Source organism: Streptomyces sp. NPDC127108 (assembly GCF_042677545.1).
GTDB lineage: Bacteria > Actinomycetota > Actinomycetes > Streptomycetales > Streptomycetaceae > Streptomyces.
In genome coordinates, this window is the sequence record NZ_JBHXTE010000018.1 from 1 (window position 1) to 54,183 (window position 54,183).

At 73.4% G+C, this 54,183-nt stretch carries 52 protein-coding genes; 23 read left to right on the forward strand and 29 right to left on the reverse strand.

Going from position 1 to position 54,183, the window contains the following annotated elements; translation table 11 throughout:
• Positions 1–66: 66 nt before the first annotated feature.
• The gene (locus tag ACFVHO_RS16665) at positions 67–1,572 is read right to left on the reverse strand and encodes an MFS transporter (RefSeq protein ID WP_385714319.1); all 1,506 of its coding nucleotides are present in this window, start codon (positions 1,570–1,572) and stop codon (positions 67–69) included.
• Positions 1,573–1,659: 87 nt separating this feature from the next.
• Between ACFVHO_RS16665 and ACFVHO_RS16670 the strand changes: the two genes are divergently transcribed.
• The gene (locus tag ACFVHO_RS16670; RefSeq protein ID WP_385714322.1) at positions 1,660–2,088 is read left to right on the forward strand and encodes a MarR family winged helix-turn-helix transcriptional regulator; all 429 of its coding nucleotides are present in this window, start codon (positions 1,660–1,662) and stop codon (positions 2,086–2,088) included.
• A gap of 16 nt (positions 2,089–2,104) precedes the next feature.
• On the opposite strand, the gene ACFVHO_RS16675 is transcribed toward ACFVHO_RS16670, so the two are convergent.
• Both ACFVHO_RS16675 and ACFVHO_RS16680 read right to left on the reverse strand, forming a co-directional pair.
• Positions 2,105–2,833 carry a maleylpyruvate isomerase family mycothiol-dependent enzyme gene (locus ACFVHO_RS16675; RefSeq protein ID WP_385714325.1) on the reverse strand — a complete coding sequence of 243 codons (729 nt, stop codon included), beginning with the start codon at positions 2,831–2,833 and terminating at the stop codon, positions 2,105–2,107.
• A 55-nt stretch (positions 2,834–2,888) separates the two neighbouring features.
• Positions 2,889–3,941, reverse strand: coding sequence for a D-alanine--D-alanine ligase (locus tag ACFVHO_RS16680; RefSeq protein WP_385714327.1), 1,053 nt, complete (start codon positions 3,939–3,941; stop codon positions 2,889–2,891).
• A gap of 197 nt (positions 3,942–4,138) precedes the next feature.
• Between ACFVHO_RS16680 and ACFVHO_RS16685 the strand changes: the two genes are divergently transcribed.
• The gene (locus tag ACFVHO_RS16685; RefSeq protein ID WP_385714330.1) at positions 4,139–4,717 is read left to right on the forward strand and encodes a dihydrofolate reductase family protein; all 579 of its coding nucleotides are present in this window, start codon (positions 4,139–4,141) and stop codon (positions 4,715–4,717) included.
• Here ACFVHO_RS16685 and ACFVHO_RS16690 read toward each other — a convergent pair.
• On the reverse strand, positions 4,707–5,414 hold the full coding sequence (locus ACFVHO_RS16690) for a helix-turn-helix domain-containing protein (protein ID WP_385714333.1): 708 nt from the start codon (positions 5,412–5,414) through the stop codon (positions 4,707–4,709). The genes ACFVHO_RS16685 and ACFVHO_RS16690 overlap by 11 nt on opposite strands.
• A 106-nt stretch (positions 5,415–5,520) precedes the next feature.
• A complete protein-coding gene (locus ACFVHO_RS16695) occupies positions 5,521–6,723 on the reverse strand; it encodes an MFS transporter (RefSeq protein WP_385714336.1) in 1,203 nt (400 codons plus the stop codon).
• A gap of 433 nt (positions 6,724–7,156) precedes the next feature.
• On the opposite strand from ACFVHO_RS16695, the gene ACFVHO_RS16700 reads away from it, so the two are divergent.
• Positions 7,157–8,395 carry an ROK family protein gene (locus ACFVHO_RS16700; protein WP_385714337.1) on the forward strand — a complete coding sequence of 413 codons (1,239 nt, stop codon included), beginning with the start codon at positions 7,157–7,159 and terminating at the stop codon, positions 8,393–8,395.
• A 9-nt stretch (positions 8,396–8,404) separates the two neighbouring features.
• On the opposite strand, the gene ACFVHO_RS16705 is transcribed toward ACFVHO_RS16700, so the two are convergent.
• Complete coding sequence (locus ACFVHO_RS16705) at positions 8,405–9,610, reverse strand: MFS transporter (protein WP_385714339.1); 1,206 nt, start codon at positions 9,608–9,610, stop codon at positions 8,405–8,407.
• A 190-nt stretch (positions 9,611–9,800) separates the two neighbouring features.
• Positions 9,801–10,400 carry a TetR/AcrR family transcriptional regulator gene (locus tag ACFVHO_RS16710; RefSeq protein WP_385714342.1) on the reverse strand — a complete coding sequence of 200 codons (600 nt, stop codon included), beginning with the start codon at positions 10,398–10,400 and terminating at the stop codon, positions 9,801–9,803.
• 119 nt (positions 10,401–10,519) lie between these two features.
• Here ACFVHO_RS16710 and ACFVHO_RS16715 point away from each other — a divergent pair, with 119 nt between their 5' ends.
• The gene (locus ACFVHO_RS16715; RefSeq protein ID WP_385714345.1) at positions 10,520–11,572 is read left to right on the forward strand and encodes an NAD(P)/FAD-dependent oxidoreductase; all 1,053 of its coding nucleotides are present in this window, start codon (positions 10,520–10,522) and stop codon (positions 11,570–11,572) included.
• A 129-nt stretch (positions 11,573–11,701) separates the two neighbouring features.
• Here the strand turns inward: ACFVHO_RS16715 and ACFVHO_RS16720 are convergent, their stop codons facing one another.
• The 4 genes from ACFVHO_RS16720 to ACFVHO_RS16735 all read right to left on the reverse strand — a co-directional run bounded on the left by ACFVHO_RS16720 (position 11,702) and on the right by ACFVHO_RS16735 (position 14,498).
• Complete coding sequence (locus ACFVHO_RS16720; protein ID WP_385714716.1) at positions 11,702–12,580, reverse strand: phosphotriesterase; 879 nt, start codon at positions 12,578–12,580, stop codon at positions 11,702–11,704.
• Between the two features lie 158 nt (positions 12,581–12,738).
• On the reverse strand, positions 12,739–13,326 hold the full coding sequence (locus ACFVHO_RS16725; protein WP_385714348.1) for a DUF4865 family protein: 588 nt from the start codon (positions 13,324–13,326) through the stop codon (positions 12,739–12,741).
• 48 nt (positions 13,327–13,374) lie between these two features.
• Positions 13,375–13,776, reverse strand: coding sequence for a cupin domain-containing protein (locus ACFVHO_RS16730; protein ID WP_385714351.1), 402 nt, complete (start codon positions 13,774–13,776; stop codon positions 13,375–13,377).
• A gap of 146 nt (positions 13,777–13,922) precedes the next feature.
• A complete protein-coding gene (locus ACFVHO_RS16735) occupies positions 13,923–14,498 on the reverse strand; it encodes a TetR/AcrR family transcriptional regulator (protein WP_385714353.1) in 576 nt (191 codons plus the stop codon).
• 245 nt (positions 14,499–14,743) lie between these two features.
• Between ACFVHO_RS16735 and ACFVHO_RS16740 the strand changes: the two genes are divergently transcribed.
• The 3 genes from ACFVHO_RS16740 (at position 14,744) to ACFVHO_RS16750 (ending at position 18,470) form a co-directional block, all read left to right on the forward strand.
• Positions 14,744–15,022 carry an SHOCT domain-containing protein gene (locus tag ACFVHO_RS16740; protein ID WP_385714356.1) on the forward strand — a complete coding sequence of 93 codons (279 nt, stop codon included), beginning with the start codon at positions 14,744–14,746 and terminating at the stop codon, positions 15,020–15,022.
• Positions 15,019–15,822 carry an ABC transporter ATP-binding protein gene (locus tag ACFVHO_RS16745; protein WP_385714359.1) on the forward strand — a complete coding sequence of 268 codons (804 nt, stop codon included), beginning with the start codon at positions 15,019–15,021 and terminating at the stop codon, positions 15,820–15,822. Before ACFVHO_RS16740 ends, ACFVHO_RS16745 begins: the two co-directional genes overlap by 4 nt.
• 86 nt (positions 15,823–15,908) lie before the next feature.
• Positions 15,909–18,470: an ABC transporter permease gene (locus ACFVHO_RS16750; RefSeq protein WP_385714719.1), complete on the forward strand. Its 2,562-nt coding sequence runs from the start codon at positions 15,909–15,911 to the stop codon at positions 18,468–18,470.
• Positions 18,471–18,603: 133 nt separating this feature from the next.
• Here the strand turns inward: ACFVHO_RS16750 and ACFVHO_RS16755 are convergent, their stop codons facing one another.
• Positions 18,604–19,116 (reverse strand): ATP-binding protein, encoded by a 513-nt coding sequence (locus tag ACFVHO_RS16755; RefSeq protein WP_385714362.1) that lies wholly within the window; start codon positions 19,114–19,116, stop codon positions 18,604–18,606.
• 188 nt (positions 19,117–19,304) lie between these two features.
• A complete protein-coding gene (locus ACFVHO_RS16760; protein ID WP_385714365.1) occupies positions 19,305–19,631 on the reverse strand; it encodes a hypothetical protein in 327 nt (108 codons plus the stop codon).
• A gap of 379 nt (positions 19,632–20,010) precedes the next feature.
• Here ACFVHO_RS16760 and ACFVHO_RS16765 point away from each other — a divergent pair, with 379 nt between their 5' ends.
• Complete coding sequence (locus tag ACFVHO_RS16765; protein ID WP_385714722.1) at positions 20,011–21,117, forward strand: PLP-dependent cysteine synthase family protein; 1,107 nt, start codon at positions 20,011–20,013, stop codon at positions 21,115–21,117.
• Positions 21,118–21,153: 36 nt separating this feature from the next.
• On the opposite strand, the gene ACFVHO_RS16770 is transcribed toward ACFVHO_RS16765, so the two are convergent.
• Together ACFVHO_RS16770 and ACFVHO_RS16775 are read right to left on the reverse strand one after the other, a co-directional pair.
• Entirely contained in the window at positions 21,154–21,654 is a 501-nt protein-coding gene (locus ACFVHO_RS16770) for an SRPBCC family protein (protein WP_385714367.1), read from the reverse strand.
• Positions 21,655–21,717: 63 nt separating this feature from the next.
• Positions 21,718–22,593 carry a DeoR/GlpR family DNA-binding transcription regulator gene (locus ACFVHO_RS16775; RefSeq protein ID WP_385714370.1) on the reverse strand — a complete coding sequence of 292 codons (876 nt, stop codon included), beginning with the start codon at positions 22,591–22,593 and terminating at the stop codon, positions 21,718–21,720.
• Between the two features lie 242 nt (positions 22,594–22,835).
• Here ACFVHO_RS16775 and ACFVHO_RS16780 point away from each other — a divergent pair, with 242 nt between their 5' ends.
• Positions 22,836–25,292, forward strand: a complete 2,457-nt coding sequence (locus ACFVHO_RS16780; protein ID WP_385714373.1) for a hypothetical protein — start codon at positions 22,836–22,838, stop codon at positions 25,290–25,292.
• Here the strand turns inward: ACFVHO_RS16780 and ACFVHO_RS16785 are convergent.
• From ACFVHO_RS16785 to ACFVHO_RS16800, 4 genes are all read right to left on the reverse strand, one after another.
• Entirely contained in the window at positions 25,243–27,651 is a 2,409-nt protein-coding gene (locus ACFVHO_RS16785) for a right-handed parallel beta-helix repeat-containing protein (RefSeq protein WP_385714375.1), read from the reverse strand. The genes ACFVHO_RS16780 and ACFVHO_RS16785 overlap by 50 nt on opposite strands.
• A 323-nt stretch (positions 27,652–27,974) precedes the next feature.
• Positions 27,975–28,580 carry a hypothetical protein gene (locus ACFVHO_RS16790; RefSeq protein ID WP_385714378.1) on the reverse strand — a complete coding sequence of 202 codons (606 nt, stop codon included), beginning with the start codon at positions 28,578–28,580 and terminating at the stop codon, positions 27,975–27,977.
• Between the two features lie 217 nt (positions 28,581–28,797).
• On the reverse strand, positions 28,798–29,631 hold the full coding sequence (locus ACFVHO_RS16795; RefSeq protein WP_385714381.1) for an MOSC domain-containing protein: 834 nt from the start codon (positions 29,629–29,631) through the stop codon (positions 28,798–28,800).
• A gap of 45 nt (positions 29,632–29,676) precedes the next feature.
• Complete coding sequence (locus ACFVHO_RS16800; RefSeq protein ID WP_385714384.1) at positions 29,677–30,150, reverse strand: DUF6643 family protein; 474 nt, start codon at positions 30,148–30,150, stop codon at positions 29,677–29,679.
• 280 nt (positions 30,151–30,430) lie between these two features.
• Between ACFVHO_RS16800 and ACFVHO_RS16805 the strand changes: the two genes are divergently transcribed.
• A complete protein-coding gene (locus ACFVHO_RS16805; RefSeq protein ID WP_385714387.1) occupies positions 30,431–31,747 on the forward strand; it encodes a TerD family protein in 1,317 nt (438 codons plus the stop codon).
• A gap of 19 nt (positions 31,748–31,766) precedes the next feature.
• On the opposite strand, the gene ACFVHO_RS16810 is transcribed toward ACFVHO_RS16805, so the two are convergent.
• The gene (locus ACFVHO_RS16810) at positions 31,767–32,951 is read right to left on the reverse strand and encodes a glycosyltransferase (RefSeq protein ID WP_385714390.1); all 1,185 of its coding nucleotides are present in this window, start codon (positions 32,949–32,951) and stop codon (positions 31,767–31,769) included.
• Between the two features lie 58 nt (positions 32,952–33,009).
• Here ACFVHO_RS16810 and ACFVHO_RS16815 point away from each other — a divergent pair, with 58 nt between their 5' ends.
• Together ACFVHO_RS16815 and ACFVHO_RS16820 are read left to right on the forward strand one after the other, a co-directional pair.
• Entirely contained in the window at positions 33,010–33,831 is an 822-nt protein-coding gene (locus ACFVHO_RS16815) for a glutamate racemase (protein ID WP_385714393.1), read from the forward strand.
• Between the two features lie 179 nt (positions 33,832–34,010).
• Positions 34,011–34,562: a hypothetical protein gene (locus ACFVHO_RS16820; RefSeq protein WP_385714395.1), complete on the forward strand. Its 552-nt coding sequence runs from the start codon at positions 34,011–34,013 to the stop codon at positions 34,560–34,562.
• On the opposite strand, the gene ACFVHO_RS16825 is transcribed toward ACFVHO_RS16820, so the two are convergent.
• On the reverse strand, positions 34,522–35,532 hold the full coding sequence (locus ACFVHO_RS16825; RefSeq protein WP_385714725.1) for an O-antigen ligase family protein: 1,011 nt from the start codon (positions 35,530–35,532) through the stop codon (positions 34,522–34,524). The two genes, ACFVHO_RS16820 and ACFVHO_RS16825, sit on opposite strands and share 41 nt — an antisense overlap.
• Positions 35,533–35,833: 301 nt before the next feature.
• Between ACFVHO_RS16825 and lnt the strand changes: the two genes are divergently transcribed.
• The 7 genes from lnt to ACFVHO_RS16860 all read left to right on the forward strand — a co-directional run bounded on the left by lnt (position 35,834) and on the right by ACFVHO_RS16860 (position 42,384).
• Complete coding sequence (gene lnt / locus ACFVHO_RS16830; RefSeq protein WP_385714398.1) at positions 35,834–37,426, forward strand: apolipoprotein N-acyltransferase; 1,593 nt, start codon at positions 35,834–35,836, stop codon at positions 37,424–37,426.
• Positions 37,427–37,435: 9 nt separating this feature from the next.
• Positions 37,436–37,906, forward strand: a complete 471-nt coding sequence (locus ACFVHO_RS16835) for an NUDIX domain-containing protein (RefSeq protein WP_385714401.1) — start codon at positions 37,436–37,438, stop codon at positions 37,904–37,906.
• Between the two features lie 132 nt (positions 37,907–38,038).
• The gene (locus ACFVHO_RS16840; protein ID WP_385714404.1) at positions 38,039–38,746 is read left to right on the forward strand and encodes a hypothetical protein; all 708 of its coding nucleotides are present in this window, start codon (positions 38,039–38,041) and stop codon (positions 38,744–38,746) included.
• A 17-nt stretch (positions 38,747–38,763) separates the two neighbouring features.
• Complete coding sequence (locus ACFVHO_RS16845) at positions 38,764–39,390, forward strand: hypothetical protein (RefSeq protein ID WP_385714406.1); 627 nt, start codon at positions 38,764–38,766, stop codon at positions 39,388–39,390.
• A gap of 33 nt (positions 39,391–39,423) precedes the next feature.
• The gene (locus ACFVHO_RS16850) at positions 39,424–40,635 is read left to right on the forward strand and encodes a methyltransferase (protein ID WP_385714409.1); all 1,212 of its coding nucleotides are present in this window, start codon (positions 39,424–39,426) and stop codon (positions 40,633–40,635) included.
• Positions 40,636–40,651: 16 nt separating this feature from the next.
• Complete coding sequence (locus tag ACFVHO_RS16855) at positions 40,652–41,329, forward strand: alpha-ketoglutarate-dependent dioxygenase AlkB family protein (protein ID WP_385714412.1); 678 nt, start codon at positions 40,652–40,654, stop codon at positions 41,327–41,329.
• A gap of 149 nt (positions 41,330–41,478) precedes the next feature.
• Complete coding sequence (locus ACFVHO_RS16860) at positions 41,479–42,384, forward strand: SDR family NAD(P)-dependent oxidoreductase (RefSeq protein ID WP_385714415.1); 906 nt, start codon at positions 41,479–41,481, stop codon at positions 42,382–42,384.
• A gap of 55 nt (positions 42,385–42,439) precedes the next feature.
• Here the strand turns inward: ACFVHO_RS16860 and ACFVHO_RS16865 are convergent, their stop codons facing one another.
• The 3 genes from ACFVHO_RS16865 to ACFVHO_RS16875 form a co-directional block, all read right to left on the reverse strand.
• The gene (locus ACFVHO_RS16865) at positions 42,440–43,168 is read right to left on the reverse strand and encodes a 2OG-Fe(II) oxygenase (protein ID WP_385714417.1); all 729 of its coding nucleotides are present in this window, start codon (positions 43,166–43,168) and stop codon (positions 42,440–42,442) included.
• 382 nt (positions 43,169–43,550) lie between these two features.
• Positions 43,551–44,048, reverse strand: a complete 498-nt coding sequence (locus ACFVHO_RS16870; RefSeq protein ID WP_385714420.1) for a methylated-DNA--[protein]-cysteine S-methyltransferase — start codon at positions 44,046–44,048, stop codon at positions 43,551–43,553.
• Between the two features lie 193 nt (positions 44,049–44,241).
• The gene (locus ACFVHO_RS16875) at positions 44,242–44,877 is read right to left on the reverse strand and encodes a LysE family translocator (protein WP_385714423.1); all 636 of its coding nucleotides are present in this window, start codon (positions 44,875–44,877) and stop codon (positions 44,242–44,244) included.
• Between the two features lie 110 nt (positions 44,878–44,987).
• Between ACFVHO_RS16875 and ACFVHO_RS16880 the strand changes: the two genes are divergently transcribed.
• The 3 genes from ACFVHO_RS16880 to ACFVHO_RS16890 all read left to right on the forward strand — a co-directional run bounded on the left by ACFVHO_RS16880 (position 44,988) and on the right by ACFVHO_RS16890 (position 48,291).
• Positions 44,988–45,440 carry an Lrp/AsnC family transcriptional regulator gene (locus ACFVHO_RS16880; protein WP_030357535.1) on the forward strand — a complete coding sequence of 151 codons (453 nt, stop codon included), beginning with the start codon at positions 44,988–44,990 and terminating at the stop codon, positions 45,438–45,440.
• Between the two features lie 220 nt (positions 45,441–45,660).
• The gene (locus tag ACFVHO_RS16885) at positions 45,661–47,682 is read left to right on the forward strand and encodes an FAD-dependent oxidoreductase (RefSeq protein ID WP_385714728.1); all 2,022 of its coding nucleotides are present in this window, start codon (positions 45,661–45,663) and stop codon (positions 47,680–47,682) included.
• 75 nt (positions 47,683–47,757) lie between these two features.
• Positions 47,758–48,291 (forward strand): PadR family transcriptional regulator, encoded by a 534-nt coding sequence (locus tag ACFVHO_RS16890; RefSeq protein WP_385714427.1) that lies wholly within the window; start codon positions 47,758–47,760, stop codon positions 48,289–48,291.
• A 46-nt stretch (positions 48,292–48,337) separates the two neighbouring features.
• Here ACFVHO_RS16890 and ACFVHO_RS16895 read toward each other — a convergent pair whose 3' ends face one another.
• The 3 genes from ACFVHO_RS16895 to ACFVHO_RS16905 all read right to left on the reverse strand — a co-directional run bounded on the left by ACFVHO_RS16895 (position 48,338) and on the right by ACFVHO_RS16905 (position 51,350).
• Positions 48,338–49,474, reverse strand: a complete 1,137-nt coding sequence (locus ACFVHO_RS16895; protein WP_385714429.1) for a Gfo/Idh/MocA family protein — start codon at positions 49,472–49,474, stop codon at positions 48,338–48,340.
• Positions 49,471–50,223 carry a sugar phosphate isomerase/epimerase family protein gene (locus ACFVHO_RS16900; RefSeq protein WP_385714432.1) on the reverse strand — a complete coding sequence of 251 codons (753 nt, stop codon included), beginning with the start codon at positions 50,221–50,223 and terminating at the stop codon, positions 49,471–49,473. The genes ACFVHO_RS16895 and ACFVHO_RS16900 overlap by 4 nt, the downstream gene beginning before the upstream one ends.
• Before the next feature lie 149 nt (positions 50,224–50,372).
• Positions 50,373–51,350: a helix-turn-helix transcriptional regulator gene (locus ACFVHO_RS16905; protein WP_385714435.1), complete on the reverse strand. Its 978-nt coding sequence runs from the start codon at positions 51,348–51,350 to the stop codon at positions 50,373–50,375.
• Between the two features lie 223 nt (positions 51,351–51,573).
• Here ACFVHO_RS16905 and ACFVHO_RS16910 point away from each other — a divergent pair, with 223 nt between their 5' ends.
• Positions 51,574–52,281 (forward strand): NIPSNAP family protein, encoded by a 708-nt coding sequence (locus tag ACFVHO_RS16910; RefSeq protein WP_385714731.1) that lies wholly within the window; start codon positions 51,574–51,576, stop codon positions 52,279–52,281.
• A 52-nt stretch (positions 52,282–52,333) separates the two neighbouring features.
• On the opposite strand, the gene ACFVHO_RS16915 is transcribed toward ACFVHO_RS16910, so the two are convergent.
• Complete coding sequence (locus ACFVHO_RS16915; RefSeq protein ID WP_385714437.1) at positions 52,334–52,891, reverse strand: DM13 domain-containing protein; 558 nt, start codon at positions 52,889–52,891, stop codon at positions 52,334–52,336.
• A gap of 135 nt (positions 52,892–53,026) precedes the next feature.
• The gene (locus ACFVHO_RS16920; RefSeq protein WP_385714440.1) at positions 53,027–53,929 is read right to left on the reverse strand and encodes a bile acid:sodium symporter family protein; all 903 of its coding nucleotides are present in this window, start codon (positions 53,927–53,929) and stop codon (positions 53,027–53,029) included.
• Between the last annotated feature and the right edge of the window lie 254 nt (positions 53,930–54,183).

Consider the following 54,183-nt stretch of genomic DNA (forward strand, 5'->3'; position numbering starts at 1 on the left):
GGCGTGGGATCCACGCCAGGCCGTTCCGCGTCTCTGGGGCCGCACAGGTCGACCGGGTCCGCGGGGCTAGTCGCCCACGGACACCCGCTCGTCCGCGGACTCCCGGGACGGGGTCGTGGTCGGCGACTTGGCGACGACGACGGTCTGCTGCTTGCGGCGTGCCCGCAGTCCGGTGAGGTTGATGAGCAGGCCCGCGAGCGCGAACAGCGTCACGAGGACCAGGCCGGGCCGGTAGCTGTCGAGGACGGCCTGCGGCGACGCGGTGCCCTCGGCGGAGCCGCCGTCGGCCGTGATGACCGCGGTGGTGATCGCGAGGATCACCGCCCCGCCGACCTGGATGGAGGTGTTCAGGAGGCCGGAGACCATGCCCTGCTCGTGGTCGTCCACGCCGTTGGTGGCCTGGATGTTGAGCGAGGGGAAGACCAGCGCGCACGCGATGCCGAGCAGCACCATCGACGGCAGGATGACCGCGACGTACGTGGGCGTGAGGTCGATGCGCAGGAAGAGGCCGTACGACGCCACGAGCAGCGCGAAGCCCGTCACGATGACGCGGGTGGTGCCGAACCGGTCGATGACACCGGCGATCTTCGTGGCGGACAGCGCCACGATCACGCCCGCGGGCAGGAACGCGAGCGCCGTCTCCAGGGCCGACCAGCCGAGCAGCGACTGCAGGTACTGGGTGGCGATGAACTGGAACGACACATAGCCGCCGAAGAACGTCACGGCGCCGAGCTGGGCCCGGATCTGCGGCCCGGAGCGCAGCACGCCGAGGCGGATCAGCGGGTTCGGGGTCCGCAGCTCGATGGCGACGAAGGCGGCGAGCAGGACGGCCACGGCCAGGAACGAGAGGAGCGTGCGCGCGGAGGCCCAGCCGACCTCGGGGGCCTGTACGACGGAGAAGACGAGCAGCAGCATCGACGCCGTGCCGGTCACGGCGCCCGGCACGTCGTAGCCGCCGCGCTTCTCCTCGCGCGCCGAGCGCGGGATGAGCTTGAGACCGGCGACGAGCGCGATCACGGCGATGGGCGCGGGCAGCAGCATGGTGAGCCGCCAGCTGACCTCCGTGAGCACGCCGGACAGAACCAGGCCGAGGGAGAAGCCGGTGGCGGCGCAGGTGGTGTAGATGGACAGGGCGCGGTTGCGGACCGGGCCCTCGGCGAACGTCGTGGTGATGATCGACAGGCCCGCGGGCGCGGTGAACGCGGCGCTGAGGCCCTTCACGAAGCGGCTCGCGATGAGCAGCGGACCGGAGTCGACGAGCCCGCCGAGCACCGAGGTCAGGGCGAAGACGCCGAGCGCGATCAGGAACACCTCACGGCGTCCGAGCAGGTCCGCCGCCCGGCCGCCGAGCAGCAGCAGACCGCCGTAACCCAGGATGTAGCCGCTGACCACCCACTGCAGGGACGAGGTGGACAGGTCGAGTTCGGAGCCGATGGAGGGCAGGGCGACGCCGACCATCGACACGTCGAGCGCGTCCAGGAACATCGCTGCGCACAGCACGAGCAGCGTGCCCCACAGACGCGGGGTCCAGCGCTCCTGGGACGGGGAGGCAGGAGGGAGCGGAGAAGTCATGCCGAGGAGACTCGCATGCGCATGCATTGAATGCAAGTGCATTTAATTCATGTGCAATAAAGGTCCCGTTCCTGCTACCGTGCGTCCATGGCGGCGACCAAGGCCGGGCCCACGGCGACTGACGCCGAGCAGCGGCTCGTGAAGCAGTGGCGGGACATCCTCGCGGTGCATGCGAGCACCCAGTGCGAGCTGGACCGGGAGCTGCATCAGCACGGCCTCGGCGCAAGCGACTTCGAGGTGCTCGACGTGCTCGCCACGGGCCTCGCGGAGGACGGCGACGACTCCTGCCGCGTCCAGGACATCGCCTGCCACGTGCACCTCAGCCAGAGCGCTCTCTCCCGCCTCATCGGCCGTCTGGAGAAGGACGGCCTGGTGGAGCGCGGCATGTGCAGCGAGGACCGCCGCGGCGTCCGGGTCTGCCTCACCGACAAGGGGCGCAAGGTGCACGCCGAGGCGCGGCCGGTGCAGCGGGCGGTCCTCGCGCGGATGCTCCCCGGCGCGGGCGCGGGCGCCTGACGCCGGGCCCGCGGTCTCAGACGCCCGACTTCTCACTCCACAGCGCCGCCAGACCGGCGTCCCCCGACACCGCCGGGAACGACCGCCGGTTCCACAGGGCCAGATAGAGGTCCGCGGCCGCGCCCGACACCTCGCAGTCCGCGGGCCCCGTCCCGCCCCGCTCGGTGACGGCGACGCCGGTGGACAGAAGTACCGTCCACGTCCCCTCCGCGTCCGTGGCCCGCACCCGAAGCACCCGCGGCTCGGCCGTCCGCATCCGGCTCTTCTCGCGCCCGTGGAACCCGCGCAGCAACTCGTCGATCCCGTCCACCGCGAACTGCGCGTCCAGGGTCGACGGCGTGCCGCCGCGCGCGGACTCGGCGTCGATCCGGTGGACGGCCGTCTCGTTGGCCTGCCGCCGGGCCCAGAAGGCGAGCGGCGACGGCGCGGGCAGGAACGTCCAGCACTCCAGGGCGACGGGCGCGTCCCGCAGCGCGGCGACCAGGTGAGCGTGCCCCTCGCGGAACCAGTCGAGCAGGGCGTCGCCGTCCAGGTCGAGCCGCTCCTGCCAGGGCTGGAACTCGACGAGCGCCTCCGCGACGAACCGCGTGGCCCAGCGGTGCACTGTCCCGGTGTGCCGCAGCAGGTCGCGGACCTGCCAGTCGGGGCACGTCGGCACGGGCGCGTCGAGGCCCGCGGCCGCTGCCGCGGCGGCCAGCAACGTGCCTTCGCGGTCCAGGACTTCTGTGTGCTCGGCAGTCTTCATGCGGGGATTGTGCAGGATGGAGCGGACTCCAGCGACAGCGGCCCAGGCAGAGTCCTCAGCGCCCGTCGTGACCGCTGTCGTGCCTCCGCAAGCGCACGATCTGGTCGATGAGAGCGGGGTAGGTGAGGCCAGCGCCTGCGGCTCCGTGGGCGAGGGCGCTGGTCGTGCGCAGTCCCGGGCAGGCGTTCACCTCCAGGCAGTGCGGTTCTCCCTGCACGTCGCAACGGAAGTCCGAGCGGGAGTAGTCCTCGTCTCCAAGACCTACGGCCCGGTGGGCTCGCAGGGCCTGCTCGCGCAGATGCCGCTCCAGCCGCGGCGGGATGGGAGCGGGGCAGGTATGGGACGCGCCGCCCTCGGCGTACTTCTGCCGGTAGTCCAGGAAGGGACCGTCGAACGCGTACTCGACGGCGGGCAGTACGCGGCGGCCCAGCACTCCCACCGAGAACTCCCGGCCGGGCAGATAAGGGGTGAGCACCACCTCCTCGCCGCGGGGCATGCCATGGAGCACTCGGGACAACTCTTCCTCCACGCAGACCAGATGGAGCAGCTCATGGGCCGTTCCCGCCGCGGACTTCACCACGACAGGGCCCTCTTTGAGCAGCGCGACGGGCTCCGGCGGCAGGTGTCCGTCGTCCGCGCGGTGCGCCGTCCACGGCCCTACCCGCACCCCCGCGTGCGGCAGCAGTTGCAGCGTGCGTCGCTTGTCCCAGGCGAGGCTGCACTGCGCGCTGCCCGCACCGGTGAAGGGGATGCGGGCCATCTCCAGGAGGGACTGCACGTGCCCGTCGCCGCCCCAGCCCCCGTGCAGCGCGAGGAAGGCCAGGTCGGCGGTGCGCAGCGCGTCGAGGACGGGGCCGTGGGTGAGTGCGGAGAACATCTGCCGTCGGTCCTCCGCTTCGTCCCTGTCGGGTAGGCGGCCCGTTGAGGTGAACCGTGGCAGCGCGTCGGCGTCGCGAGTCGGCCCCGCGAGCACCGGGTGCGGGGCGGCCGGGTCGATCACCTCGACTTCGTGTCCGAGCTCCGTCAACGCACGGGCGACCGAGAGTCCGGATTCCAGGGAGACGTAGCGTTCGAGGCTCTCCGCACCGCAGAGCACGACAATCCTCATGGACGAGCATTACCCGTCATGGGTCGGCAGTACCGTCGTTATCCCGTCACCAAGCGTGTCGAGCACGGGGACGCGGCGCCTGCGCCCGGTGCCTCGGTCGCGCGCTCCGCGTCCGCTGTCGTTTCCGTCCAAGACGGCCCCCGCGGGCCGCCATAGCGTGAGCCCAACAGCTCGCCCGATCAAGAGGAGACAGCACCATGCGCAGCCTGGTCTACACCGGTTTCATGTCACTCGACGGCGTCGTGGACTCGCCGGGCGGCGGGCCGGGGGAAGAGCACCGCAGCGGCGGCTGGGTGGTCAATGATCTCGAGTTCGTGCCGGAGGCCTGGTCGCTGAAGAGCGAGGAACTCGCCGACACGACGGCGCTGATGTTCGGCCGCCGAAGCTACGAGGCGTTCGCGTCGGTCTGGCCCGGCTCGGAGGACCACGCCGACTACAAGGAGATGCCCAAGTACGTGGTGTCGAGCACGCTGTCCGACGACGCTCTCGTGGACGGGTGGGGACCGACAACCATCCTGCGTTCGACCGAGGATGTCGCCGCGCTCAAGGAGGGCGAGGGCGGCGCGATCTTCATTCACGGGAGCGCCGAGCTGGCGGGGCGGCTTGCGGACGCGGGCCTCATCGACCAGTACAACCTGCTTGTCTTCCCCGTGCTGCTCGGTGCCGGGAAGAGCCTGTTCGGCCGGGCCGACCGCGACAAGCAGATGCTCACGCTGCGCGAGTCACAGAGCTACTCGAACGGGATCCTGAAGCTGGTCTACGACGTCAAGCACTAGTCTCCAGGTCGAGGCCGATCGCGCACCCGACGCCCTGGCGCAGCTGCCTGACGGTGCGCCCGACGTACGAGCGCAGCGCGCGGGCCAGGTGCGGCTCGTCGAAGTAGTCGAGCCTGGCGACGACATCGGCGGCCGGATCGCCGGCCGCCAGCAGCTCCGCCGCCGTGCGGGCCCGCTCGATCTGCCGGATGGCGCCCCGCGTCAGCCCGGTCGCGGCGCGGAATCGACGTTCGACCGTCCGCTGTGAGACGTCCGGGCGGTGCTGACCCCGCAGCACCTCGGCGACGAGCGGGTCACGGACCACGATCCCGGCCCGGACGAGGCGCTCGACCATGGCCTCGGCGTCGTCCGGACCAGGCGTCTCATGGCGCGCGCCGTCCAGCCGGAACGTCCGGCGCCCGGTGTCGGGGAGTTCGATGCCGCCGTCGACCAACGCGGGTGTGGGCACGGCCCGCAACGATGTGCCCACGGCGAACTCGATGCCCGTGAAGGTCGCGCCCTGCGGCACCGGCGCCGTGGCGGTCCGGGTCGCGGGGCCGGTGACGGACGCGTACGCCCGGCCGTCCTGCTCCCAGAACACCAGGCCCCAGCGCACACCTGCGACGGCGGTCATCGTCGTGACCTGCCCGCCCGTGCAGGTCCACACCGTGTCGACCCACGGCGAGTCGGACGGGCGTGTCTCGAAGTGCAGCTTCACGGGCGAAGAATACGCGCGGCGTGGCGGGTTGTGGCGTGGTCGGGGGTGGGCGGGGGCGGTCTTGAGCCCCGCCCGTCCTCGCTAGGTGCGTGGTCCCGCGCCGAGGTCACGTGACGACCCGGCGCGTGCTGAAGCCGATGACGGCGGCCACCGCGGCGAGAAGGGCCACGCTGGTGAGCGCCGTGGGCAGGGTGAACCAGTCCGCCATGAAGCCGATGGCGGGCGGGCCGAGGAGCATGCCGGTGTAGCCGAAGGTGGAGGCGATGGCCACGCCGCTGGCTCCGGCGAGGGCGCCGGCGCGTTCGACGGCGACCGGGAAGATGTTGGCGAGGCCGATGCCGGTGACGGCGAAGCCGAGGAGCGCCGCCCACACGGACGGGGCGAGTGCGCCGAGCAGCATGCCGACGGCGGCGGTCGCGCCGCCCGCGACCAGGGTCCGGGTCCGGCCGAGCCGTTCGAGGAGCGCCGTGCCGGTGGCGCGGCCGAGCGTCATGGCGAGCGCGAAGCACGAGTATCCGGCGGCTGCCACGCCCGGGTGGGTGTTGAGGTCCTGTTCGAGGTGGAGCGCGCCCCAGTCGGCGAGTGCCCCCTCGCCGTACGCCGTGCAGAGCGCGATCAGGCCGAAGACGATCACGAGTCCGCGGGTGCGGGGGGTGAGGCGCTCGGAGCGGCTGTGCTTGGAGTGCCGTTCACGCGGGGGCGCCGGAGGCTCCAGGCGCAGCAGCGCGCGTCCCGTGACGGCGGTGACGAGCAGGCCGATCACGGTGAGGCCGAGCAGGTGGACGGTGGGGGACACCGACCCCGCGATGAGCGCGCCGAGACCCGCGCCGATCATTCCGCCGAGGCTGAAGGCCGCGTGGAAGCTGGGCATGATCGGTCGTTTCATGGCGGCCACGAGGTCCACCGCGGCGCTGTTGAAAGCGACGTTTATCCCCCCGTAGGCGGCCCCGAAGATCAACAGCACGGCACCGAGGGCCGCCGCGGAGTGGGTCAGCGGCGGCAGCGCGACGCTCAGCGACAGCAGGACACCGCAGACGACCGTGACCGGGTGGCTGCCGTAGCGGTGGCAGAGGCGTCCGGTGAGCATCATCGTGACCACGGCCCCGACGGAGACGCCGAGCAGGGCGAGTCCGAGGGCGCTGGACGAGGCGCCGGTCTGTTCCTTGATGGCGGGGATGCGGACGACCCATCCGGCGAATATGAAGCCGTCGAGGGCGAAGAAGACCGTGAGGACGGCGCGGAGCCGGGTGAGGTTGTCGCCCTGCGTGGCGCCGTGAGGTGGCGCGGGCGAGGACGTTGCGGAGCGCATGGGCGGGTGTCTCCTCGGGGTGTGCTCGGGTCCCGTCCGGTCGCGCACGGAGCACGTCAGCGGGGAGGGGAAAGAGAGAGGGAGGGGCGAGGGAAGGCGGGCGCAGCTCTGGCCCCTTGGCGCAGGGGTTCCGGACCTCGGTCGGGTCAGCGGGCGGTCACTGACCCGGATGGCTCCCGAACGGTCGGCCCGGACCCCGGTGGAGTGGCTCCTGGGGCCCCCGGCATGGTTTTGTTTAGTAGCGGCACAAAGTCAGCGTAGAGGGGAAGCCGGGTTGTCGACAAGACGGTTTCCTCGCGGTGTGCGCGCGATCGCGTCGCGGCAGGCGTGCGCACGGGGCGCGTGGGTCCGCGGCGCGCGGGGACACGAGAGGGGAAGACGGGATGACGGCTGAACGGCGAGACGGCGTACGGATCATGGGAGACTCGCCCTCATGAACGGGAAGGCTGCCACCCGGGGTGAGGCACATCTGTCCACGCGTACGCGTCTGGAGCGCGGTCGCACCGCGCTCGGCCCCGCCCTCGAACTCGTCCACACCGGGCGCGCCCCCACCCGAGCCGTCCTCACCGCCGAGCTGGGCGTCACCCGCGCCACGGCCGGAGCGGTCGCCGCGGAGCTGGAGGCGCTCGGCCTGATCAGCGTCGACGCCAAGCCGAGTGCCGCCGCGGGCTCCCAGGGGCGGCCCTCGCACCGGCTCTCCGTCGCCGGAGACGGACCCGTCGCCCTCGCGGCGCAGGTGCACGCCGACGGTTTCCGGGCCGCCCTGGTCGGCCTGGGCGGCCGGATCGTCGCCACCGCGCCCGGCTGCGAGACCATCGACGCCGACCCGGCGCAGGTGCTCGGCTCGGTCATCGAGGCGGGCGCGCAGCTCCTGCGCGAGACCGGCCGACGGTGTGTGGGCGCGGGCCTGGCGGTGCCGTCCGCCGTCGCCGAGCCGGAGGGCACCGCCCTCAACCCGCTGCACCTGGCCTGGCCCGCGGGCGCGCAGGTCCGGGAGATCTTCGCGAACTGCGTACGGGACGCGGGCATCGGGGGCCCGGCGTTCACCGGCAACGACGTGAACCTGGCGGCGCTCGCCGAGCACCGGCACGGCGCGGGGCGCGGCGCGCGCGACCTGCTGTGCGTGGCGACCGGGCACCGCGGTGTCGGCGGCGCCCTCGTCCTGGACGGGCGGCTGCACACGGGCAGTTCGGGCCTGGCCCTGGAGGTCGGTCACCTCACCGTGCACCCGGAGGGGCGCCCGTGCCACTGCGGCAGCCGCGGCTGCCTGGACGTGGAGACCGACCCGATGGCCTTCCTCGCGGCGGCGGGTGTCGAGCCGAGCCCCGAGGGCCTGCTCGTGCAGGCCCGCAGGCTCGTCGCCGAGGAGCACGCCGACCCGGCGGTGCGGACGGCGATCGAGGCCCTTATCGACCGGCTCGGCCTCGGCCTCGCGGGCCTGGTGAACATCCTCAACCCGGACCGGATCATCCTCGGCGGGCTGCACCGTGCCCTGTTGGAGGCCGACCCGGAGCGGCTGCGCGCCGTCGTGGCCGACCGCAGCCTGTGGGGCCGCAGCGGCGGCGTCCCCATCCTGGCCTGCACCCTCGACCACAACAGCCTGGTGGGGGCCGCCGAGCTGGCCTGGCAGCCGGTGCTCGACGACCCCCTGGGGGCGCTGGTTCAGGCTTGACCGGCGAGGTCAGCCGACCTCGACGGGTTCCCGTGCGGGCGCGGGTGAGGGGGCATCGGCGGGAGCCGGGGCCTGTGCCGCGCGCCGCCTCAAGTCCGGTACGAGGGACAGCAGTCCGAGCACCGCGAGCCCGGCGCCGATCCACAGCGGCGCCCGCAGCCCGTAGGCGTCGATGGCCGGTCCGCCGATGGACGTGGCGATGATGATGCCGCCCGTGATGAACGACGAGTGGACGCTGTTGACCAGCGCTCCGGTGTTGCCCACGCGCTGCACGCGGGTCACCATCGCCGGGTTCATGGTGACGCCGACCAGGCCGATGCCCAGCATCATCACCACGGCCCCGACGGGCAGGTCGGCGAGGAGCGCGAAGCCGACCAGGAACGCGAAGTTCAGGAGCAGGCCGGTGACCAGGACCGGCAGCGTGTGCCGGTCGGCGAGGCGGCCGACGACGGTGTTGCCGATGAGGGTGGCGGCGCCGTACGCGACGAGCAGCAGCGGCACCGTGCCGGTGGCGAAGCCGGTGATCTCGGTGAGGATCGGGTTGAGGTAGCTGAACGCCGCGAACGTCGCACCGATCACGAAGGTGCTGGTGGTGAGGGTGAGCCAGAGCCGGGGGCTCTTGAAGGCGCCGAGCTCCTCGCGCAGCGAACCGGACTCGTCCTGGGCGCGCTCGACCCGCGGTACGCCGACGAAGGTGGCCGCGGCGGCGAGCACCGTCAGCAGGGTGATGGCCCAGAACGCCGCGCGCCAGCCCAGGTGTTCACCGACGACGGTGGCCAGCGGAAGGCCGAGGAGTGTGCCCAGCATGAGCCCGTTGAGAGCCACGGCGACGGCGCGGCCGCGTATCTCGGGGCGGGTGAGCCGGGTGGCCATGGAGATGCCCACGCCGAAGAAGGCCTGCGAGGCGACGCCGGTGACGACGCGCGCCACCAGCATCGTCCAGTAGTCCGGGGCGAGGGCGGCGAGCACGTTGCCGCCGAGGAAGATGCCGAACAGCACCATCAGGGCCCGCTTCTGCGGGAGTTTCAGCAGGGCGACCGTCAGGAACGGCCCGCCGAAGGCCATCGCCACGGCGAAGGCGGTGATCAGATAGCCGATCTCCGGGATCGTGGCGTCGAGCCCGTCGGCCATCTGCGGCATGAGTCCGGCGACGACGAACTCGCTGGTCACCATGGCGAAGATGCCTAGGGCCAGGACGTATACGGCGCGGGGCATGGGTGCTGCTCCTTCAGAGAGGCGTACAGATCAGAGAGGCGTACAGAGAGGCGTGATCGGGGTGGTCGAGTATTGGATAGATCAGTACAGAATCCGTGCATGAGTGGCCCGGGGCAGGCGCGAGGTCGACGCGTCGCGTCGGCGGCGCACGGGGGTGGGGCGGGGGCGTAGAGGTGCGGGGGGCGGAGTGTCAGGGGCGCAGGGCGTCCAGGGCGGTGTCGGCGATCGATTCCAGGACCGCGCGGCCCGCCCCCGCCTGCGCCGAGACGCGCATTCCGCCGATGACGGCGTTGATGAACCGGGCGAGCGCGTCGGCGTCCCGTGCGGCGGTGATCGTTCCGTCGCGCTGTCCCGTCTCCAGGGCGACGCGCATGAGGCCGAGCCGGAGGCCGAGGTCGCGCTCGACGAGCGCGGCCGCCTCCGGGTCGCGCCGCACCAGCTCCACGACCGTGTTGACGGTGAGGCAGCCGATGCTCGTCCCGTCGTCCTCGCGGTACTCGTACTCGCTGGTCACGACGCGGGTGAACAGGGCCTGGATCCGCTCCATGCCGGAGCGTCCGGCGTCCTCCAGGATCTCGGCCTGGGGCACGCTCATCAGCTCGATGTAGCGCGCCAGAGCGCGCCGGAACAGGTCGTGCTTGCTGGTGAAGGTGTTGTAGATGCTGCTGCGGCCCAGTCCGGTGGCTTCGCACAGGTCCTGGGTCGAGGTGGCCTCGTAGCCATTCGCCCAGAAGGCGCGCATCGCCGCGTCCAGGGCCCGGTCCTCGTCGAACGTCCGTGGTCGGGCCATGTCGGTACCGTAGCCGTTTTGGAACGCGTGATGCAATACGGGCCCGGAGTTTGCTGATACGGCAACGTCATTTGCGTTCTTGGGGGCGGCGGCGCATGGTCGTGGTGGAGGTGTTAGCGATGAGCGATCAACTGGGTGACGAGTACGAGGTAGTGGTGATCGGCGGTGGCGCCGCGGGTCTGAACGGTGCGCTGACGCTGGCCAGGGCGCGCAGGTCCGTGGTGGTCCTGGACGCGGGAGCGCCGCGCAACGCCCCGGCTGACGCCGTGCACGGGCTGTTCGGGCGGGAGGGCACCCCGCCCGCGGAACTCCTGGAGCGCGGCCGGGCCGAGGTGCGCGGGTACGGCGGCCAGGTGGTGTCCGGCGAGGTCGACGAGGTCACCCGGAACGGGGACGGCTTCGTGGTCGGCCTGACCGACGGCCGGACGGTCCGGGCGCGCCGGGTGCTGGTCGCGACCGGCCTGGTCGACGAGCTGCCCGACGTGCCGGGGGTGCGCGAGCGGTGGGGCCGGGACGTGCTCCACTGCCCGTACTGCCACGGCTGGGAGGTGCGGGACCAGGCCATCGGCGTGCTCGCGGGCGGGCCGATGTCGTTGCACCAGACGCTGCTGCTGCGGCAGTGGAGCGCCGACATCACGTACTTCGCGCACACCGCGGAGCCGCTGACCGCCGAGGAGGCGGAACGCCTCGCCGCCCGCGGTATCCGCGTGGTGGAGGGGGAGGTCGCCGCCCTGGAGGTCGTCGACGACCGTGTCGTGGGCGTGCGCATGGCCGACGGGAGGCTGGTGCGCCGGGAGGCCCTGGTCGTCGGGCCGCGGATGGTGGCGCGCGTCGGCTTCTTGAAGGGGCTCGGGGTGGAGCCGGTGCCGCACCCCGCGGGCGAGTACGTGCCGGCGGACGCGACGGGACGTACGGACGCGCCCGGCGTATGGATCGCGGGCAACGCCTCGGACCTGTCCGCGCAGGTCGGCGGGGCCGCGGCGGCGGGGGCGTTCGCGGCGGCGCAGATCAACGCCGATCTGGTGAACGAGGACACGGAACGGGCGGTGGCCGCGTACCGGGAGGCGTCGGTGGGGGCGGGTGCGCATCCGGGTGCGGATGCTGATGGGGGTGCGGATGCGGGTGTGAATGAGGACGCGGGTGCGGGAGCCGGGGCGGCGCGAGAGGTCTAGGGCGATGCTGGGCCTGGGGTGGACCGGTGGTGCGGGGCGGGGCGGCGGGTTGCGGTGCGGCGCGTTGCGATGCGGTGCTTCCGCCTCACCCCGCGCCCGTACCCGCAGCGCCCGCCCCCCGGATCCGACTCACTCCGGCCACACGACCCCGAGCGCCCGCCCCGGGTTCACGGTGACGATCCGGTCCACCAGCTCCTTGCCCACGGCCAGTTCCAGGCGTGGCCGTACCCGGCGCAGCAGGTGCGGCATGCCCGGGCCGCCGTTCACGGAACGCGCTCCTGCGGTCGTCGTGTCGCCGCCGAGGAGGAGCTGATCGCCGTGCCCGGCGTCCGCGAGGGCGCGCACCGCGTCCGGCATCCGCCAGTCCGTGGCGTGGTTGGCCCGTGACGGCCCGTCAAAGGCCAGCCAGACGCCCGCCGATGCCGCCTCCCGGTGCACTTCCAGGTCGGGGGCGCGATTGAGGTGCCCGAGGATCACCTTGTCCGGCGGGACCCCCAACTCGCCGCACAGCAGGTCGAGTACGTCCAGGACGCCCGTGCCGAGTTCCAGGTGTACGGCGATGGGCGCGCCCGTCGCCCGATGGGCGCCGCCCGCCGCGGTCATCGTCCAGCGGGCGTGCGCGTCCAGGCCGTGGAAGCCGCCCGCGACCTTGATCAGTCCGGCCCGCACACCGCTGTCGCCGATGCCCCGCGTGAGTTCGCGCACGAACAGCGCCGCTAGGACGTCGGGGTCCCCGGCGCCCAGCTCCGCGAGGAGTTCCGGGGAGTAGTGCACCGCCTGGTGCAGCCCGGTGGCCGCCACGATCCGGACGCGCGTCGTGCGCGCGAGGCCGGGCAGCTCTGCGGCGCGCCGCCCCATGCCGTGCGGGGTCCACTGCACGACGCTCCGCCCGCCCTCGGCGCCGAACGCGGCCAGCTCGGCCGCGGCGGCGGCCACGGAGTCCAGTTCCTGGCCCGGCAGTTGCGGGCTGCGCAGGAAGAGGTGGTCGTGGGCGTCACAGACCCCCAGGTCGCCGGGTCCGACATCACCGAGGACGGTCCGGACGGCGGCCGTACCCGGGCCCGACGTGACCGCATCCGACGTGACCGCATCCGACGTGACCGCATCCGACACGACCGCACCCGACGCACCCCCGTCCGCCCCACCCGCACCCGACACCCCCGCGCTCACCACGCCCGCCCCCGCCCCACCCGCTCCAGCTCCGGCGTCGAGCAGTGCAGCACCTGGAACACCTCACCGCTGGCCCGCACCTCCGCGCCCTCGGCCCACAGCGAGAACGTCACCGCCTCCCAGTGCCGCGGATCGACCGCGACCAGCACGCCGACGACCCCGTCCCGCTCCGCCGACGACCGTGCCTCCGCCAGGAGTTCCTCGGTGATGTCGGTGTTGCGGGTGCCCTCGGGAACGGGCCTGCGGTGCCGCACGGCGGTGCGGGGCCGGTCACCGGCGGCGCCCCCGTCCTCGTACCCCACCGCCATCCAGTGCTGCACCACCGGCCGCCCGAAGTCGTCGCACAGCCCCTGGAATCCGGGACCCCAGAGGAACGAGCCCAGGCCTTCCTCGGTGTTCCAGAGGTAGAACGGCGCGTACTGGTTCACCGGTGAGCCGTCGACGCCGCGTTCGCGCATCAGGTACGCCTTGAAGCCCAACCCCGGGAAGTCGTCGAGGAGATGGCCCTTCGTCGCCACCCGGTCGCGGATGACGCCCATGTCGTAGTCGGCGGGCAGGGTGATCTCGTACTGCTTGGCGTGCATACGTGCTCCAGGGAAGGTGCGGACGGTGGCGGGGGAGTGGCGCGGGCCTCAGGAGGTCGGCGGGTACTCCGGGTCGGGGACGAGTTCCTCCCACGTCACCGTCGCGCCGTCGTCCGCTGCCTCGACGACGGCGAGATGGGTCATGAACGTGCGCGGCCCGGCGCCGTGCCAGTGGCGCTCGCCCGGCGCGATCCATACGGTGTCGCCCGCCCTGATGGGCTCGACGGGACCGCCGTCGCGCTGCACGAACCCCTCGCCCTCGGTGACGTGCAGGACCTGCCCGTGCGGGTGCCGGTGCCAGGCCGTGTGGGAGCCGGGGGCGAAGTGGACGCTGAACACGCGGATCCGGGAAGGCGGTTCGGGGTGCGCGATCTCGTCGAGCCAGACGGTGCCGGTGAAGTTCTCGGCGGGGCCTTGCTTGCTGGCGGGGCGGCTGCGGGTGATGTGCACGGGTGGTCCCTAACTCGGTGGAGGAGAGCGGAACTTGAGTCGGAGGGAAACAGGCCGGAGGGAAGCAGGTCGGAAGAAAACAGGTCGGAGGGAAACAGGGGGCAAGAGGAAATCAGGGAGGAGAGGAAAGCAGGCGGAGGCGGTGCTCAGGAGCGCGGCGCCAGCAGCGCCAGCAACCCCCGCACCCCCGCGTCGAACGCCTCCGGCGAGCCCGTCGCGCGCGCGAGCACATAGCCGCCCTGCACGGTCGCGACGACCGCCGAAGCGACCTCGCCCGCGTCCAGCGAAGCGCTGAACTCGCCCCGGTCCACGCCCTCCTGGACGATGTCCGCGAGCCGCCCGCGCAGCCACTCCAGGGTCTCGGTGACCGGCGCCCGCAGCTCGTCGCTCGCGATCACGTCGGGGTCCATCGTCAGCCGCCCGACCGGGCAGCCGCGCAGCACGTCACGCTCGCGCCCGAGGTAGGCCGCGACGCGGTCGTACGCCGGTCCGTCACCGGCGAGGGACGCCTCCGCCGTGGCGCGCATCTCCTGGGCGGTGCGGCGGATCGCCGCGAGGGCGAGATCCGGCTTGCCCGCGAAGTGGTGGTACATGCTGCCCTGCCCGGCGCCCGCGTGCTGCTGGATCGCCTTGGGGCTGGTGCCGACGTAGCCGCGCTCCCACAGCAGTTCACGCGTGGACTCGATCAGACGCTCCGGAGTGCTCATGGCCAGACTGTACATACTAATAGGTACAGAAGTCCAGGTGGGAGGAGTCGGGGAGGGTGCGAGGGCGTTGCTCCGTACCGGAGAAGCAGGCGGCGGCGGGCTGTGTACTCCCCGGGAGGTACGCGTACTGCCGCTGGGCGTACGACGACTTCACGCCCCCCGGCGAGGAGTCTCGAAAGCGCACCGAACCAGTGCGTACCGAGGGCCGGAAGCCCTGGTCACGCCGCTGGTCCACCCCGCTTCCCGAGGAGATGGACACCATGCAGACCCTGGCATTCGACGGCGGACCCGGCCCGTGGATCCTGTTCTTCCCGCTGATCTGGGCGGCCGTCGTCATCGGCGTCGTGACCTTCCTGCGCCGCACCGTCTGGCGCGGCCGGCGCGGACCCTGGCGGACCGGCGGGAGCGACGACAAGTCGCCGATCGCCGTGCTCGGCCACCGCTTCGCCGCCGGTGAGATCGACGAGGACGAGTACTGGCGCCGACTGAGCGTCCTCAACGAGGAGTTCGGCCGGAGCGCGAAGGGCGGCAGGGCATGAACACCGCCGACTTCCGGCAGCCGTCAGCGGCCCCGGACGCCGCGCGGGTCGAGTCGGCCGTGAAGGTCTACGGCTCGTCCTCCGACACCGCGGTGACCGCCCTCGACGGCGTGAGCGTCGGCTTCCCCGCCGGACGCTTCACCGCGATCATGGGCCCGTCGGGCTCGGGCAAGTCCACCCTGATGCACTGCGCGGCCGGTCTGGACACCCTGACCTCCGGCTCCGCGTACATCGGCGACACCGAGCTCGGCCCGCTCGACGACCGGCGCCTGACCCTGCTGCGCCGCGACCGCGTCGGCTTCGTCTTCCAGGCCTTCAACCTGGTGCCGACGCTGACCGTCGCCGAGAACATCACGCTGCCCATGGACCTGGCGGGACGGCGCTTCGACCAGGACAGCCTGGAGTGGACGGACGCCCTCATCGACGTCGTCGGCCTGCGCGACCGGCTGCGCCACCGGCCCGCCGAACTCTCCGGCGGCCAGCAGCAACGCGTCGCCGTGGCACGGGCGTTCGCGGGCCGCCCCGACGTCGTCTTCGCCGACGAGCCCACCGGCAACCTCGACTCCCGCTCCGGCGAGGAGGTCCTCGGCCTGCTCGGCCGGGCGGTGCGCGAGATGGGCCGCACCGTCGTCATGGTCACCCACGACCCGGTGGCCGCCGCCCACGCCGACGAGGTCGTCTTCCTCGCCGACGGCCGTCTGGTGGACCGTATGGCGGCGCCCACGGCCGACAAGGTCCTGGACCGCCTGAAGGCGTTCGACACGCGGTCGGCCACGATCCCCGAAGGAGCACCCTCATGAGTGCCACCGGTCCGCGGGGCGCCGCCGGGCCCGGCAGCCCCACCGGCCCGCGGGGCCCCGCCCGGCCCGGCGCCCCCACCGGCTCCCTGGCCGCCGCCCTCCGCATCAGCCTCACCTCGCTGCGCGGCCACAAGCGCCGCTTCGCCGGTACGTTCTTCGCGGTGCTGCTCGGCGTCGCCTTCCTCGCGGGCACCCTCGTCATGGGCGACACCCTGCGCGCCAGCTTCGACACGATGTTCGGCAACGCGACGCGCGGCACCGACGCGGTCGTCCGCAGCGCCAACACCATCACCGCGCCCGGCGAGAGCCAGGGCGTGCGCCAGAACGTCGACACCGCCCTGGTCGACCGCATCGAGAAGGTCCCGGGCGTCGCCGCCGCCGTGCCCGGCATCCAGGGCGCGGGCCAGCTCGTCGGCAAGGACGGCGACCCGATCGGCGGCCAGGGCCCGCCCACCCTCGCCGGGAACTGGATCACCGACCCGGAGCTGAACGCCTACCGCCTCGCCGAGGGCCGCGCCCCCGCCAGGAGCGGCGAGGTGGTCGTCAACCGAGGCGCCGCCGAGAGCGGCGACCTCAAGATCGGCGACACCACGACCCTGCGCACCCCCGACCCGGTGAAGGTCACGATCGTCGGCCTCGCCACGTTCGGCGGCGAGGACGGCATGGCGCAGACGACGTTCACGGGCATGACGCGGGCCGACGCCGAGAAGTACCTGATGCCGAAGCCGGGCGAGGCCGCCACCGTGCAGGTGCGCGCCGGGCCCGGAACGAGTCAGCGGGAGCTCGTCGACGCGCTGACTCCCGTACTGCCCAAGGGAGTCGAGGCCATCACCGGACAGGAGGCGGCGGAGGAGAACTCCGACATGATCTCCGGTCAGTTCCTGACCCTGTTCACCACGTTCCTGCTGGTCTTCTCCGGCATCGCGCTGCTGGTGGCCACCTTCTCCATCCACAACACCTTCGCCATCGTCGTGGCCCAGCGCACCCGCGAGAACGCGCTCCTGCGGGCCCTCGGCGCCTCCCGCCGTCAGGTCACCGCGTCGACCCTGACCGAGGCGTCCGTCGTCGCCGTCGTGGCGTCCGCCGCGGGCCTCGCGGGCGGCATCGGCATCGCCGCCGGGCTCCAGGCGCTGTTCCCGGCCATCGGATTCCCCTTTCCCGAGGGCGACTTGGTGATCAGTGGTACCTCGATGCTGCTGCCCCTCGCGGTCGGCGTCGCCGTGTGCGTGGCCTCCGCGCTGCTGCCCGCCGTGCGCGCCGGACGCACCGCCCCGCTGGCGGCGCTGCGCGAGACGGCCGTCGACCACTCCGGCGCCTCCCGCACCCGCGCGCTCGCCGGCACCGGCATCGCCCTCACGGCCGTCGCCCTCACCCTGGTCGGCGTGCTCGCCTCGCCGTCCATCTGGCTCGCGGGCGGCGGCGCCGTCCTCGCCCTCGCCGCGTTCGTGGTCCTCGGGCCCGTCGCTTCGTCGCGCGCGGTACGCGTCCTCGGCGGGCCGCTCGACCGGCTGCGCGGCGTCACCGGCTCGCTGGCCCGGCGCAACGCCCTGCGCAGCCCCAAGCGGACCGCGGCCACCGCGAGCGCCCTGATGATCGGCGTCGCCGTCGTCTGCCTGTTCACCGTCTTCGGCGCCTCGCTGAAGGCCACCATGGACCAGACGGTGTCGCGCTCCTTCGCGGGCGACGTCGCGGTCAGCACGCCGTCCTTCGGCGCGGGCGGCAGTGGACTCAGCCCCCGGCTCGCCCCCGCGATCGCGGAGCGCCCGGAGGTCGCCACGGCCGTCGGCCTCGGCCGGGGAGTGGCCGAAGTCAACGGCGAGGGAAGGGCGTTGACCGTCACCGACCCGGTCGCGCTCGCCAAGTCCTTCGACCTCGGCAACGTCGAGGGTTCGATGGGCGGTCTGGGCGACGACGGCATCGCCCTCACCCGCAAGGAGGCCGACAAGCAGCACCTCAAGGTCGGCGACAAGGCCGAACTCGCCTTCACCGACGGCAAGAAGGACACCTTCACGGTCCGCGCGGTCTACGGACAGTCCGAGCTCGCGGGCGACTACGTCATCACCCGCGACGCCTGGGCCCCGCACCGCGCCCAGGACTCCGACACGCTGGTGTCGGTGACCTTCAAGGACGGGGTGAGCGCGGCGGACGGCGAGGCCGCGGTGTCGGCCGTGGCGAAGGAGTACGGCAACCCCGAGGTCCAGACCCGCGACGAGTACGCCGAGTCCGCGGCCGGCGGCATCGACATGATGCTGACCCTCGTCTACGCCCTGCTCGCCCTCGCCGTCCTCATCGCCCTGCTCGGCATCGCCAACACCCTCACCCTCGCCGTGCACGAACGCACCCGCGAACTGGGCCTGCTGCGCGCCGTCGGCCAGACCCGCGGACAGCTGCGGGCCATGGTCCGCTGGGAGTCCGTCCTGGTCGCCGCGTTCGGCACGGCGGGCGGCCTGGCGCTCGGCGGCTTCCTCGGCTGGGTCCTGGTCAAGGCGTCCGACGGCGCGTCCGACAGCGACTTCGCGTTCGCGCTGCCGCCGGCACAGCTCGCCGTGGTCGCCCTGGTGGGCCTGGCGGCCGGAGCCCTCGCGGGCCTCCGCCCGGCCCGGCGCGCCGCCCGCCTCGACGTCCTGAGGGCCATCGCCGCGGAGTGACGCGCGAGGCGGGCGGGGCCGCGCACGGGGCGGCCGATGAGTCCTCGTACGCGAAGGGACGTAGGAGGGCTCGGACAGAAAGGACTACGCCAACGCGTACGACGAGTCGCGCGGAGGTGAAGTCACCGCCCGGTCAGCCGGCAACGGCGGACCGGGCGGGAGCATGGGCGCCGACGGCGGTGGGAGCCTCGGCGAAGGTCTTGGCGCACACGGTGCCGTACCCCGGATAGGCCGGCAGCGTCGTGGTGACCGACGGAGTGCAGAGCGTGAACCAGACGACCTTGCCCGTGTCGCCCTGCGGCTGCGCGCCCCAGCTCTCGCTGACCGCCGCGAGCATCGCAAGCCCGCGTCCGCAGGTCTCGAACGGATCGGCGTCGCGCACCACGGGAAGCCTCGGATCGTGGTCGTGGACGGAGACCATGAGGTGTTCGAGCAGCAGCTCGATCTCCACGGTGCAGGTCTTGTCCGGCTCCGCGTGCCGGTGGACGTTGGTCAACAACTCGGTCACGCCGAGCGCGGCCTGGTCTATCAAGGAATCAAGATGCCAGTAGCGCAACTGCGCAGAGACGATTCTGCGGACCTGGCCGATCCGCGACGGCAGGGCTTGGAGCTCTACCGTGCAATGCCTGCTTGGCTGGCTGATCACGGTGCGACTCCCCGAAATGAGGTCCGGAAGAAGACGGCGTTCGGATCCAGCAGGGGCCGCTCGCGCCGCCGCCTGCCATGGTGACCGGCGGGCTGGTTCGCAGCGTTATCACCGGTAAACCCAGAGTGATGTGACACCAGCGTGACTCAGGGGGTGGGGGCGTGCAAGTCGCGCCCCGGCCGCGCCCCTCAGTCCCGGCGCCCGCCGGTCGCGCGTCGTACCGCTTCGAGGAAGGTCCGGACCGTGGGTGGGCCCGCCTCCCCGGGCACCGGATCGTGCTCGCTGAGGGTCAGCAGGTAACGGGTGCCGTTCACCTCGGCGAGCGCTTTGTCGTGCGGGGCGAACCATGGTTTGGCCGTGCGCACCGCACGCAGCGGCGCGCTGTCGATCTCCGTGCCGTAACTGGTGAGCAACTCCAGCCTGCCGTCGCTGATCCGGACCTGGCCCGCATGGGTCAGCGAGCGCAACCGCCGCCCGATCCGTACGCCCGTGGCCCTGAACTCAGGCTCCGCCATGTGGCTCCGCCCCCTCGTGCGCCTGGTGTCGGCGCGCCCTCAGTGTGGTGACGCACGGCGCCGCACGCCCGTCGCACGGCACCTGCTTGGAACCTACCCCTGTTCCGTGCGGTGCAGTGTGCACGCGCACGGCGTCGAGGACCAGTGTGCCCGGCGACGACGCACATGCCACTTCGGTGCGTGACCGGCGCGGCCCGCCGCGCGGGGCCACCCGGTGGGCAAGGGCCTCCTTTGGGAGGTCAAAAGGTGTGTTTATGCAGGTGAGAGCCGTGTTGTGGGTGTTTATCATCGAGGTGTCCGGCCGGACCGATCCCGTTCCGGCACGAGGCCTAAGGAGCCCGCGGTGAGCACCACCCAGCACGATCCGGCAGACGAGCCGATGGCCACCCTCGACGTGGACCGCAGCGACGACGCGTACCGCACTTGGCTGAAAGAGGCAGTGCGCAAGGTCCAGGCCGACGCCAACCGCTCCGCGGACACCCATCTGCTGCGCTTCCCGCTGCCCGAGCAGTGGGGCATCGACCTGTACCTCAAGGACGAGTCGACGCACCCGACCGGCAGCCTCAAGCACCGGCTCGCCCGCTCGCTGTTCCTGTACGGCCTGTGCAATGGCTGGATCCGTCCCGGCCGCCCCGTGATCGAGGCCTCCAGCGGCTCGACAGCCGTCTCCGAGGCGTACTTCGCGAAGCTCATCGGCGTCCCCTTCATTGCGGTGATGCCGCGCACGACGAGCGCCGAGAAGTGCCGCCTCATCGAATTCCACGGCGGCCGGTGCCACTTCGTGGACGACTCGCGCACCATGTATGCGGAGTCCGCCCGCCTCGCCGTCGAGACCGGCGGCCACTACATGGACCAGTTCACCTACGCGGAACGGGCCACCGACTGGCGCGGCAACAACAACATCGCCGAGTCGATGTTCCAGCAACTGCGCCTGGAGCGGCACCCGGAGCCCGCGTGGATCGTCGCCACGGCGGGCACCGGCGGCACCTCCGCGACCATCGCGCGCTACGTGCACTACATGCAGCACGACACCCGGATCTGTGTCGCCGACCCGGAGAACTCCTGTTTCTTCGACGGCTGGACGAAGAACGACCCGGACGCCTCCAGTGACTGCGGCTCGCGCATCGAGGGCATCGGCAGGCCGCGGATGGAGCCGAGCTTCGTGCCCGGCGCCATCGACCGCATGATGAAGGTCCCCGACGCGGCGAGCGTGGCCGCGGTGCGCGCCCTGGACCGGGCGATCGGCCGCAAGGCGGGCGGCTCGACCGGCACGGGCCTGTGGAGCGCCCTCAGGATCACCGCGGAGATGGTGGCCGCGGGCCGCACGGGCAGCGTCGTCACCCTCATCTGCGACCCGGGTGACCGCTACCTGGACAAGTACTATTCGGACGCGTGGCTGGCCGCTCAGGGGCTCGACATCGCGCCGTACGAGCGGACGATCGAGGGGCTGCTCGCCACGGGGGAGTGGCCCGCGCAGGCCGACTAGCCCCGGAGGCGATCGGGGGCCGGAGCCAGGGCCGGGTCAGCCGCCGGTCGTGCCGGAGAGCTGCCGGTCCAGGTTCGCGACCGCCGCGTGGAAGGACGTGCCCATGCCCCGGCGGCCGCCGCGCTTCATCAGGAAGCGGGTCAGGGCCACGGCGTCCGCCGCGTACGTCCACTGCACGCGGGTGCCCGGGCCCCGGCCGTCGGCCGGCTCCAGCGGGATGAGCCGCCACTCCTCCACCAGGGCGCGCAGGCCGGGGAAGTTGGTCAGGTCGATGCGGTAGGCGTACCGCGTGGGCGCGTCCGTGGCGAGGAAGGACTCGCGGAACCAGAAGCGGCCCTGGACGCGCACCAGACGGCCCGAGCCGTCGTCGAACGGCCGGGCGTACACCACCGAGCTGTGCCACGAGGGCAGCCGCCGGACGTCCTCGAGGACCTCGTACACCGCCTTGGGCGGCGCCGCGACGTCGTGCGTGAACACCAGACGCACCGGAGCGGTCTCGAGGAACTCCAGGCCCTCGGGCCTCAGTCGGCGTGGCATGAACGCGACCCCCAGGCGGGACGAGGCGGTTGACCGGGCCCGCCCACCATAGCCGCGGGCCTGTCAGAAGTCTGCGGAGTTCTCGTCCTCGGCGGCGCCCGGGGCCTCGGCGGTGTCCCCGGCGTCCTCGGGCGCGCCCGCGACCAGGAGCCGACGCAGCTGCTCGGAGATCTCCGCACGGGCCCGCGCGGGCAGCCCCGCATCCGTCACCAGCGTGTCCACCTGGCCGAGCGTGGCGAACGAACTCAGGCCCACCGTGCCCCACTTGGTGTGGTCCGCGACCACGACCACGCGGCGCGCGGACTGCACCAGGCGCCGGTTCGTCTCCGCCTCCGCGAGGTTCGGCGTGGACAGACCGGCCTCGGCCGATATGCCGTGCACGCCGAGGAAGAGCACGTCGAAGTGGAGTGCCGCGATCGCCTGGTCGGCGACCGGCCCGACGAGGGAGTCCGACGGCGTGCGCACCCCACCCGTGAGGACCACCGTGGCCGCGCCCTGCCGCTGGCCGGAGCTGCGCTGCGCGGAGTGGAAGACGTCGGCCACCCGCACCGAGTTCGTCACGACCGTCAGGTCCGGGACGTCGAGCAGCTGATGGGCGAGCGCGTACGTCGTGGTGCCGCCGGAGAGCGCGATGGCCGTGCCCGGCGCCACCAGCGTCGCCGCGGTCCGCGCGATGTCCTCCTTGGCGCTCAGCTCCAGGCCCGACTTGGCCTCGAAGCCCGGCTCGTGCGTGCTGGCCTCGGCCACCGGAACGGCGCCGCCGTGCACCTTCTCCAGGACGCCGAGGCGGGCGAGGGCATCCAGATCCCGACGGACGGTCATATCCGACACGCCCAGTTTTCTGGTGAGTTCATTGACGCGGACGCCGCCACGGCGGCGGACCTCGTCGAGGATCAGGGCGCGACGCTGCTCCGCGAGGAGGTTCTGATTCTCACTCACGTCAGGTTCGGCCCTTTCGCCTAGTCAAGCCCGTCATCGGGTCGCCTCATCCTCGCACGAGCCGTCGTTGCAGGTGCCACCGACCGGGCGGCCCCGCCATCCGGAAGGGGGAGCTGCCGAAGGGGGAGATTACGTGAGGGTGGCTGCGTGCGGGGCGGGAAACGGCGATCCTTGTGTCCCTGCACGGCTTGCATGGCCCGTACACGGCTCATGACAGCGCACGACTCGGGGGAAGCGGAACAGTGGAGCGCGCCACGGCGGCCCGGACCGCCCGGAAAGACGGACCGGCACACCCGGACCGGCCAGAGGACCCAAGCCGCACGGCACGCCCGGAACACGGCGGGGAGGCCGAGCCGATCGCCCTGGAACTCCTCGTCCACGGCGTCGGCGGCACCACACCCGAGGAGATGCTCGGCGACCCCCGCACGGTCCGCGTGTCCGGCGACGGCACCGCCGCCGTCCACCGCCGCGCCGACGACGTGGACGCCGAGTCCCGTCCCGCGGACCACCGCGACGAGCCGGTCCCGGAGGCCTACGTCTGGTCCAACCTCACCTCCGGCAACGGCTCCCGCGCCCTGTGGCTGCTGCTCCTGCCGTTCATGGTCGTCAACCTCGCCCACTGGATGCGGCCCACGGCCCGCCGCGCGAAACGCGCCGTGCGGACGTACGGCCTCCTGGTGCGCCTGGTCGCCCTCAGCCTCACCGTGCTCCTGGTCGCCGCCGCCTGCGAGATCGCCATCGACCTGACGGCCTGGCAGTGCGCGGGCACCCGCGCCTGCGTCGACGACCACTCCTGGCTCGGCTTCCTCGCGCCGGAGTCCGCAGGGGGCGGCGGCTGGTGGTCGCAGCCCGGCCGCCGCCTCGCACTCGCCGCACTCCTTCCCGCCGCGCTCACCGGCCTGCTCTGGTACCTGTCCCACCGCACCTGGAGCGCGTACGAGTCCCAGCAACCCCTGTCGCACCAGCCGGACCCGGAGGAGACCAGCCGCAACGCCCTGGGCAAGCCCGGCTTCTGGTACGGCCGCAGGCTCGTCGCCCGGCTGCGCGCCGCCCACACGGCCGCGGGCCTCCTCACCGTCGCCGCCGCCGTCGGCGCGTCGGCCGCGCGGTACGACCGGGGGTCCGGCGGGCCCGCCGTCCTCGACGTCCTCGGCTGGGCCCTGGAGTCGGCCCTGGTCGCCGCGGGAGCCGTCGTCGTGTGGGTGGTCTGCCGCCGCGGCCGCAGCGAGAACCACCTCGACCGGCGCCTGGACCGCACCCTGGTGCGCCGACTGCCCCTCGCCGCCCTCGCGCTGCTCGTCCTCTCGGTCCTGTACGCCGGGTGGTCCCGCCCCGGCTGGACCTCGACCGGACGGCTGCCCGGCAACACGACGTTCGGCGGCATCACCCTCGCCCAGGGCGCCCTGGTGCTCGCCCTCGCCGTGGTGGCCACCCACATCCACCGCACGTCCCCGGACGCCCGCACCGCCATCCGCGGCCTCGGCGGTCCCGCCGTCGCCATGCTCGCCTGCGCCCTCGGCGGCGTGATGTCCGGTGGCGGCTCGCAGCGCGTCGCCGACTGGCTCGACGGGTCCGGCTCGCCCGGCGCGGGCGGCTCGATCGACGGCCCGCCCGCACTCCTCACCTGGCAGGCCTCCGTCATCCCGCCGCTGCTCGTGGTCGTCGCCGCGCTGTGCGCCTGGCTCGCGGTGCGCACCGCCCAGCGGCTGCGCCGGGAGCTGGCCCAGGTGCCGCGCGACTACCCCGACGAGCGTCCCGACACCGCCCGTACCCGCCGCATCGCGAGCACCCGCGCGGGCGCCGCCCTCACCGACCGGGTCCCGCAGATCGTCGGCGTCACGTCGGCCGCGACGCTGCTGCTCGGCGCGACGGCCCTCGTCGGCGCCTGGGCCACCGGCGAGGTGCCGGGCGAGGCGGCGAAGAGCGCGCCCGCCTTCGTCGAGGGCACCGCGGAGACCGCGCAGGCCCTTGGCTCCTGGCTGATCGGCCTCGGCTTCATACTGTTCGTCACCTGGGGGCGGCGCGCCTACCGCGACCCGTCGGCCCGCCGCACCATCGGCATCCTGTGGGACGTCGGCACGTTCTGGCCGCGCGCCGCCCACCCCTTCGCACCCCCCTGTTACGCGGAGCGCGCGGTGCCCGACCTGACCTGGCGCATGCACACCTGGACGCGTGCCACCGGCGGCCGCCTGGTCCTCTCCGGCCACTCGCAGGGCAGTGTCCTCGCGGCGGCCGCGGCCTGGCAGCTGCTGCCCTCCGTACGCAAACGCGTCGCGCTGCTCACGTACGGCTCACCGCTGGAGCGCCTCTACGGCCGCTGGTTCCCCGCGCACTTCGGCCCCGCCGCCCTCAGCTCCCTGCACCGCGAGGTCGACTGCTGGCGCAACCTGCACCGCCCCACCGACCCCATCGGCGGCCCCGTCCGGCTGCACGGCGACTGCGGCCCGCAGGTCGACCGCGAGCCCCTGAAGGACCCGCTCGCGTACGGCCGCACCGAGGCCCACCCGCTGCCCGCGCCGATCCTCGGGCACGGCGACTACCAGGCGGACCCGGCGTTCGCGGAGGAGCGGGGGCGGCTGCTCGCCCGGCTGCGGCCGGCCGTGCCGGGGCCGAGGCCTCAGGAGCCGGAGGCCGTGGCGGCGCCCGGAGCTACAGCAGGTCCGGAAGGTCAGGCAGGTCGTCCGAGTACAGCAGGGTGAGGTCGTCCGTGCTCGGCGCGCCGAGCTGGGCGACCCGGCCCGCATGGCGCTCCACCATCGCCTCGAACGTCTGGCGCGCCGTGCGGCCGTTGCCGAACGCCGGGCCCTTCGGGATCGCCGTGAAGTACTTGAGCAGTGCCTCGCCCGCGCCCGGGCCGAGGGTGTACTCGTGCTCCTCGGCCTGCTGCTCGACGATGCGGAGCAGTTCCTCGGGCGCGTAGTCGCCGAAGGTGATGGTGCGCGAGAAGCGGGACGCCACGCCGGGGTTGACGGACAGGAAGCGGCTCATCTCCGCCGTGTAGCCCGCGACGATGACCACCACCGCGTCGCGCTGGTCCTCCATCAGCTTCACGAGCGTGTCGATGGCCTCGCGGCCGAAGTCCCGCCCGGAGTCCTCGGGCGACAGGGCGTACGCCTCGTCGATGAACAGCACGCCGCCACGCGCCCGTTCGAAGGCCTCCTGGGTGCGGATCGCCGTCGAGCCGATGTGCTCGCCGACCAGGTCCACGCGGGACACCTCGACGAGATGGCCGCGCTCCAGGACGCCGAGCGAGGCGAGGATCTCGCCGTAGAGCCGGGCGACGGTCGTCTTGCCGGTGCCGGGGGAGCCCGTGAACACCAGGTGGCGGCGGACGGAGGCCGCCTTGAGGCCCGCCTCCTGGCGGCGCCGTCCCACCTCGATCATGTCGGTGAGGGCCCGCACCTCACGCTTGACGCTCTCCAGGCCGACCAGCGTGTCGAGTTCACCGAGCACGTCCTTCGACGAGCGTGACCGCTGTTCGGGCACCACGGGGGCAGGTTCCTGTGGCTCGGGCCGGGCGGGCACCGTGCCGAGCAGCCCCGCGGACTGCGTGGCCGTCTGCGTGACCGGCTCCGGTGCGGCCGGGCGCACGCTCGCGCTCTCGTCGCTCGTGCAGTCCTCGACGAGCGGCCCGTCCTCCGCGAACTCGTAGCCCCCGCGCGCGCAGCGTTCCGTACGGCACTTCTTCAGCGTCGTGCGGCAGCCGTCGATGACGTGGAAGCCGTACCCGCCGCTGCCGACGACCTTGCAGCGGGTGAGGCTGCCCCGGCCGCCCGCCGAGACGTAGAACCCCGCCTCGGCCGGTGCCGTCACCGTGCATCGCTCGATGGTCGGGTCGGCGCCCTTGGTGACGATCACGCCCGTCTGGGTGCCGTCGACGGTGCAGTCGGCGAGGACGCCGCCGCTGCCGTGGTCGCGGAACCACGCGCCGGTGGCGGCCTCGCGGATGCGCACGTCGTCCAGTTGGGCCGTGGCGCCGTCGCTCACGGACACCGCCGTGTTGCGCACCTGGGTGAGGTCACTGTCTATGACGTCGACGCGCGAGCCCCGGTCCAGGACGAACAGCGCGTCCGGCACGTCGTGCACGCGGCACGACTCCAGGACGGCCGTCGCGCCGTCGCTGACCCACACGGCCGGATAGTCGCCCGTGCTGTCGTGGATCTCGCACTGGTTGGCGTCGACGCGCGTGCCCGGGTCCCACACCGACAGGCCGTTGCGGCCGAACTCGCGGACCGTGGTGCGCGTCAGCGTCAGGACCGAGCGCGAGCGCAGGTCGACCGCGTTCTCCGGGATGTCGTGGATGCGGCAGTCGGCGAGGGTGAGGACGGCGTCGGTGTCGAGGGTGACGCCGTCGGACGTGGTGCGGTGCACGTCGCAGTCCGTGAGGTGCGCCGTGGCCCGCGCGCTGATCTGCACGCCCGAGCCCTTGATCTCGTACACCTCGCAGCCGACGGCCTCCAGGCCGCTGCCCTCACCGGTGACGGCGAGACCGGCGCCCGACGCGTGGTGCACCCGGCAGCGCTCCAGGCGTGGGTGCCCGCCGCCGCGCACGGCGACGCCGGACTGTCCCGCGGCGACGACCTCGCACTCCTCGAACACCCCGCCGCCGCCGTCGAGCACGCCGATGCCGATGCCGCCCGGGTTGTCGACCGTGCAGCGGCGCAGCGTCGGGCGGGCGCCGCCGCGCACCTCGATCCCGGCGGCGGAGCGCGTCATCACCCGCACGTCCGTCAGCTCCGGGGCGCCGTCCTCGATGAGCAGCGCGGGCGCGGCCGAGTCCTGGCCCTCCACATGGAGGTCCTGCACGAGCGCGGCCGCCCGCACCGTCAGCGGCACCCCGTCCACCGGCGCGATGCGCACGGAACCGGGGGAGCCCTCGCCGCGCAGTGTCACCGCGCGCTGGACGACGAGGTTCTCGCGGTACGTCCCGGGGGCCACCGTCAGGACGTCCCCGTCGCCCGCGGCCTCCAGGGCGGCCGCCAGCGATGCGTACTCGCCTGTGCGGCGCCGCCACCGCGACGTACCGGTGTGCGTCACCTGGACCGTGCCCTGTGCCATGGAGTTGCTCTGCCCCCACCTCGAAGTTCGCGGGACCTCGCGCCCGCGCGCAAGGAGACCGAAGAGTTCGCCCGGTCCACCGTAGCGCGCGGAGGGAGGGGGAGTTGACCTGATGGCCGGGCCGGTGCGCGCGGTCTCACCTGCTCAAGGTTCCTTGCGAGGTTCCTCGCGCGGGTGGGACGGGTGTTCGTGCCTGCCTGCCTCGGGCTCCCGTGTCCGCGTCCGCGTGCCCGGCGCCCGAGCGCACCCGCGCCCCTCCGCTCAAGTGCCCGCGCCCGCCTGCCCAAGGCCGAGGACCCGCCTGCCCGAAGCGCCCCGCTCGCTCACGCGCCTGTCCCCGCCCGGCCCCAGTCCGGACCCGCCTTGTCCCAGGCCTGGTCCCAGCGGGCGTAGCGGCGGCGGACGGCTCGCCAGACGATCACGCGGCGGGTGCCCTCGATGAGTCCGGCGCAGACGAGGGCGGCGCCGAGGCCGGCCAGGGCGGCGTGGGTCGTCGCCGTGGCGGTGTCGAGGGGGCGGCCGACGATGCGGCCCTCGGCGTCGGTCCAGACCCGGAAGCGGTCGCCGGGGTGCGGGGACTTGAGGTCGGAGGCGACCGTGCCCGCGCGGCCCGAGCCGTCCGGTCCGGTCCAGCTGGCGAGCACCCGGCGGTGGGCGTCGCGCGCGGAGGAGGTCTCGGGGTCCGGGTCGAGCGGGGGCTGGTCGAGCTTCTGCAGGACGGTGGCGGTGACGCTGTGCCGGGCCTCGCGCTGGGCCTGGACCGAACGCAGCAGTGCGTCGTGCGTCATGGCACCGGCGACGGCGCCGACGACGGGGGCCGCGACGACGATGAGCATGAGGGCGGCGAGTGCCACCCAGGCCTCGGCGAGGTCGGTGCCGCGGCGCAGCGGATTGTGGCGCCAGCGCCAGAGTCCGGCGATCGCTCGCACAGTCCCGCACCCCCTTCCGCGTCCGTGATAGCCGCGAACGGCACGGCGCACGCCCGGAATGCGGGAAGAGAGAGCGACATCACCCCGGGCGATCTCGCGCGTCCTCACCCCGCCGACGCCCCGCCCACGCGCCGTGGGTGGGACAGCCGGGCCTCACCGAGCCTTCATCGGCTTCAACGTCCTTCCACCGAGGTCGAGTTCCCCGCGCGGGCGGCGTTCATTCGAGGATCTTCAGCGGGTCACCGATTCGAATGGTTCCGGTCGATTCCGGGATCAGATTCAGACCGAAGAGCAACTGGTCACCGCTGCGGCGATGGCGGGCGAGGGTGCGCAGCGGCTCCTTGCCGCGCTCGGCGGTGCGCTGGTCGGTGGTCGTGACGACGCACCGCGCGCACTTCCTGGCCACGCGGAACTCCACCTCGCCGACGGCGAGGCGCGACCAGTCGTCCTCCGCCCACGGCGCGACGCCCTCCACGACCACGTTCGGCCGGAAGCGGTTCATGGGCAGCGGGCCCTCGTCCGCGTGGTCGCCCTGCGCGATGAGGGAGTTGAGCGCGTCCAGCGAGGACAGCGTGGTGAGCAGCAGCGGGAAGGCGTCGGCGAACGACACGGTCTCGCCGGGCCTGCCGTACGCCGCGTCGATGGGGCGCCGCGTCGCCGGGGCGTCCAGGTGTCCCAGGCGCACGTCCAGGTCGAGGAAGGCGCTGAACCAGGCGTCCGCCGCGGGATCGGCCACCACCGCCTCGGACTTGTCCCGCAGGAACTCCACCGGCACGGTCTCCCCGGGCTCGGGGACGCCGACGGCGAGCGGCTCCATGCCGGGCGCGGACACGCGTATGCCGCCGTCGGGCAGTGGCTCGACGGCGGCCGACGCGAGGCGCGGATGGGGCCGCTGCGTCACGGCCCGGCCCGCGCTGTCGATCAACACCCATCTGCGGTCACCCGCGAGCCCCCAGGGCTCCACGACGGCCTCACGCGCAGCGTGCCCCCCGGCCGCCTTCAGCGGGTGGATGTGGATCGAGTGGATCGAGACGGGCACGGAAGTCGACATGCGGCCATCCTGCCAGCGGACACTGACAGCGACAGCCGCCGCCGATCAGTAGCCCCGGTACTGCCGGTTGTACGGATCCTCGTGCGGCGCCGGGGCCGGGCGGGGCGCCGCGGGACGCATCGCCTCGTACCCCGTACCCCCCATGGGGCGCTGCTGCTGTGGTCCGGGGTAGCCGCGCGGGGCCCCGGCCTGCTGTGGGATGTACGGCGCCGGGGCCTGTTGCAGCGGTGCGGGCTGCGGGGCGGGCGCGTAGCCGTACGCCGGGTTCGGGTGGGCCGCGGTGGGCATGGGCGCCTGGGCCATGGCGGCCGCGGGATAGCCCGAGGGGCCGGAGGGCAGGGCGGGCAGCGCGGCCGGGAGGGCGGGGAGGTGGCTGCCCGTGTCGTACGCGGAGGGGACCCGGATCGGGGCGATCTGCGGGGTGCCCCGCTCGGCGACCAGCGAGTCGTAGATCGGGGTGTCCGGGAAGGACGGCGCGGAGTAGTAACCGCCGCCATAGGTGGAGCGGGGGGAGGTCATGCTCCATAAGTTAAGCCCTTGATGTGCTGGTTGGGGAGACCGATAAGAGGGTTGTTTTACGTGTCGGCAGGGGCTGCGGATCCCCAATGCGAGCGAACTTGGGAAAATCGGTCGCGTGGCGACGTACGGATCGTGTAAATAGCGCGTTCCTCAGGGGTTACTCGCGGTCGACCGGGGGCTGTCGAGGGGCGTTGCCGGGACCGCGTGTACGCCTCTTCGAATGCCAGGTAATAGGTTGGGCGGGAACGCAACGGCGGCCCGGACGACCCGGCAACTTGTGATGGGGGCAGACATGTCAATGGCCAAAGGTTCGAATGTTCCCGTGCCGGCACCCGCGGTGCGGGTCGAATTGGGATGGGGATCGGGGCCGGGGGTGCCCGACGCCGACGCCTCCGCGCTGTTGCTCGACTCCTCCGGGAAGGTGCGCTCGGACGCGGACTTCGTCTTCTACAACCAGGCGACGCACGCCTCCGGTGCGGTGCGCCACGAGGGCAAGCAGTCCGCGGGCGGCGGCGTGACCGACACGCTGGTCGTCGACCTCGCGCGCGTGGAGCCCGCCGTGGAGACGGTGGTGCTCGCCGCGTCCTCGGACGGCGGCTCGTTCGGCAAGGTCCCCGGCCTGCACGTCCGGGTCGTCGACGCCGCCAGCGGCGCGGAGATCGCGCGCTACGACAGCGCGGACGCCACCGTCGAGACGGCCTTCGTGCTCGGCGAGCTGTACCGCCGTCAGGGCGCGTGGAAGTTCCGCGCCGTCGGCCAGGGCTACGGCAGCGGCCTCGAAGGCCTGGCGACGGACTACGGCATCACGGTCGACGAGCCCCAGCAGGCGGCCCCCGCCGCCCCGCCCGCCCCCGCGCCCGCCCCGGCCCCCGCGCCGCCGGTCGCCGCCCCCGCGCCCCCCGTCGCCGCGCCCGCTCCCGCGTCCCCGCCGCCGCCCCCCGCCGCGCCCGCCCAGCCGGTGCGCCTCACCAAGGTCACGCTGACCAAGGAGGCGCCGTCGGTCTCGCTGACCAAGCAGGGCGGCACCTCGGGCGCGCTGCGCGTCAACCTCAACTGGGAGGTGCGCAAGCAGTTCAAGGGCTGGGCCAGCAAGCTCGGGCGTGCCGTCGCCATGCACGCGGACCTCGACCTCGACCTGTGCGCACTCTTCGAGCTGTCCGACGGCCGCAAGGGCGTCGTCCAGGCGCTCGGCAACGCCTTCGGCGCGCTGCACCAGCCGCCGTACATCCTCCTCGACGGCGACGACCGCACCGGCGCCGTGTCGACCGGCGAGAACCTGACGGTCAACCTCGACCACTCGAACGAACTGAAGCGCCTGGTCATCTTCGTGACCATCTACGAGGGCGCGCGCAGCTTCGCCGACCTGAACGCCACGGTCACGCTGACCCCGCAGCACGGCGCGCCCATCGAGTTCTCCCTCGACGAGTGCACGGTGCCCTCCACGGTCTGCGCGCTCGCGCTCATCACCAACAACGGCGGCGAACTCACCGTCCAGCGCGAGGCCCGCTATCTGGTGCCCGAGCGCGGCGTGAGCCCGCAGCGGACCATCGACTACGCCTACGGCTGGGGCATGAACTGGACCCCCGGCCGGAAGTGACGTCCGAACTCCGGGTGTCCTAGGAGCGGGACTCCTCCGGCGCGGTCGTGTCGGGGCGCGTGTAGGTGCGGCCCTTCCAGGCCGCGCCGCGTCCCCGGTAGTGCTGCACCGCGGAGTCCACGGTCATCAGGAGGTACAGGAACGCGGTGGCGGGCAGCGTGAGCGCCAGCCACGGGGGCTGCCGGTAGTAGCGCAGCATCGGCAGGTACGTCGCGGTCATCACGAGCCACGCGAGGCCACCGCACAGCGCGGCGCTCGCCGTGCCCGTCGCGAGGCCCGCGAACAGCGCCACCGGCGGCGCCAGATACACCACGGCGAGCCCGGCCACCGTCCCGACGAGCAGCGCCGGGCTGTGCCGCAACTGGGCGTACGCGCTGCGCGCCACCATCCGCCACAGGTCCGCGAGCCGCGGATAGGGCCGCACGCTGTCGACGCGGTCGGCGAGCCCCAGCCAGATGTGTCCGCCCGACCGCTTGACCGCACGGGCGAGCGCCACGTCGTCGATGACGGCGTGCCGGATCACGTCGGGGACCCGGGCCCGCTCGGCCGCGTCCGCGCGCAGCAGCACACAGCCACCGGCCGCCGCCGCGGTCCGCCCGCCCTTCCGCGCGATCCAGCGGAACGGATACAGCTGCGCGAAGAAGTAGACGAACGCGGGCACGACGAGCCGTTCCCACAGGCTCGCCACCCGCAGCCGCGCCATCAGCGAGACGAGGTCGTAGCCGCCCGTCGTGGCCGCGGCCACCAACGTCCGCAGGCTGTCCGGCCTGTGCGCGATGTCCGCGTCGGTGAGCAGCAGGAACTCGGGCTCGCGCGCGCGGGCCAGGGTCATGCCGTGCCGCACCGCCCAGAGCTTGCCGGTCCAGCCCGCGGGCGGCTCGCCGGGCGAGGTGACGGTCAGGGGAAGGCCGCCGTACCGCTCCGCGAGGCTCCGGGCGAGGGCGCCCGTGCCGTCGCTGCTGCCGTCGTCGACGAGGAACACCTCGGCGTGCCCCGGATAGTCCTGCGCGAGCAGCGAAGGCAGGCTGGTCGGCAGGACCTCGGCCTCGTCGCGGGCGGGGACGACCACCGCCACCTTCGGCCAGCGCTTCGGGTCCCGGCGCGGCGGCAGCCGGTGTCCCGTGCGCCAGAAGAAACCCTGTCCGACCAGCAGCCACAGCCACGCGGCGAGCGAGGCGGCGGCGATCCACACAACGGCGCTCATCCGCCGCAGTCTGCCCCACCCTGCCGGGCTTGTCCGGCTCATCGTCTAAGGTGACCGGGTGAAGATCGCGCTGATGGACTCCGGTATCGGACTGCTCGCCGCGGCCGCGGCGGTACGGCGCCTGCACCCCGGCGCCGATCTTGTCCTCTCCTCCGACCCGGACACGATGCCCTGGGGCAACGCGCCCGAGAAGGTCAAGGAGTTGGCCCTCGCCGCCGCCGAGGCCGCCGCGGCGCACCGCCCGGACGCGCTGATCGTGGCCTGCAACACCGCGTCCGTGCACGCCCTGCCCGCGCTGCGTGCCCGCCTGGAGCCCGAGCTGCCCGTCATCGGCACCGTCCCGGCGATCAAGCCCGCCGCGGCCACCGGCGGCCCCGTCGCGATCTGGGCCACGCCCGCCACCACCGGCAGCCCCTACCAGCGCGGCCTGATCGAGGAGTTCGCCGCGGGCGTCACCGTCACCGAGGTGCCCTGCCCCGGACTCGCCGACGCCGTGCAGGAGGCCGACGAGGAAGCCATCACGCGCGCCATCGCGGCCGCCGCGGCCCTCACCCCGACCGATGTAACAACCGTCGTCCTGGGCTGCACCCATTACGAGCTGGTCGCCGAACGCATCCGCGCCGCCGTGCAGCAGCCGGACGCGAAGCCGCTCGTCCTGCGCGGCTCGGCCGAGGCCGTCGCCGCACAGGCGCTGCGCCGGATCCGCGAGCGGGACGCCGTGGACGCCGAGGACGGGACGGAGGCGTCGTACGACACCGAGGGCGCCGAAGGCACCCTCACGGTGCTCCTCGGCGGCCGTGAGGCCGCGCTCCCGAGCGCCGCGCTCGCGTACGCGGAGGGACGGCTCCTCGCCGCGTCCGACCCGCTCCTGAAGGCCTGACGCCTCGCAGGACCCGCCGGACGGCGGGACAGGAGCACGGCACCGGGCGTACGGAACAGCCCCCTCACGCCCCTCACCGGCCACGACGCCCTGGCTCGGGCGGGCGGGGTGTTCAACCGGAGGAGTGACCTCTCGGTGACGCGGTGCCTTCGCCCCGGAAGGTGAGTACTCTCGATTCCATGACGGACCACGCCCCCAGCGAGCGGGTCAGCTCCGAGCAGTACCCCGAGATCTGGACCGGACGTGCGCGCAACCGCGGCCAGTGGCTGCTGGCCTGCGGCGGTGCCGCGTGTCTCGCCCTGGGCATCGACCTGGCCGTCGAGACCCTGTGGCCCTCGGGCATCCTCCCGCTGATCATGTCCATCGTCGGCCTCATCGCCGTCGGCCTGCTGATCCTCTTCGGCACGCTCGCCTTCGTGCACGTGGCCGTGAAGGTCGACAAGGACTCCCTGGAGGTGCGCTGCGGGCACATCGGGGTGCCGCGCCGCCGCATCCCCCTCTCGCACGTCGTCGGCGCCGACTTCGCCCCGGCCGTGACGCCACGGCACTGGGGCGGCTGGGGCTACCGCTGGCGGCCCGAGCAGGGCACCGCCGTCATCGTCCGGCGCGGCGAGGGCGTCGTCCTCAGCCTCGGCGACGGCCGCAAGTTCACCGTGACCGTGGACAACGCCGAGTCGGCGGTCCGCGTCATCAGGGACCGCCTGGGCCTCTCCGGGAGTACGCCGGTCTGACCCGGCCCGCGTCGTCCGGCTCCTCGTGCAGGGGGCGGGCCGTGGCGATGCCCGCGAGCAGTCCCGCGCCCACCGTCACGGACGTCACGCTCAGCGCGTTGCCGACCGTCGCCACCCCCGCGAGCGCCGTCAGGGCCGCGCCCGCCGACAGCACGACCTGCGTGGGGCACGGCGAGCGCCACAGCGCGAACAGCAGCCAACCGAACGCGGCCGCGAGCAGCGCCACCCCCACGAACCCCTGCTCGGCCGCCTGCTGCAGCAGCGCCGAGTGCGGCTTGTCGTCCACGAGCACGCCCTCGGCCGCCGCCGGCGCCGCGTCGCCGAACCGCCCCGGACCCACCCCGAGCGCCGGATGCGCGCCCACGAGCCCCTCCGCGTCCTGCCACACCCGCACCCGGTACGGACCGAGCTGCCCCTCCAGGGACGAACTCAGCCCCTCCGGCAGCGCCCCGCGCGCGACGGCCCAGGCGAGCCCCGTCACCACCGCGGCGGCCACCGCGAACCCGCTGAGCCCGAGCCCCCGGCTGCGCACGAGCGCCGCCGCCAGCGAGCACAGCACGATCCCGGCGCACGCGATCACCCCGGCCGTCGACCCGAGCAGCGCCGCCGCGAGCACGATCCCCACCGCGAACACCCGCAGACCGGCCCGCAGCGCCGCCCCACGCGCCGACCACGCCGCGCAGCAGGCCGCGCCCGCCGCCAGGGCAAGGAGCGCCGCCGTGGCGCCGATGGGCCCGAGCGGCGAGGAACTGACGGGACCCGGTGTGACGTGCGGTGCCGCCGCCGCGAGGCCGACCCCGGCGAGCGCCCCCACACAGGGCGCGGCGACCGGCAGCAACGCCCCCGCGACGCGGCCGCCCGCGTACCCGGCCGCCACCGCGAGGACCGCGAGCAGCACTCCGTCAGGACGGCCGCCCCGCACCCCGGTCGTGATCAGCGCCCAGGCGGCGCACACCGCGAGAATCGCCATGCCGCCGACGTCCACGCCCCCGCGCCGCTCCGCCGCCCATCCGGCCGTCGTGGCCGCCGCGGGCGCCGCGGATGCCTTCATCGCCCCACCCCCGCCGCCCCCGATCTGTGCGGCCCCGACCGTATGGCTTGATCTCGTCGCACGTCAGGACTTCGGAACACGCTAGCGGCTACGACCACCAATTGTGGAGATCTTGCGCAGGAACGATCCGTCGGAGGTACCGAACGATCCCGCGTGGCGGCCGTGCGGGCGGCCCGGACCGCGGTGTCCGCGGCCAGGTGACGCGCCGTACACTCCCCGGGTGACCGCCACCACCGCTCCCACCGACGCGTCCGAGCAGACCGAACCACTGCCCGGCCCGGAAACGCGCGCCGAGCGGATCCGCAGACGGCTGATTCCCGCCGGGGCGGCGGTGCTCTCCGGCGTGCTGCTGTATCTGAGCTTCGCGCCGCGGGAACTGTGGTGGCTCGCTCCCTTCGCGTTCGCCGTCCTGGGGTTCGTCCTGCACGGGCGGCGCCCGAAGTCCGGCTTCGGCCTCGGGCTGCTCATGGGGCTCGGCTACTTCCTGCCGCTCCTCTCCTGGACGGGCGTCGACGTGGGGCCGCTGCCGTGGATCGCGCTCGCCGTCGCCGAGACCCTGTTCGTGGGCCTGACCGGTCTGGGCATCGCCTTCGTGTCCCGGCTGCCCGCGTGGCCGGTGTGGGCCGCGGGCGTGTGGATCGCGGGGGAGGCCGCCCGGGCCCGCTTCCCCTTCGAGGGCTTCCCGTGGGGCAAGGTCGCCTTCAGCCAGCCCAGCGGCCTGTTCCTGCCGCTGGCCTCCCTCGGCGGCACCCCGCTGCTCGGCTTCGCGGTGGTGCTCTGCGGCTTCGGCCTCGCCGATGTCGTACGCCGCCTCAAGGCCGATCCCCGCGCGCGTGACCGCGCGCTCGTCGCGTCCGCCGCGCTGACCGTCGCACCCGTCGTCGCCGGGGCCGCCGCCATGCCGCTCGTGGCCACCGGCGCCGAACACGGCACCGCGACCGTCGCCGTCATCCAGGGCAACGTGCCGCGCATGGGCCTGGACTTCAACGCCCAGCGCCGCGCCGTCCTCGACCACCACGTGCGCGAGACCCTGCGCCTCGCCGCCGACGTGAAGGCGGGCAAGGCCAAGCAGCCCGACCTCGTCCTGTGGCCGGAGAACTCCTCCGACATCGACCCGTACGCGAACGCCGACGCCTACGCCGTCATCGACAAGGCCGCCAAGGCCATCAAGGCCCCCGTGTCCGTGGGCGCCGTCGTCACGGGCAAGGACGGCAAGCCCCGCAACCGGCAGATCCTCTGGGACCCGAGGACCGGACCGGGCGCCACCTACGACAAACGGCACCTCCAGCCGTTCGGCGAGTACATGCCCTACCGCGGCTTCTTCCGCGTCTTCAGCTCCGACGTCGACCGCGCCGGGATCTTCCAACCCGGCACGGAGCCCGCCGTGTTCGACATGGCGGGCACCGGCGTCGGCCCGGTGACCTGCTACGAGGCCGCCTTCGACGACGTGGTCAGGGACCAGGTGCGCGAAGGTGCCGAGGTCCTCTCCGTGCCCAGCAACAACGCCACGTTCGAGCGCAGCCAGATGACGTACCAGCAGCTGGCCATAGACCGGGTGCGGGCCGTCGAGCACGGCCGGGCCGTCATGGTGCCCGTCACCAGCGGCGTCAGCGCCGTGATCCGCCCCGACGGGTCGATCGCGCAGCGCACCGGGATGTTCACGGCCGAGTCCCTGGTCGCCGACGTGCCCAAGCGCACCTCGCTGACGCCCGCCACCCGCGCCGGAGTCTGGCCGGAGGTCGTCCTGGTGCTCGTCGGCGCGGCCGGGGTCGGCTGGGTGATCGCCCGCCGCCGCGCCGGAGCCGCCGGTTAGGGTCGGATCATGGCTACTCCCGACTTCATCCGCACCTTGCGCGCCGACGCGGGCCATCAACTCCTGTGGCTCCCCGGAGTCACCGCCATCGTCTTCGACGACGAGGGCAGAGTCCTGCTCGGCCGCCGCGCCGACAACGGCAAGTGGTCGGTCATCGGCGGCATCCCGGAGCCGGGGGAGCAGCCCGCCGCGTGCGCCGTGCGCGAGGTCTTCGAGGAGACCGCGGTGCGCTGCGTCGTCGAGCGCGTGGTCCTCGTGGAGGCCCTGAAGAAGGTCACGTACCCCAATGACGACGTCTGCCAGTTCATGGACATCACCTTCCGCTGCCGGGCCGTGGGCGGCGAGCCGCGCGTGAACGACGACGAGTCCCTCGATGTCGCATGGTTCCCGCTGGACGGGCTGCCCGACGTGCACGAGACCGGGCTCTTCCGGATCAAGCAGGCCCTGGAGGAGGGGCCCACCTGGTTCGACCACGGCTGAGCCGGGGCCGGACGGCGGCCGGAACCGGGCCATGGTGACGCCCGAGCACAGCATGTAACCTGCACGGACATTGTCCGCATGGTCAGGGTGGCGGCCCGTACGCCGCCTCAGCACTCAGAACAGGGGCGGGAGTTGAGCCGCAGGACCTACGGCCTGACGCTGCGCGGGCTCGCCTGCGCGCTCCTCGCCTGGCAGGTCTGGCTCGTCTGGCACCTGAGCACCTACGACGTCACGACCGTCGTGTGGGCGTGCGACGACGAGGGCTGCGGCAGCGACCAGTTCGCCTCCATGGCGCCGGAACTCGGCATCGCGTCGGCGGCGCTGCTCGGCTTCGCCGCCGCGCGGTTCCTGCACCGCGCGACGGTGGGCGCGGTGGTCGCCCTGAGCGCGGCAGGCGCCGCCGCGGGCTGGTACGACGCGGTGTCCGACGGGCGCGTCGGGTACGGCACGGTCACCGACTTCATGCTCGTCGTGCCCGCGGGGCGGCACACCGTGTCGGGCTGGCTGACCTTCCTGTGGTCGGTCGCCGCCGCGGGTGGCCTCGTCGCCGTGTGGGGCGGCGCCGTGAGCCTGCGCCGCACCGCCGCCCTGCGCAGGATGCGCGCCGACTTCAGCACCGCGCAGGCCCGCCTGGAGGGCTGGCGGCCGGTGCGCGGCAGGCGCGGCGAGGTCACCGTCGTCTTCCACGACGTCCAGGGCGCCCGGCACGCCGTGCCCGTCGTCGTGGACCGCGCCGCCCTGGACCGGCCCGTGCTCGCCGTGTACGACCGCAACCGCCCCGCCGACCCCCGCCGCACGCGGGTCGCGGTGCCCCGCCGACGGCGGCTGCGGACCTCATGAGACATGGGGTACGCCGTATGAGGCACGGGGTACGCGGCCTCCTCGCCCCGGACACGCTGCTCGGCGCCGTCGCCGTCGGCCTCGCCCTCGGCGCGCTCGCCGAGGGCGTCCTCGACGGCCCCACCTGGCTGCTCGTCGTCGGCCTCACCGCCACGGCCGTCGCCCTCCTGTGCCTGGGCGCCGTCGCCGAACGCGGGCAGGGCGGCGGGGTCGCGGCCGGACTGCGCTCGGGCGGCCCGCGCGCGTACGCGCCCGCGCTGGTGCACTCCGTGCGGGCCGTCCACCGGGAGACCGGGCGAGCAGCTCTCGACCCGCAGGCCGCGGGCAGCCTGTTCGCCTTCGACCTGACCGTGGTGCCGGAGGGGCAACGCCCGTTCCGCGTCGAGGTGCGGCACCCCCTTGACGTACAGGGCCTGCTGCACGGCGGCCGTGCCGTCGTCGCGTACGACCCGCGCCAGCCCTGGCGCGTCGTCCTGCCGGACCGGCCTCCCGCCGAGTGGGCGGCCCGCGCGCGGCGCCTGGACCCGGAGGCCGCGCACGCCGCCGAGGGACCCCCGGCCGGACTTCCGCCGGGGGCGCACCTCCTCGTCACGGGGGCCGTGGTCGCGGCGGGCCTGGTCGGGGCCCTGCACCTGGCGGGCTGACCGGGGCGCGCGCTCCGTTAGCCTGAGGGCACGATGAACCGTTTGAGCACGTCATGGGGCGAGTACGACCTCACCCGCTTCCCGGAGGACCCGCGCGACACCCTGCGGGCCTGGTCCGCGGCCGACGCCTATCTGCTGCGGCACCTCGCGGGCGAGCAGGGCGAGTCAGGGGCGGCAGGTGAGACAGGTGAGGCAGGGGCGGTCGACGGCGCTCCGGTCGACCTGGACGGCACGGTCGCCGTCGTCGGGGACCGGTGGGGCGCCCTCACGACCGCCCTTGCCGCGCACCGGCCCGTGCAGATCAGCGACTCCTACCTCGCCCGGCAGGCGACCCTCGCGAACCTCGCGCGCGCCGGTCTCCCGGCCGAGGGGGACCGCCTGTTGACGACGCGGGACACCCCGCCGGAGCGCGTCGACGTGCTCCTGGTGCGGGTGCCGAAGAGCCTCGCGCTCCTGGAGGACCAACTGCACCGGATCGCCCCGGCGCTGCACGCGGGCAGTGTCGTCGTCGGCACCGGCATGGTCACCGAGATCCACACCTCGACCCTGGAACTCTTCGAGCGGATCGTCGGCCCGACGCGCACCTCGCTGGCCCGTCAGAAGGCCCGCCTGATCTTCAGCACGCCCGACCCGGGGCGCTCCTCGGGGCCCGCCCCCTGGCCCCGGTCGTACGTCCTGCCGGGCGACTCCGGCGCGGGCGCGGGCCTGACCGCCGTCAACCACGCGGGCATCTTCTGCGCCGAACGCCTCGACATCGGCACCCGCTTCCTCCTCCAGCACCTGCCCGCGAGCAGCGGCGACGCGCACATCGTGGACCTGGGCTGCGGCAACGGCATCCTCGGCACGGCCGCGGCCGTCGCCAACCCCGACGCCCGGGTCACCTTCGTCGACGAGTCGTACCAGGCGGTCGCCTCCGCCGAGGCCACCTTCGCGGCGAACACCGCGCAGGACCCCGCCGCCAAGGCCGACTTCGTCGCCGGGGACGCGCTGACCGCGATGCCGCCGGAGTCCGTGGACCTGGTCCTGAACAACCCGCCCTTCCACAGCCACCAGGCGACCACCGACGCCACCGCCCAGCGCATGTTCCGCGGCGCCCGTGCAGCGCTGCGCCCCGGCGGTGAACTGTGGGTCGTGGGCAATCGGCACCTCGGCTACCACGTACGCCTCAAGCGGCTCTTCGGCAACGTCGAAGTCGCCGCGAGCAACCGCAAGTTCGTGATCCTGCGGGCGGTCCGGCGGTCGTGAACGCGGGCCCCTGGCCATGACCGGCGAACTGTTCCCGCGCGAGCCCGGTGAGGTGGCGCCGGGCGCGGTCCACGTGCCCGACTGGCTCGGGCCCGAACGGCAGCGGGAGCTGGTGGCCGCCTGCCGCGCGTGGGCGGTGCCCCCGGCCGGGCTGCGCACGGTCCGGCTGCCGGGCGGCGGGACGATGACGGCGCGGCAGGTGTGTCTCGGCTGGCACTGGTACCCGTACGGGTACGCGCGCACGGTCGTCGACGGCGACGGCGCGCCGGTGAAGCCGATGCCCGGGTGGCTCGCGGACCTCGGGCGGGCGGCGGTGCGGGCCGCGTACGGCGACGACGCGGGGCGCGGCGACGGTCCGGCCGACGGCGACCGGGCCGCGTACGACATCGCGCTCGTCAACTTCTACGACGCCGAGGCCCACATGGGCATGCACCGCGACAACGACGAGCGGTCCACGGCGCCCGTCGTCTCGCTGAGCCTCGGCGACACCTGCGTCTTCCGCTTCGGCAACACCGAGACGCGCACGCGGCCGTACACCGACGTCGAGCTGCGCAGCGGCGACCTGATGGTGTTCGGGGGCCCGTCGCGGCTCGCCTACCACGGGGTGCCGAAGGTGCACGCGGGCACGGCGCCGCCGGAACTCGGCCTCACCGGGCGGCTCAACATCACGCTGCGGGTGAGCGGGCTGGGGTGAGCGTGCTCTGGGGCTGAGCAGGCCCTGGGCCGGAGCGGGCCGTGCCGAGCGGGCCGCGCTGAAGGGGCGGTGTGCGGGGAGGGGGCGCGCGGCGCCTTCCGCCGTACGCTGGAGAGGGTTCCCGGAGCCACGGGTTTGAGGTGGGCGGCGTGCCAACGACGGTGATGACCGGCGGGAGTTCGGGATTCGGCGCGATCGCGGCGCGGCGGCTCGCCCGGTCCGGTGTCCGGCTCGTCCTGGGGGCGCGACGCACCGCCGCCGTCGGGGAGTCGATCCCGCTGGACCTGACGGAGCTCGACTCCGTACGGGCCTTCGCGGCGGCCGTCCACGAACGCCTCGACGGCACCCCCGTCGACGCCCTGGTGCTCAACGCCGGTGTGGTCCGCCCCGACGCCGCCGGGCGCACCGCCGACGGCTTCGAGACGACGTTCGCGGTCAACCACCTCGCCCAGTACCTGGCGTTGCGGCTGCTCCTCCCCGACCTCGCGGACGGGGCGACCGTCGTGCTGACCACGAGCGGCACCCACGACCCCGCCACCAAGGCCTCGCTCCGGCCGCCCCGGCACGCCGACGCCGAACTGCTCGCGCACCCCGATCGTGACCCCGGCCTCGACACCCGGCCGCGCAAGGCGGGCCAGCACGCCTACACCGCGTCCAAGCTGTGCGTCGTCCTCACCGCCCGGGCGCTGTCCGGGCGGCCCGACGCGCGGGCCCGGCGGCTCACCGCGCTCGCCTACGACCCCGGGCAGGTGTTCGGGACCGGTCTGGCCCAGGACCTGTCGCTGCCCCTGCGCGCGGCCTGGTCGCTGTTCGGCACCCCGGTACTCGGTTGGCCGCTGCGGCGGTTCAGCCGCACGCTCAACAGCCGCGCCGACGCCGGGAACGCCTTGGCCGAGCTGGCCCTGGGGAGCGTGCGGCCACCGGGCGGTCGCACCCACGCGGCCCTGCGCGGGGGACGGCTCACGTGGACGGACCCCTCGGAACTGGCCCGCAGGGACGACCTGGCGCAGGCCCTGTGGGAGGACAGCGCGCGGCTGGTCGGCCTGCCCGAGTGACCGGGCGCGTGCCGGACCGTCTCGCCCGGGGCGCCCGTGTCCCGCTCCCGCGCGCCTACGCGTCGTGGAAGACCAGGCCGAGCGAGTGCCGCAGCCCCGAGCGGACCGTGCTCACACCGTGCCGTACCGGTGCCGCCGACCAGCCGCGGGTCGAGCGCACAGGGCGGTCGCGGGTGGTGAAGACGAGGCCGTGGCCCTGCGGCAGCACGGTCACCGTGCCCCGTGACTGGGCCCGGGGGCGCTGCTCGACCAGCAGGAACTCGCCGCCGGTGTAGTCGGATCCGTGATGGTCGAGGCCGATGACGACCTGGAGCGGGAAGACGAGGTCACCGAAGAGGTCGCGGTGCAGGGCGTTCCAGTCCCCGCTCTCGTAGCGCAGCAGGATCTGGGACGACTTGGCCTGGCCCGCCGCGTGGCACTGCTCGATCCAGGCGTCCAGGGTGTCGGGCCAGGGCGCGGGGCGGTCGAGCCGGGCGGCCCAGTTCCGGGCGACGGTCAGCAGGTGCGGGTAGAACGCGCGGCGCAGCTCGGCGACGCGGTCGGGCAGGTCGTGGCTGAAGTACCGGTACTGGCCGGAGCCGAAGCGGTGGCGGGCCATGTCGACGGTCGAGCGGAAGCGGTCGGTCTCGTCGTAGAGCGCGGCGATCCCGCGGCACTCGTCGGGGGTGAGCAGCGGGCCGGTGAGGGCACAGCCGTGCTGGTCGAGGTCGTCGGCCACGGTGTGCCAGTCCGTGGCGTCGACGCGGTCGGCGGGCCCGGCTTCGTGGCGTGGGGTGGCGGGCATGGTGGGTTCTCCGTGCGGGGGTTGTGGGTGAGGGGGATACGGGTGTCCGAGGTCGGCGGACGACGAGAGGTCTTGATGGTGGGGATGCCCGGACGGCCGGGGTGGCCGTGGCGCTCAGGGCGCTGCGCGGCTGGTCGGCGGCACTGAGCCGCAGGAAGCCGGGCTGCCGTGACTCGTCGCCCGCGGTGCGGCCCGGGTTGAGGGTGGTGCGGCCGCGGGTGTCCTTGTGGCCGGTCCGGCTCCTGGCGCGGCTGTGTCCAGGGGCTGTGCCGTGGGTCCGGCCCTCCGGCACGGGTCTCCTCCGGCGCGGCTCACATCCCGTGCGGGCCTGCGCGCCGTCGACCCGGCGCCTGGTCCTGGTCGCACCGTCCGGCGCCCCCGCTCACCCCGTCTCCAGCTCCAGCAACTGCTTCTTCCGCTCCAGACCCCCCGCGTACCCCGTGAGGGAGCCGTCCGCGCCGACGACGCGGTGGCAGGGGCGGACGACAAGTACCGGGTTGCGGCCGAGGGCCGTGCCGAGGGCGCGGACCGCCGCGCGGGACAGGCCGAGGCGCTCCGCGAGCTTTCCGTAGGTGGTCGTGGTGCCGTACGGCACGGAGTCGAGGGCGGACCACACCTTCCGCTGGAACTCGGTGCCCGCGCCGTCCGCGTACTCGATGTCGAAGCGGGTGAGCGTGCCCGCGAAGTACGCGCGGAGCTGCCCGGTGATCGCCGTGAACGCCTCGTCGTCGCGGACCCAGCCGTCCCGGACGGCCGCGCCGCCCTTCTGGCCCGGCATCGACAAGGAGGCGAGTGCCGTCCCGCCGGGGGCCGTCGCCGACGCCTCGCCCACGAGCAGCAGCTCGCCCAACGGGCTGTCGAACGTCGTGTGGACTGTCATCGCGCCTGTCCTCTCTCCTCGGCGTCCTGTGCATCCTGCACATCCGCTGATGCGTCTGTCCTGGTCCGGGGCTTCTTCCCCCGGTCCGACAGTGACCAGTCTGCGCGCCGCGGGCATCGGCGGCTGGCGGATTTCGGACGCGGTGCTCACGGGGTGGAGAGGGGGCGGGGAGGGGCGTGGGGCGCGGCGGCGGTCAGGTCAGTTGCTCGATGACCAGGACCGCGCCGATCACGACCATCGCGGCCCCGGAGATCCGGGTGACCACGCGCGCGGCGGCCGGGCGCGTCCGCAGGACGGTACGGGCGAGGATGCCCACGCACAAGTAGATGGCGCCGCAGCTCAGGATGTGGACCAGCCCGAGGGTGCTGATCTGGAGGGCGAGCGGCCAGCCGGTCCCGGGCTGGGTGAACTGGGGGAGCAGGGCGAGGAAGAGGAGCAGCGCCTTGGGGTTGAGGCCGCTGATCCCGGCGCCCTGGAGGACGCGGCTGCGCCAGGGCGCGGGCCCGTGCGCGGCGGCGGCCGACGTGCCGTCCGGCGCGGCGTCGGGGGTGCTCGGGCGGGTCAGCGTCGTCACGCCGAGCCAGATCAGATACAGCGCGCCGAGCAGCGTCAGGCCGGCGAGCACGGCCGGGTGGTCGGCGACGACGGCCGCGATGCCGGCCGCGACGACGGCGGTGAGGCCCACGTAGCCGAGCAGAAGGCCGCCGACGGCCGGGGCCACTGAACGGTCCCGCAGTCCTGCCGATATCGCGTACGCCCAGTCCGCGCCCGGAACCAGGATGAGCAGGACGGACACCGCCCAGAAAGCGGTGATGGAGCTGACGGCCATGGATGTTTTTCCCTCCCTTTTCGGTCGCGTGAGGGAGGTTAGTTCCGATCTGCCCAAAAGTGCTCCCAAGATCTGTCGAGCGGGGGTGTGTGAGTGGAAGAATCTTCCCCATGGACACAGTCGACCGGCAGATCCTTGCCGAGCTGCAGAAGGACGGCCGCCTGACCGTCACCGAACTGGCCGCGCGAGTGCGCCTGAGCCTGTCGCCGTGCCATCGCAGACTGCGCGAGCTCGAACGCCGCGGGGCGGTGCGCGGCTACCGCGCCGTGCTCGACCCCGAGGCCGTCGGCCTGACCTTCGAGTCCCTGGTCTTCGTCACCATGCGCCAGGAGGACCGGGACACGGTCGCCGCCTTCGAGGCGGCCGTCGCCGACATCCCCCATGTCGTACAGGCGCAGCGCCTCTTCGGCGACCCCGACTATCTGCTGCGGATCGTCAGCAAGGACCTGCGGGCCTTCCAGCAGCTGTACGACGAGGAGCTGGCGACGCTGCCGGGGGTGCAGCGGCTGAGTTCGACGCTCGTGATGAAGCACGTGGTGCGGGAGCGGTCGCTGCCGCTGTGAGTCCGCGTGGGCCGCGTCGGGAGCCTGTGCGGGCGGCTGTGGACTCCGGCTGTGAACTGCGTCTCGCGCGAGCCTCTCCGTATGTGCAACTAGTTGCATAAAGCTGTGGGCTGCCCTACAACTGTTCCGACGACACGACTGTTCGGACGACGCCGATGACGCCGACGCCCCGGCGTATCCCGGTGTATGTGGACGAAAGAGGCCGCACCGCATGAGCTCAGTGAGCCGCTACCCGCACCTGCTCAGCCCCCTCGACCTGGGCTTCACGACCCTGCCCAACCGGGTCCTGATGGGCTCCATGCACGTGGGCCTGGAGGAGGCGCCCGACGGGTTCGCGCGGATGGCCGAGTTCTACGCGACGCGGGCCCGCGGCGGCGTCGGCCTCATCGTCACCGGCGGCATCGCCCCGAACGACGCCGGGCGGCCCTACGAGGGCGGCGCCAAGCTGACCACCGAGGCGGAGGCGGAGAAGCACGCGGGCGTCACCGCGGCCGTGCACCGCGAGGGCGGGCGGATCGCCCTGCAGATCCTGCACTTCGGGCGGTACGCCTACCACGAGCAGCTCGTCGCGCCGAGCGCGATCCAGGCGCCCATCAGCCCGTTCGTGCCGCGCGCCCTGGAGGACGACGAGGTCGAGCAGACCGTCGAGGACTTCGTGCGGGCCGCCGAGCTCGCGAAGCTCGCGGGCTACGACGGCGTCGAAGTCATGGGCTCCGAGGGCTACTTGATCAACGAGTTCATCGCGGCGCCCACCAACCGGCGCACCGACCGCTGGGGAGGCGCCTACGAGAACCGCGTCCGCTTCCCCGTCGAGATCGTCCGCCGCACCCGCGAGCGCGTCGGCCCGGACTTCATCATCATCTACCGCCTGTCGATGCTCGACCTCGTGCCCGGCGGCTCCACGCTCGCCGAGGTCGTCCAGCTCGCCAAGGAGATCGAGGCCGCGGGCGCCACGATCATCAACACCGGCATCGGCTGGCACGAGGCCCGCATCCCGACCATCGCCACCTCGGTGCCGCGCGGCGCGTACACCTTCGTGACCAAGAAGGTCATGGGCGAGGTGTCGGTGCCGCTCGTCACCACCAACCGCATCAACACCCCGGAACTCGCCGAGCAGTTGCTCGCCGACGGCGCCGCCGACATGGTCTCCCTCGCGCGCCCGCTGCTCGCCGACCCGGACTTCGTCGCCAAGGCGCGGGCCGAGCAGGCGGACGCCATCAACACCTGCATCGGCTGCAACCAGGCCTGCCTCGACCACACCTTCAGCCTGCAGATCACCTCCTGCCTGGTGAACCCGCGCGCCTGCCACGAGACGGAGCTCGTGCTCGCCCCGACCCGCCGCGCCAAGCGCGTGGGCGTCGTCGGCGCGGGCCCCGCCGGGCTCGCCTGCGCGGTCTCCGCGGCCGAGCGCGGCCACGACGTGACGCTGTACGACGCCGCGTCCGAGGTCGGCGGGCAGCTCAACATCGCCCGCAAGGTCCCCGGCAAGGAGGAGTTCGACGAGACGCTGCGGTACTTCCGCACCCAGCTCGAACTGCGCGGCGTGGACGTCCGGTTGAACACCCGCGTGACGGCGGACGAGCTCGCCGCCGCCGGGTACGACGAGGTGGTGATCGCCACCGGCGTCACGCCCCGCACCCCCGAGATCCCCGGCGTCGACCACGCCAGCGTCGTCAGCTACCTGGACGTCCTGCGCGACGGCGCCCCCGTGGGGGAGCGGGTCGCGATCGTCGGCGCGGGCGGCATCGGCTTCGACGTCGCCGAGTACCTCACCGACAGCGGCGACAAGGCGAGCCTGGACCCGGCGACGTACTTCAAGCAGTGGGGCGTCGACATGGACTACCGCGACCGCGGCGGCCTCACCGAACCCGTCAGGCCCACGCCGCCGCGCACCGTCCACCTCCTCCAGCGCAAGACGTCGAAGGTCGGCCAGGGCCTCGGCAAGACCACCGGCTGGATCCACCGCACCGAGCTGCGCCACCGCGGCGTCGCCATGGTCAACGGCGCCACCTACGACCGCATCGACGACGAGGGCCTGCACATCACCGTCGGCGACGAGCAGCGGACCATCCCCGTCGACACGGTCGTCCTCTGCACCGGCCAGGAGCCCCGGCGCGGCCTGTACGAGGAGCTGATCGCCGCCGGCGTCGACGCGCACCTCATCGGCGGCGCCGACGTGGCCGCCGAACTCGACGCCAAGCGTGCCATCAAGCAGGGCACGGAGCTGGCCGCCGCGCTGTGAGGCACCGGGCCGCGCGGCCTGCCGGGCGGACGGCCGCGCGCCCGCTCGCCCGCTCGTCGTACCTAGGATGCCGTCATGTCACTCCCGCACGCGATCCTCACCGCCCTGCTCGAGAAGCCGTCCTCGGGTCTGGAGCTGACTCGCCGGTTCGACAGGTCGATCGGCTACTTCTGGTCGGCCACCCACCAGCAGATCTACCGCGAACTCGGCAGGCTGGAGCGCGACGGCCTCACCCGCGCGCTGCCGTCCGCGCAGGCCACACGCGGCCAGAAGAAGGAGTACGAGGTGCTGGCCGCGGGCCGCGCCGAACTGGCCCGCTGGACGGCCGCGAGCCAGGACCCCAAACCGCTGCGCGACACCCTGCTCCTTCGGCTGCGCGCCGCGGCCGTCGTCGGCACCGACGGCATCGAGGCGGACCTGCGCCGCCATCTCGCCCTGCACGAGCAGCAGTTGGCCGAGTACGAGGAGATCGAGCGGCGCGACTTCCCGCCCGGCAGGGACGCCATCGAGGACCGGCTGCGCCATGTCGTGCTGCGGGCCGGGATCGACCTGGAGACGTTCTGGACGCAGTGGCTCACGCGGACGCTCGAGGAGCTGACGGAGCCCTAGGGGCTGATCGGGCCTGCCCCGACGGAGCCCCAAGGGCCTGTCCGGCCTAGGCGGCCCCGAGCGTGACCGCCGTCGGGTCCCAGTCGTCCGGGAGCGGGGGCGGCGGCACGACCTGAGCCGGGAGCGGGGTGAACTCCGCGAGGTCGGCGGAGCGGGTGACGGCCGTCATCGTCTGCAGGACGTGCAGGGCGAGAGCGCCGGAGGCCCGGTGGCCGTCGAGCGGACCGCCGTCCCGATGGCCGTTCTGCGCGCGGATCGCGCGGGCCATGTCGAGGACCCCGAGCCCCCGCCCGTCCGTGCGCCCCCGCACCGGAAGCTCGCGCCACTCGTCGCTGCCGTTGGCCCGCACCCGCAGCGGGCCCCGGAAGGTGTTGGGGTCGGGCACGGCAAGGGTGCCCTCCGTGCCGGTGATCTCGAAGCGGATCCGAGGGTGCGAACTGTCGAAGCTGAACGTCGAGTTGGCGCTCGCACCCGACGCGAAGTCGAGCAGCGCGCACACGTGCGTCGGCACGTCGACCGGGAACGACTCCCCGGCCTTCGGCCCCGAGCCGACCGTGCGCCGCACCCGGGCCCGCGCCGCCGTCGCCGCCACCCGCTCCACGGCACCGAACAGCGCCACCAGAGCCGTCAGATAGTACGGACCGAGGTCGAACAGCGGCCCCGCGCCCGGCTGGTAGAAGAACGCCGGGTCCGGGTGCCAGGCCTCCGGGCCGAGGCTCTGCACCGCCGTCGTCGCCGCGACGGGCGCGCCGATGTGCCCCGCACGGACGGCCCGCAGCGCCGACTGCAGCCCCGCGCCCAGGAACGTGTCGGGAGCGCCGCCGAGCAGCAGCCCCCGCTCGGACGCCTCGGTGAGCAGCTTCTCGGCGTCGGCGGGAGCCGGGGTGAGCGGCTTCTCGCCGTACACGTGCTTGCCCGCCCGCAGCGCCGCGGCCGCGACCTGCGCGTGGGCGGCGGGCACGGTGAGGTTCACGACCAGCTCGACGTCCGGCTCGTCGAGGACGGTGGGCAGGTCGCCCGCGAGCGGTATGCCATGAGCGCGGGCCGCGGCGGCCGCGCGGTCCGGGAGGATGTCCGCGACGGCCACGAGCCGGATGTCGGGGAAGGTGGCGAGGGTGCGCAGGTACTCGGCGCTGATGACGCCCGCGCCGACGACGGCGACGCCGACCGGGCCCGTGTTCACACGGCCTCCAGGGCGCTGACGTACGTGCGGCTCGCGGCGAGTTCCCCGAGCAGGTCGCCCGCGCACGCGTCGAACTCGACGACGCGCCAGGCGTCCGGCGCCGCGGCCAGGACCTCCGGTACGGGCATGGTGCCGCCGCCGACCGCCACGTTCGGGTCGTCCTTCGTGCCGGGGCCGTCCTTCAGATGCAGGGCCTCCACGCGGTCGCCGAGGCGGGTGAGCAGCGCGGGGACGTCGGCGCCCGCGACCGCCGCCCAGTACGTGTCGACCTCCAGGAACACCTCGGGGTCCAGGAGTTCGGCGAGGACCTCCAGGGCGGGGCGCCCGCCGTGGCTCGCGAGCCGGGGCTCCACCTCCCACCAGTGGTTGTGGTAGCCGAGCCGCAGCCCGTGCCCGGCCGCGTCCCGCGCGAGGTCTCCCAGGCGGTCGGCCACGCGGGCCAGTCCGTCGTACGTCGTGAAGTCCTCGTGCGGGAACCCGGCCGGAACGATCGCCAGCTGTGTGCCGAGCGTCGCCACCGCGTCGAGGACGGGGCCGGGTTCCTGGGTGAGGAGCTGCACGGCGTGCGCGCCGGACACGGTGACGCCGAGGTCGTCGACGAGACGGCGCAGTCCTGCCGCGTCGTCCGTGACGTCGTACGCCTCCACCGCGCCGTATCCCATCTCCGCCAGTCGGCCCAGGGTTCCCGCGCGGTCGGCGGCGAACTCCTCGCGTACGGAGTAGAGCTGAACGCTGAGCGGTCGTGGCATGGAGGTCCCTCCCCGTCGGCGGCTGGGAGGACCGTAAGGCGCGAACGTCGGGTCTACAAGAGCGCCGACGTGCGCGGTCCGGGGCCGTGAGCCCGCACCTCGCGTCTCCGTCGGGTGCCCTGACGCCGGGGACTACGTGGGCCTGACCGTCAGTCGACCCCGTAGGTCCGGGCCAGCGCGGTCACCGTGGCGGCCATGGCCCGGCGCAGCTCGGCGGGGGCGACGACCTCGACGTCGACGCCGAGCCGGAGCAGTTCGCCGCAGGCGTGGGCGGTGCTCTCGGTCGGGATGACGGCCTCGACCCAGCCGTCGTCGCCGACGGGGGTCGCGGTGGCGTCGACGGCCCGCGCCACGTCCGGCGGGACGTTGTCGGGCAGGCGGCGCCGTCCGTGCGGGGACAGACGGATGGTGGCGGTGCCGGTGTGGCGGCGGCTCTGGAAGTCGTCGAGGTAGGAGGCCCAGTACGCGCCCAGGTCGAAGTCCCGGGGCCGGTCGAACCGCTCGTCGGTCGGGGTGGCGTCGAGGACCTGGGTGACGCGGTAGGTCGCGGTCCGGCTGCCCGAGGCGGCCACGAGGTACCAGGTGCCGGACTTGAGCACGAGGCCGTAGGGGCGCAGGCGGCGGCTCACCTCCTGCGGCGCGCGCCAGCGGCGGTAGCGCACGTCCACCGCGTGCCGGGCGAGCACCGCGTCGACGAACAGGGGGAGGTGGGGCGCCTCCTCGGGCTCCCGGTACCAGCCGGGAGCGTCTACATGGAACACCGTCGCGGTCCGTGCCGCCTCCTCGCGCGGCCCCGCGGGCAGCGCGGCGAGCAGCTTCAGCCGGGCGGCCGTCACCTCCGCCGCGAGGCCCAACTCGGCGGCGGGACCCGGAAGTCCGGCGAAGAACAGCGCCCGCGCCTCGCCCTCGCTCAGTCCGGTGAGGCGGGTGCGGTAGCCGTCGAGCAGCTGATAGCCGCCGCGGCGGCCCGGCTCCGCGTAGACCGGGACCCCGGCCTCCTGCAGCCGCGCCACGTCACGGTAGGCGGTCCGCACGGACACCCCCAGCTCGTCGGCGATGCCGCGCGCGGACACCCGGCCGCGGGACTGGAGCAACAGGAGGAGCGACAAGAGGCGACCGGCGGACATGGACACATTCTGCTCGGAAACACTGACAGCCCCTGGCACACGCCCTGCCTACGGTCGACGAAAGCGCACCGAACAGGAGCCCGCCGTGCCCTCTCTGGACCCCGACCTCAGCGACCTCGCCGACCTCATCGAACCCACTCGTCCCGTCGACCCCCTCGATCGTGTCGACCTCGGCGATCTCCGCGATCTCGGTGATCTCGGCGATCCAGCTGTCCGTCCCGCCGTGGTCGAGCTGCGCCAGTACACGCTGCGGCCCAGCCGGCGCGACGAGCTGATCGAGCTGTTCGACCGGGAGTTCGTCGAGACCCAGGAAGCGACCGGGATGGTCGTGCTCGGCCAGTTCCGGGACCTCGACGACCCGGACCGCTTCGTGTGGCTGCGCGGGTTCCCGGACATGACGGCACGCCACCACGCGCTCACGGCCTTCTACGGCGGCCCCGTCTGGGCCGAGCACGGACCTCGGGCCAACGCCACCATGGTCGACTCCGACGACGTCCTGTTGCTGCGTCCGGTGTCGGCGGAGCACGGACCCGGCGTCTCTCCGGCCGAGCGGCCGCGCGACGGTGCTCCCGCGGCGGACCGGTTCGTGTCCGCCACGGTGTGGTTCTTCCCGCAGGGACGGTCCGAGGGTCTCGCGCTGATCCGGGACGGGCTGCTTCCCGTCCTCCGCGAGACGGGCCCCGCGCCGCTCGCCGTCCTCACCACCGAGACGGCGTCCAACACCTTCACCCGGCTGCCGGTGCGCACCGGCGAGAACGTCACCGTGGTCCTCACCGCCTACCCGGACGAGGCCGCTCAGCGCCGCCACGCCGCCGAGGTGCGGGCGCACCCCGTGGCGCGGGACGAGGTCCTGCCGGGAATCGAGCGGGAGCGGTCGGGCGCCCCGCGCGTGCTCAGGCTCGCGCCCACCGGCCGCTCACTCATCCGCTGACGTCGGCGACGGTGGCGGCGCCGGACGCCCGCCGCTGCCCCAGGCCGCGCGGTCAGGCGCGGGCCAGCTCCGTGGCGCCGAAGGACACGTCGAAGCGGTCGCACCAGATGGTGACGCTGCGGTAGTCGTCCAGGTCGACGTCGGCGGGCAGCGGGTAGTTCTGGTCGCCCTTGTTGCCCTTGAGTTCGCCCAGGCTGACGTGCTTGCCGTCGTCGAACACGTGCCAGCCGTCCTTGCCCGGCCGCACCTCCGCGTCGCTGAGCCAGACCCGCAGGGCGGGCCCGTTGCTCGTCTCCAGGCCCGTCAGGCGCAGGACGCGGGTGCCGTCCGCGAGGCGCAGGACGCGGACCGAGCCGCTGGTCTCGTGCTCGTGGCTGATCAGCTTCCCGGTGGCCAGCTCCTTTGGCCCGGCGTCCGCCCCGTCGCCGCCCGCCCCCGATGACGGCGCGGTCGGCGTGGACGCCGCGACGGGAAACGGGTCCCGCACGGTCTCGTCCACCCACAGCTTCCACGGCTGGAACCAGTAGAGGCCCACCCCCGCGAGCACCACGCCCGTGAACAGCGCGGTGATGAACCACGGCTTGCCGAGTGTGCGCCGTACGCGTCCCATGTGATGCCTCCGTCGGGGATGGAGCGGTGATCCTTTCCCTGTACGACGTCGGCGGGGTGCCCGGAACTCCCGGAATCACATGACGAAAGTCTTACGTGGCGCCCTTGCCCGGCCGTCGGCGCGTTCGTGAACCGCCTAGGCGGGGAGCGCCCCCGTGGTGGCGGTGGTGGTCTCGGGCGGGGCGATCCGGCGCAGCAGGAAGCCCGCGGCCAGGGCCATGACGAACATCTCCACCGCGTACACCGCCGAGGGGATGGCCATGCGGGTGCTGTCGAGGAGGGAGGGGCTGAGGGCGATGGCCATCGACAGCGTGGTGTTGTGCATGCCGATCTCGAAGCAGGTGGCGACGGACTGCCGGTGGTCGCCGCGGGCGAGACGGGTCGCGCCGTAGCCGATGGTGAGGGAGATCGCGGCGAAGAGGAAGGCGACGAGGCCGACGTCGGCGAGATAGCCGAGCACGTTCTCACGCTCGGAGACGAGCGCCGCGATGATGACGCCGACGAGCGCGGTCACCGCCGTCACCTTGACCGCCTGGGTGGAGCGCTCCGCGAAGTTCGGATGGCGCCGGCGGACCAGCATGCCAGCCGTGACCGGCACCAGGACCACGAGGAAGACCTGCAGGGTCTTGTCGAAGCGCAGCCCCAGCGCCTCGTCCGTGCCGGACATGAAGTGGTCGAGGGAGAGGTTCACGACGATCGGCAGCGTGAAGACGGCGATCACCGAATTGATCGCCGTGAGCGTGACGTTGAGGGCGACGTCGCCGCCGAAGAGATGACTGAAGATATTGGCCATCGTGCCGCCGGGGGAGGCCGCGAGCAGCATCATGCCGACGGCGAGCGCCGGGCTCAGGTCGAAGGCCAGGACCAGGCCCAGGCAGACGGCGGGCAGCAGCACCAACTGGCAGCCGAGGGCGACGGCCACGGGGCGCGGGTGGGCCGTGACCCGGCGGAAGTCGGCCACGGTCAGGCCGAGTCCGAGGCCGAACATGATCACGGCGAGGACGGCGGGCAGCAGGAACGTGGTCAGGGACGAGTCCACAGGGACAGGCTCCAGCAGTCCGATTGGAATGTCCACGACCATGCAGCGGAAGCCCGTCGACCGGTGCCGACGTGCGGTACGTCAACGGGCGGGCCGGTCGGCGCCGCCCGGAAGCGCGAAGGCCCGGGCCCGGATCCGGTGGGAGTGCCGGGGCCGGGCGCGGGCCGTGCGGTGGCCGGGGGTGAACCCGGCCGAGGCGATGACCGAGGGGTCTCGGCCACAGCGCCGGCCGGGGGTTGGCCCGGCCGGAGCGG

What these genes read in the sequence shown, in the direction of transcription:
- ACFVHO_RS16665 (WP_385714319.1), bottom strand. Translation starts at nt 1,572, where the DNA reads ATGACTTCTCCGCTCCCTCCTGCCTCCCCGTCCCAGGAGCGCTGGACC.
- ACFVHO_RS16670 (WP_385714322.1), top strand. Translation starts at nt 1,660, where the DNA reads ATGGCGGCGACCAAGGCCGGGCCCACGGCGACTGACGCCGAGCAGCGG.
- ACFVHO_RS16675 (WP_385714325.1), bottom strand. Translation starts at nt 2,833, where the DNA reads ATGAAGACTGCCGAGCACACAGAAGTCCTGGACCGCGAAGGCACGTTG.
- ACFVHO_RS16680 (WP_385714327.1), bottom strand. Translation starts at nt 3,941, where the DNA reads ATGAGGATTGTCGTGCTCTGCGGTGCGGAGAGCCTCGAACGCTACGTC.
- ACFVHO_RS16685 (WP_385714330.1), top strand. Translation starts at nt 4,139, where the DNA reads ATGCGCAGCCTGGTCTACACCGGTTTCATGTCACTCGACGGCGTCGTG.
- ACFVHO_RS16695 (WP_385714336.1), bottom strand. Translation starts at nt 6,723, where the DNA reads ATGCGCTCCGCAACGTCCTCGCCCGCGCCACCTCACGGCGCCACGCAG.
- ACFVHO_RS16700 (WP_385714337.1), top strand. Translation starts at nt 7,157, where the DNA reads ATGAACGGGAAGGCTGCCACCCGGGGTGAGGCACATCTGTCCACGCGT.
- ACFVHO_RS16705 (WP_385714339.1), bottom strand. Translation starts at nt 9,610, where the DNA reads ATGCCCCGCGCCGTATACGTCCTGGCCCTAGGCATCTTCGCCATGGTG.
- ACFVHO_RS16710 (WP_385714342.1), bottom strand. Translation starts at nt 10,400, where the DNA reads ATGGCCCGACCACGGACGTTCGACGAGGACCGGGCCCTGGACGCGGCG.
- ACFVHO_RS16715 (WP_385714345.1), top strand. Translation starts at nt 10,520, where the DNA reads ATGAGCGATCAACTGGGTGACGAGTACGAGGTAGTGGTGATCGGCGGT.
- ACFVHO_RS16725 (WP_385714348.1), bottom strand. Translation starts at nt 13,326, where the DNA reads ATGCACGCCAAGCAGTACGAGATCACCCTGCCCGCCGACTACGACATG.
- ACFVHO_RS16735 (WP_385714353.1), bottom strand. Translation starts at nt 14,498, where the DNA reads ATGTACAGTCTGGCCATGAGCACTCCGGAGCGTCTGATCGAGTCCACG.
- ACFVHO_RS16740 (WP_385714356.1), top strand. Translation starts at nt 14,744, where the DNA reads ATGCAGACCCTGGCATTCGACGGCGGACCCGGCCCGTGGATCCTGTTC.
- ACFVHO_RS16745 (WP_385714359.1), top strand. Translation starts at nt 15,019, where the DNA reads ATGAACACCGCCGACTTCCGGCAGCCGTCAGCGGCCCCGGACGCCGCG.
- ACFVHO_RS16760 (WP_385714365.1), bottom strand. Translation starts at nt 19,631, where the DNA reads ATGGCGGAGCCTGAGTTCAGGGCCACGGGCGTACGGATCGGGCGGCGG.
- ACFVHO_RS16765 (WP_385714722.1), top strand. Translation starts at nt 20,011, where the DNA reads ATGGCCACCCTCGACGTGGACCGCAGCGACGACGCGTACCGCACTTGG.
- ACFVHO_RS16770 (WP_385714367.1), bottom strand. Translation starts at nt 21,654, where the DNA reads ATGCCACGCCGACTGAGGCCCGAGGGCCTGGAGTTCCTCGAGACCGCT.
- ACFVHO_RS16785 (WP_385714375.1), bottom strand. Translation starts at nt 27,651, where the DNA reads ATGGCACAGGGCACGGTCCAGGTGACGCACACCGGTACGTCGCGGTGG.
- ACFVHO_RS16795 (WP_385714381.1), bottom strand. Translation starts at nt 29,631, where the DNA reads ATGTCGACTTCCGTGCCCGTCTCGATCCACTCGATCCACATCCACCCG.
- ACFVHO_RS16800 (WP_385714384.1), bottom strand. Translation starts at nt 30,150, where the DNA reads ATGACCTCCCCCCGCTCCACCTATGGCGGCGGTTACTACTCCGCGCCG.
- ACFVHO_RS16805 (WP_385714387.1), top strand. Translation starts at nt 30,431, where the DNA reads ATGGGGGCAGACATGTCAATGGCCAAAGGTTCGAATGTTCCCGTGCCG.
- ACFVHO_RS16810 (WP_385714390.1), bottom strand. Translation starts at nt 32,951, where the DNA reads ATGAGCGCCGTTGTGTGGATCGCCGCCGCCTCGCTCGCCGCGTGGCTG.
- ACFVHO_RS16820 (WP_385714395.1), top strand. Translation starts at nt 34,011, where the DNA reads ATGACGGACCACGCCCCCAGCGAGCGGGTCAGCTCCGAGCAGTACCCC.
- ACFVHO_RS16825 (WP_385714725.1), bottom strand. Translation starts at nt 35,532, where the DNA reads ATGGCGATTCTCGCGGTGTGCGCCGCCTGGGCGCTGATCACGACCGGG.
- ACFVHO_RS16835 (WP_385714401.1), top strand. Translation starts at nt 37,436, where the DNA reads ATGGCTACTCCCGACTTCATCCGCACCTTGCGCGCCGACGCGGGCCAT.
- ACFVHO_RS16845 (WP_385714406.1), top strand. Translation starts at nt 38,764, where the DNA reads ATGAGGCACGGGGTACGCGGCCTCCTCGCCCCGGACACGCTGCTCGGC.
- ACFVHO_RS16850 (WP_385714409.1), top strand. Translation starts at nt 39,424, where the DNA reads ATGAACCGTTTGAGCACGTCATGGGGCGAGTACGACCTCACCCGCTTC.
- ACFVHO_RS16855 (WP_385714412.1), top strand. Translation starts at nt 40,652, where the DNA reads ATGACCGGCGAACTGTTCCCGCGCGAGCCCGGTGAGGTGGCGCCGGGC.
- ACFVHO_RS16865 (WP_385714417.1), bottom strand. Translation starts at nt 43,168, where the DNA reads ATGCCCGCCACCCCACGCCACGAAGCCGGGCCCGCCGACCGCGTCGAC.
- ACFVHO_RS16870 (WP_385714420.1), bottom strand. Translation starts at nt 44,048, where the DNA reads ATGACAGTCCACACGACGTTCGACAGCCCGTTGGGCGAGCTGCTGCTC.
- ACFVHO_RS16875 (WP_385714423.1), bottom strand. Translation starts at nt 44,877, where the DNA reads ATGGCCGTCAGCTCCATCACCGCTTTCTGGGCGGTGTCCGTCCTGCTC.
- ACFVHO_RS16880 (WP_030357535.1), top strand. Translation starts at nt 44,988, where the DNA reads ATGGACACAGTCGACCGGCAGATCCTTGCCGAGCTGCAGAAGGACGGC.
- ACFVHO_RS16890 (WP_385714427.1), top strand. Translation starts at nt 47,758, where the DNA reads ATGTCACTCCCGCACGCGATCCTCACCGCCCTGCTCGAGAAGCCGTCC.
- ACFVHO_RS16900 (WP_385714432.1), bottom strand. Translation starts at nt 50,223, where the DNA reads ATGCCACGACCGCTCAGCGTTCAGCTCTACTCCGTACGCGAGGAGTTC.
- ACFVHO_RS16905 (WP_385714435.1), bottom strand. Translation starts at nt 51,350, where the DNA reads ATGTCCGCCGGTCGCCTCTTGTCGCTCCTCCTGTTGCTCCAGTCCCGC.
- ACFVHO_RS16915 (WP_385714437.1), bottom strand. Translation starts at nt 52,891, where the DNA reads ATGGGACGCGTACGGCGCACACTCGGCAAGCCGTGGTTCATCACCGCG.